The sequence below is a fragment of the Epilithonimonas sp. genome (assembly GCF_036780765.1).
In the GTDB taxonomy this organism is placed as follows: Bacteria; Bacteroidota; Bacteroidia; order Flavobacteriales; family Weeksellaceae; genus Epilithonimonas.
In genome coordinates this window covers 57,672-115,342 of record NZ_DAIQCG010000005.1, presented here as the reverse complement: position 1 = coordinate 115,342, position 57,671 = coordinate 57,672, and the positions used below count along the sequence as shown (strand labels likewise).

Below are 57,671 nucleotides of genomic sequence, written 5' to 3'. Positions count from 1 at the left end.
AATTATAAAGCGTGCCTGCATTTAGAATTGGTTGAGCTGCTTTTTCGCCACACAAAACCACCATCAGATTGCTAACCATTGCCGCTTTTCTTTCATCGTCCAATTCAACAATATTTTCTGCAGACAGTTTTTTCAACGCCATATCAACCATTCCAACAGCACCTTCCACAATTTTTGCTCTTGCCGCAACGATAGCTGTTGCCTGTTGTCTTTGTAACATCGCTCCAGCAATTTCTGATGCATAAGCCAAATGGCTGATTCTCGCTTCCTGAACAACAATTCCGGCTGTAGAAAGTCTGTCTGTCAATTCTTTTTCAAGAATATGATTGACATTATCACCTCCATCACGAAGCGTTATTTCTGCATTTTCGTCTTCCAGATTATCATAAGGAAAACTCACTGCCAAATGTCGAACAGCCGCTTCACTTTGGATTCTCACGTATTCCATATAACGTTCCACATCAAAAGCAGCTTTATATGTATCGCCAACTTTCCAAACAATAACAGCTCCAATTTCTATTGGATTTCCCATTTTGTCATTCACTTTCAAAGTTTGTCCCTGAAGGTTTTCCGAGCGAAGACTCATTCTTTGGGTTGAATACAATGGATTGATGAAAAATAAGCCGTTAGCTTTTACTGTTCCAACATATTTGCCAAAAAAGCTAAGCACTCTGGAATGGTTTGGTTGAATAATCATCAAACCTTTTAGAAAGAAGATAAATGCAACAAAAGAAAACATTCCAAAAATCACCGAAAGAGGATTATTATCACTAGCTCCACTGATAACCAGAAAAACACTTAATCCAAAAAGAATAAGGCTAATTACTAATGCTAAGAAGCCAGACAAAGGTTTTACAATTTTTTCCATAGTATTTAATTTGATATTAATTTGATATCATAAATATACTATTTATTTTAATACAAAAAATAAAAAAACCGAACTTATTAAAAGTCCGGTTAATTAATTTTATCTAACCAAGTTTAAGGCTCTACCTGTGTTCTTTTCTCTTGCTTTTCATTCAGTTTTTTATACTTGAACCAAGCTGCAACAGACAATGCCAACATATAACCAATACTGATGTAAACCCAAAGTGGCAATGGAATCGGGTCTCCTTTTGCGTAAGAATGCAATCCTGACAAATAGTAATTAACCCCGAAATATGTCATTACCATTGAACAAAATGCGAACATCGTAACAACGTGGAAAGTATATCTACCTCTTAATCCAGGAACCAACCTCATATGGATTACAAAAGCATAAATCATAATCGAGATGAAAGCCCAAGTTTCTTTCGGGTCCCAGCTCCAATAACGTCCCCAAGATTCATTCGCCCAGATTCCTCCTAAGAAGTTTCCGATGGTTAAGGCTAATAATCCGATATTAAGTGACATTTCGCTTACGATAGCTAGTTCTTTCAAGGTTGTGTCATTGTGTCTTTTGAAGGTCTCTTTATTAGAAATCACATAGAAAATCAATGAAATCATTGCAATCAACATCGATAATGAGAAGAATCCATAACTTGAAGTGATAATTGCAACGTGAACGACCAGCCAGTAAGATTTAAGAACTGGAACCAATGGCGTGATTTGTGGGTCAAGCGCGGAACCACCGTGAGCAAATCCCATCATAATTACCGCAACTAAGAATCCGGCTGCTGGAATCAAAGCGTTAGAATTATTTTTACTAACCAATTTCATTGCAGCTGAAGCTGCTCTTTGTTCCAAAGAAGGTTTTCCGATTCCAAAATAAAACATCAATCCAGCAGAAATACCAACCCAAGAAATAAAGATAATCGCTTCGTATCCATTACTCCACGGTGCGTGTCCAGAAATATACCATCTTGCTATTAATCCTAAGAAATGGAAAATGTAACCAATCGCACCGATGTAAATCAATGCTTTTATAACGATGTTAAGAATCTTATTAGGTTTGAACAATTCTGCAAAACCTAAAACCAAAAGCAATCCTCCAATGATTGTATAGAAAATCAACAATTTGAAATTGATATCTAACGTATTCATTAAAACTTCAAGCTTAACTTTGGTTTCGGAAGGCACTACATTTTTACCCCATTTTTGCTGATATTCTTCTACTTTTTTCAGTTCTGCATCAGCTTTTGCCCAGCTTCCACCTTGTGTTGCCATAAGAACACTTGACAAATATGGTCCTAGAACCGCCTGTGCATTTTCATCCGCTTCAAAAGTTGGAGTCATTACAGAATTCCAAGTGTGATTCGAATCGTTTTTCACAGGAACAGTTCGGAAATATTGGTAAGACATAATCCCATTCAATACTTGAACTTTGTCATTAAGTTTAATAACCGCTTCGTCGTATCTTGTTCTCTCAGAAGCTTTTTTACGGAAAGCATCATTATAATCATCTTCCAAAACAAAACGAAGATTTCCGTTTTTATCGGCAGGGAATAACTTAATTAAACTTGTAAAACCTTCGTCCGTAGCTTTTGTTTTAGCTCTAAGGTCTTTTCCAACTTTACCAGCAGTTTCGATTTTGATGATATTTACCTGAGCCCAAAACATCGGGTCAATCGTTGCAGCCAAAAACCATTGGTTAGCATCCAAATCTTGGAATTTGGAACGTGAAGTTAATTTATGTAAAATATCAAGCGCTTGTGTGTTGGCAGGAACAATACGACCTTCGTAATTTTGAACCAATAGAGAACCGAATTTGTCTGCGTGTTCTTTATTGATTGTAATATTTTTCACCATTTCGTCCGCATCCAAAACCATTGGATTTTTATTCGGAGCAGCTGGTTTTGCTTCGGTAGAATGAGAATGTCCTTCGTGACTTCCGTCTGTTCCGTGCATATCAATTTCCTGAGCATTAAGCCCGAAACTTAATAAAATCAAAAGAACAGCCGCTGCTTTTTTCTTACTAATGGTTTTCAACATTTGGTTCAAACTCCAGAATCTGGAACCTTTCCAGAACATCGTCACAAACATTCCTAAAAACAAGAATGCATAACCGATATAACTAATCAAAGTTCCCCAGAAATCGTGGTTTACAGAAAGAACTGTACCTTTTCTGTCTGGATCAAAACTCGCTTGGAAGAATCTGTATCCTTTATAATTAAGAACGTGGTTCATATAGATATTGTAAGGTGTTTCTTTTCCTTCGTCCACAATTCTAACGTGAGATTCATAAGCCGATGGCGAAGAACTTCCTGGATAAGTTTCCATCACAAACTTTTCTAATTTAAGTGCAAAAGGCTGTGTGAAATAAACCTTTGGTCCGAAACCTAACATTATATCAAGACCATCAACTTTGATTTGTTTGTAATTATTCGGATTACCTTTTTCTACCACAAGGTCAACGATTTGTTTTGTTTTTGGTCCGGCAACTTCTACTTTCAGCATATCCGGAACATCTTTATCTTTTTGTTTATCACCTTCGTAAGCCACCAATTTTCCACGTTTTGTTCCTTCCGGAATTACCAATTTCAATTGGTCAATCGTATAAAGACTTCTCAAAACCAGTGGTTGGAATTCATCTTTTTTAGTCGTTCCGGTTGCCTGAGTTGCCATTGTCATATAAGCAGCGTCAGTTGGTGTTTTGATATAAAGTTGACCATCTTTTTTTTGGAATTCAACAGCACCTTCGATTGCCGTTCTGTTGTAACTTACCAAAGTTCCATTGATATTCTGAACCTCACCTTCTGCCAAATAGATATTCTGACGACCGCCCATATCGCTGGTTGAAACAAGATGCAAGAATTCTTTTCCATTATTATCAACAGTCAAACTATCTTTTTTTCTTTGAATATATTCTAAAGCTTTCACCACAATTTTTTCTTTTCCAAGGAAATCATAAGTCGCTTGTAAATCGTGATGAAGTGGTGACATCAAATAAGGAACATCGTGGTAATTCTGCTGTTCTCCTTTTTCTTCGATTTTGATTTTGAAGAAATGTTTGTCGGTTACAATCTCGTTATTAGTCTCACCTTCACGGATATGCATTGTTCCCTCGAAACTGATGTAACGTGTGATTGCTCCACCAATGAAAATCAGGACAAATGCTAAGTGAAAAACCAATATCGGCCACTTTTCTTTTTTATAAAGTCTGTATCGTCCGATGTTTCCAATGAAGTTAAGAATCAGCAAAAACATTACAACTTCAAACCATTTGGCTTCGTAAATTAAAGCTTTTGCTGTAGGCGTTCCGTAATCGTTTTCGATAAAAGTGGCAACGGCCATAGAAATTGCGAAAACAAGCAATAAAGTCGCCATCGTTCGCGTAGAAATAAGAATATCCTGAATCTTTTTCATTCCAAAAATTATAATTCACAAAAATAAGGATGATAAACCACAACGGCATCAAAAAAAACTGTTATTTGTCATTTTAGAAAGCAGAATCGTTATTTTGAAACATTCTTAATAAGGCTTTTCAAACTGATAATTAGAATGCTAAAAACTCATATAATTTTAAGAAAAAATAAAAATAACACTCAACAATTTATGTGAGAAATAAAAAACATTAAATTTGCATCTATTGACGATTTTTGAAAATGAACAACGATAAAAATACGACCTCAAACTCAAGCAAAATCATCTCAAAACCAAGAATAATTTCGGGCGTTACGCTCATCTTATTATCAATCGTTTTGACACTTTCCTTCATATCTTATCTGATGAACTGGAAGTCCGACCAAAGCCAAGCCGGAACAATGTCTGACAAAATGGTACAATCTTCCAATCTTTTTGGGAAAATTGGAGATTGGTTGGGTAATCTTTTCATTTTTGAAAGTATTGGTGTAGCCGCTTTTGTTGTCGCATTTTTGTGTTTTGTTTTTGGAACATTGGTTTTCAAGAAGAATTATTTCAAACCTTGGAAAACTATCTCTCACAGTTTATTTTTCATTTGCTGGACTCCAATTTTTTTTGGTGCAGTAACCAATGGCGAAGGCGTTCTTGGCGGTGTTTACGGTTATCAAATTATGGATTACCTAAAATCCTATATTGGTTCCGTTGGACTTTGGATGGTTCTTTTAGTAAGTTTTGCTCTTTATTTTGTACTAGAATTCAACCTGAGACCAAGTTCTATCAAAAATAAACTCAATGATATTAATGATAATACTTTTGGTAAACTGAAAAGTCTGATGCCAGATTCTGACGAAGAATTTGAGGCTGATGCAGAACTTGACAAAGAACTTGCAACTGAAAACATTTCGGTTAACTCAAATCCTGTTAAAACTGACAATGATTTTAGTAATATCAAAGTCACTCAGGATTTTGAACCAATTAAAACGCCAAATCAGACGTCTTTCAGAGAAGAAATCAAAGAACCGATTAAAGAATCTGTTCCTGAACCAATTATACTATCCTCTACTCCAACTCAGCCTCAAAAGCCAATTGTGGAAACTCCGGTTGTAAAAGCTGAGGATGATTTCGCCTTCAATGTAGAAATTAAAAAAGATGAAGATTTTCCAGTAACTGCAGAACAACAGAAATCAGATGATTTGGTTAGCAAACACGGATTATACGACCATAAATTAGATTTAGCCAAATTCCAAATGCCTTCTGTAGAATTACTGAAAGATTACGGAAACGAGGAAATCACAATTAATAAAGACGAACTCGAAGAAAATAAAAACCGAATTGTTGGTTTATTGAAAACTTTCAATGTTGGGATTTCTGAAATCAAAGCAACGATTGGTCCAACTGTAACACTTTACGAAATCGTACCAGAAGCCGGAATCCGTGTTGCAGCGATTAAAAAATTACAAGATGATATCGCTTTGAATCTTTCTGCACTTGGAATCAGAATTATTGCACCAATGCCAGGAAAAGGCACCATCGGAATCGAGGTTCCAAGAAAAAATCCAACAATGGTTTCGATGCGTTCTGTTGTAGCTTCTCCGAAATTCCAATCCGCAGATATGGATTTGCCAATCGTTTTTGGTAGAACAATTTCTAATGAAGTTTTCGTAGCTGACCTTGCAAAAATGCCTCACCTTCTAATGGCTGGAGCAACCGGACAAGGTAAATCGGTTGGTATTAATGCGATTTTGACTTCATTGATTTACAAAAAACATCCAAGCGAACTGAAATTCGTTATGGTTGACCCGAAGAAAGTAGAATTATCACTTTATTCAAAAATAGAAAGACATTATTTGGCAAAATTGCCTGATACAGAAGATGCGATTATCACAGACAATGCAAAAGTAATCAACACTTTGAACTCACTTTGTATCGAGATGGATGACCGTTATGAATTGTTGAAAAATGCGTTCTGTAAAAACATCAAAGAATACAACGCAAAGTTCGCTCAAAGAAAACTTAATCCTGAAAATGGACACAGATATCTGCCTTATATTGTTTTGGTTGTTGACGAATTTGCAGACCTTATTATGACTGCTGGAAAAGAAGTTGAACATCCGATTGCAAGATTGGCACAGTTAGCCAGAGCAATTGGAATTCACTTAATTGTTGCAACGCAAAGACCTTCTGTCAACGTAATTACAGGTATGATTAAAGCGAATTTCCCTGCAAGGGTTGCTTTCCGTGTAATTTCCGGAGTGGATTCTAAAACGATTTTGGATTCGCCTGGAGCGGAACAATTGGTTGGGAAAGGCGATATGCTTTATTTCAACGGAAATGATTTGACGCGTTTGCAATGTGCATTTGTGGATACACCAGAAGTTGAGAGAATTGCAGAATTTATTGGTGAACAAAAAGGTTATTCTGATGCTTATCTCCTTCCAGAATATTCTGGTGAAGAAAGCAGTTCAACAGTTGGCGCTTTTGACCCGAATGAGAAAGATGCTTTGTTTGAAGAAGGTGCAAGAATCGTAGTTTCTACTCAGCAAGGTTCAACATCTATGCTGCAAAGACAATTAAAATTAGGATATAACAGAGCCGGAAGAATTATGGACCAGTTAGAAGCTGCCGGCGTTGTTGGCGGTTTCAATGGTGCAAAAGCAAGAGAGGTTTTGATTTCTGACCTTAATTCTTTGGAAAGATTGTTAGATGAATTGAAAGGAAGATAATTCTAAAAATATATTTTAATAAAACCTTAACTAAATATGTTAAGGTTTTTTTTTAATTTCAATTCAAAATTTAACCAATGAAAAAAGTAATTTTAATATTGTTTTCTGTTTGTTCAGTATTTACATTTGCTCAGCAAAAAACTAAGGAAAAGAAAACTCCAAAAGATACTTTAGACAAGCAACTTTGGAGACAAGAATTAGAAAAAAGCAAAAATGATAATGCAATAGGCGGAAATCCATTTTACAAAAATGTAGATTCTACAAAAGCATCTAAATACAAGATGCTCAATAAAAAACCAGCAAACCAGTATTCCGAATTACAGCAAACCAAAAGAGACACACAACTCTACAAAATAGAAAAGCCGAAAGATTCTATACAATTAAAGAAAAAGAAAAAATAATGTCGTCGCACGAACTCCTCAACAAAGCCATAAAAATCGCTACCAAAGCACACAAAAAACAAACTGACAAATACGATGCGCCTTATCTGGGACACGTTTTCCGTGTGATGAATGCCGGTAAAACCATCGACGAAAAAATCGTTGGTGTTCTTCACGATGTCGTAGAAGATAATCCGGAATTTTCTTTAGAATACTTAAAAGAAAAAGGCTTTCCAGAATATATCTTAGAAGCTGTAGAATGTCTAACCAAACGTGAAGAAGAACATTTGGATTATGACGCTTTCATTGCGAGAATTGAGAAAAGTCCTTTGGCAATTGCAGTCAAAATCAACGACCTTCGGGACAATATGGATCTCACTAGATGCACTACCCTATTGGAAGAAAGAGATTTGAAACGCTTTAACAAATATCTGAAAGCTTATCTCTATCTCACAGAAAAATATTAGAACTTTATTCTCGCAGATTTCTCTGATTTAGCAAATCCAAAAATCTGCTCTATCTGCCAAATTTGCGAGAAATTGAACTTAATCTACCATCGGAATAGAAAAATCCTTCTCATCATCAGACGAATCTATCGTAAAATTGAGTGCAAAATAGAGAAAATGGTAGTTCTCATTTTTCTTCGTAAAAAATTCCCTTTGGAACATATAGCCACTAGTTGCAGATAAAGAATTATTGAACTGATAACCAAAACCTGCAAAACTTCTATTCCTTTTGAAGTTAGGTTCTCCAGCACCAAAAAACAATTCCTCAAAAGCATTCACAAAGAACGTTCCTTCCTGCACTTTAGAATTATTGATAGGCAAAGTTCCGCTCAGTCTGTATCTGTAACGCATCGCCTCCGTATTCGTGCCGGTTTGACTGGCGTAGAAAAATCGTTTTTCCGCTCTTCCTCTATGATCTAGCTTCAGGTTTCCTATTTTGTGAGAAAACGTGTACTGAAGCCAGATTCGGAATTCTTCCTGCGAAATCTTCCTGTCCTCATAAGTTCCATATCGTCCTGCACCAACAAAAATCTGGTGATCTTTGATGTAACTATAGCCGATTCCACCTTTCGTCTCGTAGTAATCAATCAAGGTATAATCCTTTCTGGCACGTATTTGCCCTTCTCCGTAAAGCATCAGTTTTGGAGAAATTTTATACGTCAAAGACATCATATTGAAACCCGAAAGATGGTCTTGCGCCCAGACAAAACTACCTATAAAAACAAATAAAAATCCTAGCTTTTTCACGGGACAAATATAATCAAATCCCCAGCCGATAAAAATAATTATTTGGGCGTGTCCCTTTATTTTTGCCCACAAGATTTAGCATTTCAAATAACAATTCCAGTCCGGCAAAAACAAGCGGGCCGGGCTGTCCGTTACTATCTTTTTGTCTTTAGAAGATTTTCCCTTTAGATAGAACTTTTCCGTCCAAGACAAAAAGGATATCCACTACCATCCCTCACGCAGATCCAACTTCAAAATAACTTTAGACATCAAAACAATTCGTTTAAACTAAATATCAATTGTATTTTTCTCTAAACAGTTTGTTTAAACCAAATACAAGTTGTGATTTAATCTAATCAAAATGTTCTAAGTATCACAAAAAAACCTTCCAACAAGTTGAAAGGTTTTTGATTATAATATTTCGAATATTTTTTATCCTAAAAGCAAAGTCAATGGACTTTCTAGGTAAGTTCTCAAAGTCTGTAAGAACTGAGCACCAGTTGCACCATCGATTACTCTGTGGTCGCAAGCTAGAGACAATTTCATTGTATTTCCAACAACGATTTGTCCGTTCTTCACAATTGGTTTCTCAATAATCGCTCCTACAGATAAGATTGCAGAATTCGGTTGATTGATGATTGATGTAAACGTCTCGATTCCGAACATTCCAAGATTAGAAACAGAGAAAGTAGAACCTTCCATTTCGTTAGCTTTAAGCGCTTTAGTTTTAGCTCTTCCCGCCATATCTTTTACTGCTGCAGAAATCTCGTTATAGTTCATATAATCTGTGTTTTTCAATACAGGAACTACCAATCCGTCTGGAACCGCTACTGCTACACCAACATTGATGTTTCCGTGGTGAACGATTTTATCGCCAGCCCAAGAAGAATTAACTTGTGGATGTTTTCTCAATGCTACTGCAACCGCTTTTATAACCATATCGTTGAAAGACACTTTAGTATCTGGAACGCTGTTAATCTCTTTTCTAGCTTCGATGGCTTTATCCATATTGATTTCAACCGTCAAGTAGTAATGTGGCGCAGTGAATTTGCTTTCTGCCAATCTCTTCGCGATGATGTTTCTCATCTGAGAGTTTGGAGTCTCGCTATCTTCACCCGGTGTAAATGCTACACTTGGTTGAGCTGGTGCTGCTTTTGGAGCAGATACCGTAGCAGCTGGTTGTGCAGAAGGTTGATAATTTTCAACATCTTTCTTCACGATTCTACCATTTTCACCAGAACCTTTGATAGAAGCGAAATCGATTCCTTTATCCTGAGCTATTTTCTTAGCTAAAGGAGAAATTGCAACTCTATCACCAGTGGAAGAAGCTGGAACTGGTGCAGACTCTTGTTTCTCTTCTGTTGTAGTTTCAGCTTTAGCTTCTGTTTTTGGAGCAGTAGCTTTTTTGCCACCTCCAGAAACAACACCAGAAACATCAGTTCCTGCTGGGCCAATAATTGCTAAAATTTTATCTACTTCAGCAGCATCACCTTCCGCAACTCCTTGATACAAAAGAGTACCGTTGAACTCTGATTCGAAATCCTGAACTGCTTTATCTGTCTCGATTTCCGCAAGAATGTCGCCTTCTTTTACAGTATCCCCAACGTTCTTTTGCCATTTAGCAACTTTTCCTTCTGTCATCGTATCAGAAAGACGAGGCATTGTGATAACTTCTACGCCTTCCGGAATATCAGCAGCAGCCGCAGATTCCTCAGTATTTTCAACATCTGTAGATTGGTTTTCAGTTTTGTGTTCTTCTTCAACTTTTTTCTCTTCAGATTTTGCTCCGCCACCAATTAAGGCGGAAATATCTTCTCCTTCTTTCCCGATAATTGCCAAAACTGAATCTACAGGAGCTTGTGCACCTTCTTCTACACCGACATATAAAAGAGTTCCGTTAATTTCGGATTCGAAATCCTGAACTGCTTTATCAGTTTCGATTTCTGCAAGGATATCGCCTTCTTTTACAGCGTCGCCCACTTTTTTGTGCCATTTTGAAACTTTGCCTTCCGTCATCGTATCAGACAAACGGGGCATCGTAATTACTTCTGCCATAATTTTTATTTGTTAATTTGATAATGAGATGATGCGGTGAGAATTAGTTAAAACAAATCAACCTATCTTCACATCATCAAATCTTTATTAATTATTTTCTAACTTGTTGATGAACGGATAATCTGGAGTAGAATATACATAATCATATAATTTAGAAGCATCTGGATAAGGAGAATTTTCCATAAACTCGATGCATTCTTCTACAAACTCTCTTGATTTCTCATCGATAGCTTCCAACTCTTGTTCAGTAGCCCAAGAATTTTCTAAAATTCTATGTTTTACGATTTCGATGGGGTCTTCCAACTTATACTGAGCCACTTCTTCTTTCGTTCTGTAAGGTTCAGCATCTGACATAGAGTGACCTCTATAACGGTAAGTTCTAGCCTCTATGAAAGTGGGTCCGTCTCCTCTTCTTGCTCTTTCGATAGCTTCGTAAGCAACTTCTGCTACTTTCTCTGGGTCCATCGCATCTACAGGAAGACAAGGCATCTCATATCCTAATCCTAATTTGTAAATATCTTCGTGATTAGCTGTTCTCTTAACAGAAGTTCCCATTGCATAACCGTTGTTCTCACAAACGAAAACTACAGGAAGCTTCCAGTTCATTGCCATATTGAAAGTCTCGTGAAGCGCCCCTTGACGTACTGCACCATCTCCCATAAAACAAATGTTTACTGCTTTTCTGTCAAAATATTTGTCTGCGAAAGCAATACCAGCTCCCAAAGGAATCTGACCTCCTACAATACCGTGACCTCCATAGAAACGGTGCTCTTTGCTGAAAATGTGCATAGAACCTCCCATACCTTGAGATGTCCCGGTAGCTTTTCCGCAAAGCTCTGCCATAATTCTTTTTGGGTCAACGCCCATTGCCATTGGATGAATGTGGCATCTGTATGCCGTAATCATACTATCTTTCGACATATCCATTGCATGGGTAAAACCAGCAGGAATCGCTTCCTGACCGTTATATAAATGTAAAAAACCTCTGATTTTTTGTTTTAAATAAAGAGAACGGCATTTGTCTTCAAACCTTCTCCACATTGTCATTTCTTCGTACCATTTAAGGTAAACTTCTTTAGAAAATTCTTTCATTGTAATTTCGAAATATGTAGCAAAAATAAGAAAAAAAATCTTTCTCTATTGTATGCATATTATCATATTTTTTTAAAGAATAGAAATCATTAAATGTAATTAATATAGAAAATTACGTAACCGTTTACGCAAGCATTGACGTTAATTCAATTCTATGCGTTTTCACAAATTAATAATTTTTGTATATTGAAATCGAAATTTTTATGAATGGAAATCAAAAACCCTGTTATTATCTCTATCTCGAAAGTCATTTCGAATTTCTTCAACCCTTTGGTTTCATTGGTTATTTACTTTTTTTATTACAGTTATAAAAATTACACTTGGGAAGAAGCCACAAAGAAATTTCTACCAATTTTACTGTTGCTGATTATTCCGATTGCTATCTGGATTTATAAAAATGTAAAAAACGGAAATTATACCAATATGGACGTTTCTAACAGGAAACAACGTCATTCACTTTACATTTTTATCATTATCGCAACTGTTATTTTCTTAGGCGTTGATTTTTATCTGCACAAGGAAATGGACTGGACGATTTTTATGCTCTGCATCTTACTAATATTAATGCAAGTCAGTAATTTTTTCATCAAAAGTTCCATGCATACGAGTCTTAATATTTATGTTGCTGCTTTGTTTTTTGCGATAGAACCTGCAATTGGAATTTTTTGGTTTTTATTATCAATACTAATCGGAGTTACCCGAGTTATTTTGAAAAGACATACGCCGAAAGAAGTTTTTTCTGGTGCATCCATCGCAATATTTGTATCTTTTATTTACCTTATTATGGTAAAAGCTATTATCTTTTAATATAAAACTTTATGATATTACAATCTTTAACACCTTCTGAGGAGGAAATTATGCAATTGATTTGGAACAAAGGGCAAATCTATTTCCGTGAACTGATGAATATTTTCCCAGAACCAAAACCTCATCAAAATACAGTTTCCACATTCCTAAAAATCCTTGTAGAAAAACATTATCTGACAACAGAAAAACAAGGCAGAATCAACCTTTACAGACCTGCTGTAGAATTTGTAGAATATAGAAAATTTATGTTGAAAAGGTTTTTAGAAAATTATTTTAACAATTCTGGAACGGAACTTTTCACTCTTTTGTTGGATGAGGAATTAATAACTTCAGAAGACTTTGAGACCTTGATCAAATCAAGAAAGGTTTTTGCTACCAAAAAGCCAGAACAGGAAAATCACATTCAGGATTTTATCAAAGAAATAATCAGCGATAAAAAATCCAAAAAGAAGGAGAAAGACAAAAAGAAGAAAAAAGACAAGAAGAAATAAGGTTTCTTTTAATTAAAAAACTCAAACAAATGATTCAGAAATTAAACGAAATATTCGGGAAAGCTTTGTATGCAATTCGGCAATATCCTTTGGTTTTGCTAATGGCATTATCGGCATCAATTTGTCTGATGTTTATTGCGGAAGAAAACTTCCGAACCAGCGAAAAGGTTTTCACTTTAACTAAACTCACCTTAATTTCCTGCTTTGGGATTTCGTTGATGTTTGGTTTGAAAATTCTTTCACAAAGAATTGGGAAACAGTTTCTATTAGAACTTGGCGGCATTCTTTTTCTTGTTCTACTCTATTTTCTATTACCAAAATTAGAGAAAGACTTTACCGAAGTTTACACATTTTTGCTTGTTCCAACTTATATTTTATCCCATCTTTTTGTTTCATTTGCTGCATTTTTCAGAAAGAAAACAGAAATAGATTTTTGGCAGTACAACAAGAATCTCTTCATCAACATTTTCCTAACAGCGGTTTTCACTGGTGTTTTGACTGGTGGTGTAGAATTGGCGATAGTTGCAGTAGACCAGCTTTTTGATTTTAATTTCGATGATAAAATTTACCTCAGAGTATTTTATCTATTAGCCATTTTCGGAAGCAGTCTCATCTTTTTATTATTTAATGAAAAAGGATTGGAATATCTTGAAAAAGAAGGAACTTATCCCGTTGTTCTGAAGTTTTTTTCACAATATATTCTTATTCCGCTCCTTATAATATATGTTGTCATCTTATATTTTTATTCAGGGAAAATTTTATTGAACTGGGAATTGCCTCGCGGTTGGGTTTCTTATTTGATTCTTGCCTATTCTATCGTTGGGATTTTAGCAATTTTATTGGTTCACCCATTGAAAGAAAATTCTGCGAAATCCTGGGTTAAGATGTTCTCCAAAATTTTCTATTTCACATTGATTCCTTTATTGATTTTGCTATTCACAGCGATTTTTACGAGGATTTTAGAATATGGATATACAGAACCAAGATATTACGTATTACTTCTGGCGATTTGGCTTGTAACCGTGATATTATATTTTATCCTTAACAAAAATCAAAATATCAAATTCATCCCCATCAGTCTTTTTGCTTTTGGATTATTTTCTTTAATTTTCCCTTATTTCAATACATTTTCTGTTGCCAAAAGAAGTCAGGAAAATCAATTGATGAAGATTTTGAAGGACAACAAATTATTAACCTCAAACCAAAAAATCGATTTCAAAAAACCTGTTGCAGATAGTGTTGTGACAAAAATAGGAAACGAGTTTGTGTTTCTTATCAAGAGAAATCATAAAGATTTCTTGTTAAATTTAATTGACACAAAAAAAAGTAAAGACCTTGCGAAAAATATTAACGAAAATAATTTTTGGAGCGCCAATTCTGATATCTACTATAGTTTTTCAGACATCAAAAAAACAACAAAATACGCTTCTAATTATGACAGGCTGGAAGTCATTTCTGATCAAAATATTATTGATGTAAAAGATTATCAATACGTTTTTTATTTCAACAGATACAATCACGGCAACAAAAAAATCGGGAGTGATAATTTTGAAATCTATGATAGAGTTACAGACGAAAAACCGCAGTTCAAAGTCATTTTAAATTCTGATGAAGAAGCTGATTTTTCTTCATTAATAAAAGACTTGGTTAAGAAATATAAAGGAAAAGCCGGAAAAGTCAATGTTCCAGAGATTTCTATGGAAGCCGACATTGGCGATTATCATCTGAAAATGATTTTGGGAAATTTTTCTATAAACCAGTACAGAAACAATACTTATCCAAATGTCACCTATGACGATGCTTACTTGCTAATCCGAAAGAAATAATAAAAAAAAGCGATCAAAATTTGATCGCTTCTATTTTTTCCAGTTGTAAGATTACCAACGGTTTCCACCTCCACGGTTTCCGCCTCTATCTCCACCTCCGTAACCACCGCCACGGTTGTTATCAAAAGATCTTCTTGGCTTCTCTTCTCTTGGTCTAGCTTCTGTTACGTTAAGAATTTTACCGTTAAATTCTTTTTGGTTTAATGCGTCAACAGCTTGTTTACCTTCAGCATCTCCCATCTCTACGAAACCAAATCCCTTTGATCTCCCAGTTTCTCTGTCAGTAATGATTTTTGCAGAAGAAACTTCTCCAAATTCTTCGAATAATTCTTGCAACTGATAATCCTTAGTTGCGTAATTGATGTTTGAAACAAAAATGTTCATTTTAAAAAAAATTAAGTTATAAAAAATGTTGTTTTAAAATTATAGATAAGGAAAAACAACAAAATGAAGATTATTGATTTCAAATATAATTTGTTGCAAGGTACGATTATTTTTGAAAAACCAATAACTTCTTTGTTAAATTTAAAAATTAATAATACACAAGCTCAATCTACCTCTACTCCACGGTTTGCTTCCCATATTCTAAACCAGTCTATTGCTTCCAAATCAATCAATAATGATTTTTTCAATTCACGAATGGTTTCTGTTTTAGAAGTTCCAATGACAGGTATTATTCTTGATGGATGTTTTAGAAGGAAGGTTAATAAAATCTGATTTTCTTCTGCATTATATTTCTGACAAAGATTTTTGATTATGGATTTGATTCTGATATTCTGTTCAGATTTCTCAGAGAAATAAGTTCCCATTACAGACCAAGCTGTCGGTCTCAATCCTTTCATCATCAATTGATCTAAAGTTCCATCATTAAAAGCGGAAATTTGATTCACAGAAACTTCAATCTGATTAGTTACTAAAGGGAAATATTGATTGATTAATTCAAATTGAGAGACAGAAAAATTACTTACTCCAAAATGTTTTACCTTTCCTTGATCTTTTAGAATTTGAAATGTATTGGCAATTTCTTCAGGATTCATCAAAGGTGATGGACGATGCAATAACAAAACGTCCAAATAATCAGTCTTTAGATTAGAAAGACTTTCATCAACACAATTTTGAATATAATTAGAGTCGTAATTGTAATATTTGAGAGCAGAGGGTTTCCTTTCAGAATTCATTACAATTCCACACTTAGAAATAAACTGAACTTTTTCTCTATCAAGATTCATTTCTTTCCAGGCATTTCCAAAAAGTTCTTCTGTGGTATGACCGCCATAAATATCAGCGTGATCGAAGGTCGTGATATTCTCATCCAAACAAACTTCTATTAATTTCTGAACATCTTTTTCGGAGTGATTGGCTCCCCAAATTCCCCAACGCATTGTACCAGCGATGATTTCTGAAAACATACTAATAAATTTTCACAAATATATTATGTTAAAAATAAAATACATTATATAAATTTGATTCTTAAAAAATTTGAAGTCTTATGAAGAAATTTACATTTTTATTTGTGATGTGTTGTGGTTTTATCAATGCACAATTCACAAGTCCAAACAATGGAACCAACTACACACTTACTAGTTTATCAGCTGCTGCACCAACAGTTCTTGTTAAAAATGGTACAGACTACACTTTGACGGCTGACCTTACACTTTCCGCAACAGACAAACTTCTTATTGATGAAAATACGACGCTTAAAGTAAATTCTGGAGTTGCAATTTTCGTTTATGGAGAATACAAAACTACAGCAACTAATTTTACAATCACAGCAAGCGATATCACCGCGCCTTACAGAGGAATCCGTTTTGAAGAAGGATCTGTAGCAGAAATGAAAAACACTCGAGTTGAATATGGTGGAGGCGTTCGTGTCTTGACAACAGGATTCTTGATGGACAATTGTATTCTTTATAAAAACAATAATTCTCTTAGTGGTTCAACCGGTAGCCTTGCAAGTAGCGCAGCTTTAGCCTTATTTCAAGGATCGGGACACGTTGTAAAAAATTCTCAGTTTTTGGAAAACTCTAGAGCAGGTATTAATTCAGGAGCATCAGGAGCTTTGGCGGTTGACATTATCAATAATTATTTTTATGGTAATAACACAGACAACGGCAATTATCCACAGATTAATATGGGTCCTACAGGAAGTGCTGATTCTACAAGAGTCGTTAATAATATTGTTACCGGAAACAGAGCGATATTAAGAGCTGGTGGTATTTCTGTTTCAGGATTACTAGGAGGAACTACAAGATTTAGGGTCGAAGGAAATACAGTTAGAGATAACCGTTTCGGAATTACACATCAGGGTGCAGGAACTTCCGGAATTGTTAGAAATAACATAATAGAGAATAACAACACAGAGAATAATCCTAATTTAGGTGGAAGCGGAATTTCATTAACAGGAACTCAAAACGTGATTGTAAGAAATAATCAAATCCGAGGAAACCTATGGGGAATTACCGTTTTAAGTAATGCAATAATAGACCTTGGTACAGAAGAAAAACACGGTAATAATATTTTCAAAAACAATGGTAATAATGGAACTACGACCGCTTTCTTCAACAACACTCCTAATACTGTAAACGCTATCGGTAACTGCTGGAGAGAAGATGAACTTTCTAATGACACAATGGTACAAGCTGTTATCGGAAGCTTAAATCCAAATACAGTTAATTTCAAACCCTATAATTGTGCAGAAATAATGGCTGTTTCTGATGTTTCAAAATCAAAACTGAGCGTTTACCCTAATCCAAGTAAAAACCATTTCTTTTTGGAAACAGAAAATACTGGAAACATCGTGATTCAAGATATTAGCGGAAAAGTTGTTTTCTCTTCTATTGTTAATAAAGGCAAAAACGAAATCAATACTAATTTACAATCAGGAGTTTATATCATCACACAACAATCGGAAGGCAAAAAATCAAATACTAAATTGATTATTAAATAATTAATCAAAAATAATTCTTAGAAAGCATCACAAATCGTGGTGCTTTTTTTTGATTAAAATTTCCACTAAATTCGTGAGATGAAAATCTCGATAAAAAATATGGTTTGTAACCGTTGCATTGCTGCGGTAGAATCGATATTTGAAGAATTGAACATTGACATCAATCAAATTTCATTAGGCGAAGTTGAAACCAAAAATGAGATTTCTGAAAAAGAACTTCAAGCTTTGGGTCTGAAACTCAAATCAACTGGATTTGAAATTCTAGAAGACTCTACTAAAAAGCAAATCGAGAAAATCAAAACCTTGATTATTCAGAAAATTTCGGATGAAGATTTGAGTGAAGATTTTATTTTATCAGAATTTTTGAGTTCCGAATTACACAAAGATTACAGTTCTATTTCCAAGCTTTTTTCTCAGAACGAAAATGTAACATTAGAGCAATATTTCATACTTCAAAAGATTGAAAAAGTAAAGGAATTGTTGCTTTACAAAGAATTTAATTTGACTGAGATTTCTCAAAAATTAGGTTACAAAAGTGTTCAGCATCTTTCTAATCAGTTCAAGAAAATCACAGGCTTCTCTCCTACTCAGTTTCTGAATTCTAAAGAGAAGAAAAGGATTGCGCTGGATAAGGTTTGATAAGAATCAAATTTCACACAAATGAAAAAAATATTTACAATACTATTTCTTATTATCAATTTTTTGATTTTCGCACAACTGCCAATTTTGAAGTTATCAAATTCTATTGATACAAATCAAAAACTACCAAAAACTTTAGATAAAAATGAAATTTGCATCATTTATGAAATTAACGGTGGCTGGTCTGCATATGATTTTATTCGCTTTTATTTCATAAACAATGATGGAAAAATTATTGCTTATCAACAAGAAAGACCAAAGTCATATTTGAAAGATAAAGTTTCCGAAAAAGCAATTGAAGAAATTATTATTGATGATAAATTGAAAGAGAAAATAATTAACGTAACCAACTCTACTCAATTAAAAGAACTATTAAAATATCAGCAAAAAGACTTTAAATTAAAATCTTTACAAGACCCAAATACAATCCCGTCGCCTTGTATGATTTCTGATGCCAGCGGTTATAGATTGACTTTCATTCAAAATAATAAACAAAGTTCATATTCTTATTATGCTCCTAAATATCATTATGAAGAATGCTCGCACAAACTCATCAATAAGCCTGTTCTGAAAAAATTCATTGATGTTCTGGAATTATTGTCAGGAAAAATATACAGATGATTTTAATCTATTAAATAATGCAATCCAAAGTCAAACTTCTCCGCGAACAAAAATTGCTTTTTTGAGACAATTCCATCAAAAGTTATCTACTTTTGCAATTGATTCCAAACGAAACAACGACTTGAACAATCCAAGACATTATCTCGCTGCTATTTTAGCATTTTCCATTTGGGGAACTTTCAGTTTGGTACTGAAACCTCTTCATTCTTACGCTTCTTCGGACATTCTTTTTTACAGAGTTTTCAGCTGTGCATTGATAATGTCATTGGTTTCTCTTCTTTTCAAAAGAGAGAAACTGAAACAGAATCTGAATTATTTCAAATCGATTTCTAAAAAGGAAAAGAGAAAAACGATTATTGTCAATATCGGAAGTAGCATTTTGTTGACGGGAAATTGGTTTTCTTTTATTTATGTGATGAATCACGTGAGCGTTCGCGCAACGTCGGTCGCCTATTTGGTTTGTCCAATTATTACAACGATTCTGGCTTATTTTATATTGAAAGATAAATTGAGCAAACTCCAATGGTTATCGGTTTTTCTGAGTTTGGTTGGTTGTATTCTGTTATCTTACACCAATATTTTGGATATGTTTTACAGCAGTTTGATTGGTTTTACCTACGCTGCATATCTGGTTTGTCAAAGTCAAAATAAACAATTCGATAAGTTTCTGATTCTGAATTTCCACATCGTCATCTCAGCTTTAATTTTGTTACCGTTTTTTCCGGCTTATTCTGGACCAGTTCCAACGGAATTCAAATTCTATTTCTTTGTAGAGATTATTGCAATAATGTACACAATTGTCCCATTATTACTGAATCTATTCGCTTTAACTGGAATCGCTTCTTCCAAAGTCGGAATGATTCTAAACATTAATCCTATTATTGCTTTCATCTTAGCCAGCACCGTTTATGGTGAACCCTTGAATCCAATTCAAATCTGTGCTTATGGATTAATATTTTTAGCAGTAATAATTTTCAATGCGAAGGAGATTTTCAGATTGAAGACAGAAAAATTATAAGTTTTATTTAACAAAGTTTGTGAAGTTTTATGAATGAAAGTCGTAGCGAAACAAGCTATATTTGTCATTATTAAACTTTATAACAATGAAAAACAATTACTTATTAATCGTAGTTATTCTTTCCAATTTTATTTTCGGACAAAACAAACAATTCCTCTACGAATACAGGTTTATCTCAGATTCAACCAACAAAACAGATATCAAAACCGAAATAATGATATTGAATATCCAAAAAGACAGGTCCGAATATTATAGTTCCATAAGATACTCGATAGATTCGACGATGTCGGTCGCCATCAAAAAAGGAATATTCGCTCCCGCTTCAGACAAAAAAACAGTTAATGATAGAGTTATAAAATATCCTAACTCTAATCAGATTGTTTATACCACATTTATAATGTTTGATATATATAAGGTAAAACAAGATGTAGAATTAAATTGGAAATTGACCAATGAGTTCTCGAAAATTCTGAATTATGATGTTCAAAAAGCAACCACCGAATTTGGAGGCAGAAAATGGACAGCTTGGTTTACAAAAGATATCCCAATCCAAGATGGACCGTACAAATTCAAAGGTCTACCAGGATTGATTTTGAAGATTGAAGATTCGACTAAAAGCCATATTTGGGAATTAAAAGGCATCAGATCCAACCAGAAAGAATTTGTCTATCCTGACCTGAAAAATTATCGTATTATTGAATTAAATCACAATCAATTCATCAAGAAATTTAAAAATTACCGTCAAAATCCCACAGCAGATTTAGTTGGACAAATTCCTGATCAACACGATTCTACTGGAAAATTCAGAACATCCGCTGAAATCATTAAAGAATTGAATCAAATGGCACTAGAAAAATTGGCAAAAGACAATAATTTGATTGAGATTGATCTTCTGAAATAAATCGATATAACAACTTTCCATTTATTTATAACAGATTGGCATCTATTTTTCAGAAATTTGTATTATAAAATTATCTGAAATGGATCATCATAATCATCATAATCACGACAAACCTCATCCCAATCAAAGAATCTCGCCAAGTTCCGTCTATTATTGTCCAATGGAATGCGAAGGTGAAAAACTCTATTTCAAACAAGGCAGATGTCCGGTTTGTAATATGTTCCTCGTTCCGATAGAAGAACGGGAAGATCATAAAAATAAACCTCAAACTTATTCTAAAACCAATCTTCCCGAGAGTTTCAAAGAGAAAATCGGAGACTATTTTTGCCCGATGTTTTGCGAAGGCGACAAAACTTACGAATCAGATTCCGGTTGTCCGGTTTGTCATATGCATTTGGAAGAAATCACGCAGGAATTGGTGGACAACAGTGTTGCCCTGAGCAGAGTCGAAGGGTCTCATCAACATCATTCTCACAGTCATCATAAACCAACAATCAATCAATCAAAAAACGCTGGAAAATACTATTGCCCAATGTTTTGCGAAGGCGATAAGGTTTATGATTCTAATGTTGGATGTCCGGTTTGCGGGATGGATTTAGTCAAAATCCCAGAAAAAAAAGCGATTGAATACACTTGTCCAATGCATCCTGAGATTGTGCAAAACGAACCCGGAGATTGTCCAATTTGCGGAATGGACCTCGTACCAAAACCATCAAAAGATAATGACCACGAAGATGAAACTTACAAATTATTAAAAAGAAAATTCTGGACAGCTTTAGGATTTTCCGTTCCTGTTTTTATTTTATCAATGGGCGGAATGTTTATTGATTGGCCATTTTCTCATCAAATCCAGGGGATTTTAGAATTAATTTTGACATTGCCAGTTTTGCTTTATGCAGGTTGGTTCCTGATGAAACGCGGATGGGTTTCCTTCAAAACCTGGAATCTTAATATGTTTTCATTGATTGCATTAGGTGTTGTTGCAGCGATGATTTTTAGCTTAATTGCTTTATTTGTTTCCGATATTTTACCTCACGAATTAGCTCACGGCGGAAGTATTCCACTCTATTTCGAATCGGTTTGTGTGATTTTGACTTTGGTGATAATGGGCCAAATGATGGAAGCCAGAGCGCATATGAAAACCGGAAAAGCCATCGAAGCTTTGATGAATCTTTCGCCTGACACGGCCAATCTGATTGTAGATGGAAAGGAGAAAAAAGTATCACTGGCAGAAGTTAAAATCAATGATATACTAAGAGTAAAACCAGGCGAAAAAATTCCTGTCGATGGGAAAATTACCGAAGGAAATTCCAATGTGGATGAAGCTATGATTACGGGGGAAGCAATTCCTGTGGAGAAAAAATCGGGCGACAAAGTTACGTCTGGAACCATCAATGGAAATGGAAGTTTCTTAATGACAACTGAAAAAATCGGTGATGAAACCTTGCTTTCTCAAATTATTAAAATGGTTAACGAAGCAAGCAGAAGCAAAGCGCCTATTCAGAAATTGGCTGATAAAATCTCAAAGATATTTGTTCCGACTGTGATTGCGATTTCGGTTCTGACATTTGTTTTATGGTATATTTTCGGTGGTGAAAATAAGTTGATTTATGCTTTTGTAAATGCTGTGGCTGTTTTAATTGTCGCTTGTCCTTGTGCTCTTGGTTTGGCAACTCCGATGAGTCTAATGGTAGGAATTGGAAAAGGTGCTCAAAACGGAATCTTAATCAAGAATGCTGAAGCGCTGGAAGAGATGCACAAAATCAATGTTTTGATTACTGATAAAACGGGAACATTGACCGAAGGAAAACCAAGTCTAGACCATATTGAAACATTAGAAAACATCGATAAAAATGAATCAAGCGAAGCGTATCTTGACCAACGGGAAAAAATCTTAAAACTCGCAGGTTCCTTAAATCAAAACTCTGAACATCCTTTATCGAATGCCGTTTTAGATAAATTTAAAGCAGAAAATTTACAATTTGAAAATGTCCAAAACTTTGAAAATATTTCCGGAAAAGGCGTGAAAGGAATAATTAATAATGAAGATGTTCTACTCGGAAATGAAGCTTTATTAAAACATTTCAATATCGAAATTCCAGAAGATTTAAAACAAAAAGTAATTCAGAAACAGGATGAAGCTAAAACGATTTCTTACCTCGCAAAATCTGGAAAAGTAATTGGATTCCTGAGCTTTTCAGACAAAATAAAATCAACTTCAAAACAAGCCATTAATTATCTACATTCTCAAAACATCCAAGTGATAATGATGACCGGCGACAACGAACATACCGCAAAAGCAGTTGCAACAGAACTCGGAATAAAAAATTATAAAGCCAATTGTCTTCCTGAAGATAAAATGAACGAAATCAAAAAACTTCAAGCCGAAGGAAAAATCGTAGCGATGACCGGAGACGGAATCAATGATGCGCCGGCTTTGGCTCAATCCAATATCGGAATTGCAATGGGAACAGGAACTGACGTTGCTATTGAAAGTGCAGAAATCACATTGTTAAAAGGCGATATCCTTGGCGTTGCAAAATCAAAAATCCTAAGTGAAAAGCTTTTGAAAAACATTAAAGAAAACTTGTTCTTCGCTTTTATTTATAATGTTTTGGGAATTCCGTTAGCTGCTGGTTTGCTCTACCCTTTGTTCGGTATTTTGTTAAGTCCGATGATTGCGGCTGCTGCGATGAGTTTCAGTTCTGTTTCTGTGATTTTAAATTCTTTGAGATTGAATAACGTGAAATTAGAGATTTGAGTTAAACACAAAGGCACAAGGAATTATTTTTTTTAATAATGTTTTAAGGCACAAGGAAAAACTTTGTGCCTTAAATTTTATCCCTATTAATTAATTTATTTTGTGTCTTTGTGTGAATTTTTATGATATAAAAACAAAACGGCATCGAGGAAATCCCCCGATGCCATTTCAAAACAAAATAAAACCTTAAGATTTTTTTTAGAAAGAAACCGTTAGTTTACTGAACACGTATCTTCCATTCTGTCCAAACTGCGCTGTCGATCTAGAATAGATGAACTGATCATTATTCGTAGAAGATGTCACATTTTTAGTTGGGTAAATATCAAACAAATTGTTTGTTCCAAGAGTCAAATTAAAATTCTTGCTGATATCATAACCAATGGATAAATCTGTAACAATTTTGTCCGAAATCAATTGATGGTCATACGCATTTCCATTGAGACCATCTGCTCCATAAACTTTTCCGTAATAGGTGTTTCTCAAATAGATATTGAAATCATTCCATTTAATATTATTAGACAAACTCGCTTTTATTTTTGGAACAGAATCTTCTAGATAAACTCTAGATTTTTCTCCAAAATATGTATTCTCTAATCCAGCATTTTTTAACAAATCAGAAGCGTGGATATCGCCTACTTTTTTGGTTCTGTTGAAATTGATTGCAAAATCATTTGTAAACTTGAAGCTTTCTTTTGTCAACGTATGGCTTATTACAACATCCAAACCTTTGGTTTCTGTATCAATAGCATTAGAGAAAAACTGTGCAGCATTTACATTGGCATTTACAAACTCATTTGCCAATGCAGTCTGTGCGGGTGTTGTTGGATTGGTTGGTCTTGAGAATTGATCTGTCAAAACAATTCTGTCATCAATTCTGATAAAATAAGCATCTGCTGTAATATTCAAATTAATTGCCGGAATTTTATATGTGAATCCCGTACTTACAGATTTTGACGTTTCTTGTTTCAACTTCGGAATTCCAAAAGCTTGTGCCAATTGAGAATCATTACTAAATGTTCCAACTTCTACCAAGCTTGGCCCCGAAGCTCCCGGAAGTGTTGTGAACAATGTAGAAGTTGTATTATAATAAATCTGATGAATCGAAGGTGCTCTAAAACCTGTTGAACCTGCAAAACGGAAATTAAGATCGTTTGATAATTTGATTCTTGATGCTAATTTATAATTGAAAGTAGAACCAAAATCCGAATAATTCTCATATCTAATCGCCGCATCTACCAATAACCAATTCGTAAAGTTAAATTCTACATCTGCATAGGCTGCATAAGCATTTCTATTCTTATTGGTCTTATTTTCTGGTCTGAAACCTGAGAAAACCTGAGAACTTCCGGCCAATGCAGCTCCAAAGAAATCAGTAGGGTTAACTGATGTTGGAGTTTGTGGATTCCCATTCACATCATAAGCCGTGTAAGAAGCTTCTTCACCTGGATTTTCTTTAAAATTCTCGTGGCGTTGTTCTGCTCCGAAAGCAACATTTACGCCCTCCAACCAATTAAATGATTTGCTGAAATCTAAATTAATGGTGTTCTGTAAAAACTGCAACCCACCAGCCTTAAAAGAACTCGGAGAATTGAATCTCAAACTTGTATTTCCTGTATTTTCAATGGTATAATCAAAACTGTTTTGCCCGAATGTATTACTGAAGTCTACATTCCATCCGTCCCATTTTCCTTTGATTCCGACAGATAAAGATACATCCTGAATCTTTGTATGGATCTCTGGTAAATAACCGTCAATATATAAACCTGTAAATGTTCTTGCTTGGTTTGGTCTTCTATAGAAACCACCGGAAGCACCGTCACGGATTGAGTAACCACCGAAAGTGTAAACCTTCCAATCGTCATTCAAAGGAACTTCTACATTCGCAAATAATTGATGGTTATTGAGTTTGGACTGCCCCACCTGCATATTGAAGTCTTTTCTGGTTTGTCCTCTATAAGCCAATTCCTGATCTGTATAATTTGCGCCTAACAATCCTTGCAAAGCGGTAATTGATGACGCATTCTGAATACTTGATTGGAAGCCGGAATCAAAATAATTCACGCCTTGCGCATATTGATGAATTAGATTCACAAAGTCCTGTTCACCAGCCGTTCCTTTCAGATTATTGATATTATTAAAGTAAGAAGATAAATTAACTCCGCCTTCTGCAGCTCTTTTCTCGATAGCATTGTAAGCATTGTAAATATTTCCGCTTTCAGTTCCAGCTCTTCTTGTTGGATCACGGAATTGCGAAGACCAAGTTGCATTATAGAAGCCACCACGAGTGCCAATCTTATTCCCGTAATTCAAATCTACCTGAAATTGTTGTCCATCATAATTTCCAATATGGTCATTGGCAGCTTTGGTAAGGTAACCGCCATAGTTCAATTGACCTGTCAGTTTTCCAGTATCTCTTTTCAGTTGAAGGTTCATTACGCCGGCAATCGCATCAGAACCATATTGCGCAGAAGCACCATCTCTCAAAACCTCAATTCTTGAAAGCGCAAAAGCTGGAATTGCGTTTAAATCTGTACCAACAGTTCCTCTTCCCGGCGCACCGTTGACATTAACCAAAGCAGAATTATGTCGTCTTTTACCATTAACCAAAACCAAAGTCTGATCTGGCCCCAATCCTCTCAACTGCGCAGGATCTGAGTGATCAGAACCATCCGCATTGGTCTGAATAGTTGATGTAAAAGAAGGCGCAATCGTATTAAGGATTTGATTGATGTTGGTTTGTGGTAAACTTTGTTGGATATCTTTCAAATTGAAAACATCCACGGGAACCGGACTGTCTGCTTTGGAACGTCCTCCACTTCTGGAACCTACCAAAACCACTTCTTCAATCTGTTTATCAGAGGTAGAATCTTTAACAGGCTTCGTTTCCTGCGCTTGAGTTAAATAAATTCCGGAAAAGAAAACTACGGCTGTCGATATAACAGCTCTTTTGCTAGAATTAAACATAGTTTTTTGAATCATATTTTTAAATTTTAAGTCTTATACAAAAAAGAAAACTTCTCCCAGACAAGTCTGAAAGAAGTTATATTGGAACGGCATCACAACCGCAATTAAACATTTTCAACTTATCTTTCCTTTTTTCAAAGGCTGAATGTAACACCTTACCCAATCGGCAGGTTGTTAAGACTTCAACAGGTCAGTTCCCTCGGTCTTTCTTAATAAGTATGACAGCAATTCATTATCACAGTGCAAAATTATGATAAGAATTTCTTTTCAGCAAATTTAATTCATACTATTTTGATATGATAAACATCATTTACTTGTAAAATTCTAATAATCAATAACTTAAATTTTTAAAATTTTAGACACATCTCAAACAATTCTAAGGTCAATTTAAAATTATAATTATATCACATTATATCCAGATAAATTACGATTTCTACAAATCCAAAAAAATAAAATTTCAAGTAAAAATTTTCAAATTTTCAAGATAATCCTTTGGGGTTTCTTCGGGTCTCGTTCGAGTCTCGTTCGGATCGACTTCGATTTTTTTCTTTAAAAATGGGACTTTTGCGAATATGATCCGAAGAAAACCAAAATCAAAAGAATAAAAAGCTCTCAGAATCTAAAAAAAATACTATTTTAAAATCCACATTAAAACTTAACATTTTATTTTAAATTCATATTTTAATTTCAGTTTTTCGTTTTTAAATTATTAAATTTGAGAAAAGTAGAAAACAATGAAAAAAAGACTGGTTGTGCTTTCCGGTGCAGGAATTTCGGCAGAAAGTGGAATTAAAACGTTCCGAGATTACAATGGGCTTTGGGAAAATCATCGCATTGAAGATGTAGCTTCGCCTGAAGGTTTTGCGAGAAATCCGCAGTTGGTTTTAGACTTTTATAATGCCAGAAGACAACAATTAAAAGAAGTAGAACCCAACACGGCTCACAAATTGCTTGCAGAATTGGAGGATTTTTTTGATGTTGATATCATTACTCAAAATGTTGATGACCTTCACGAAAGAGGTGGTTCTACCAAAATCATTCATCTTCACGGCGAACTGACAAAGGCAAAATCTGTAAAAGAAAACAGTGAAATCGTTGATTATATTGATGACATTAAGATTGGCGATTTACACACTGATGGCTCCCAACTTCGTCCGCACATTGTTTGGTTTGGCGAAATGGTTCCGGAGATGGATAATGCGATTGAAGTTGCTTCTCAGGCAGATTTATTTTTGGTCATCGGAACATCTATGCAGGTTTATCCCGCGGCGTCGGTTATTCGATATGTTCCTGAGCATTGTGAAATTTTCATCATCGACCCGAATATGGAAAATCCAAATGCTTTCACAAAAAACGAAAACCATTTCAAAACTTCTGCAACAGAAGGAATGAGACAACTGAAAGAAATTTTAATCAAAAAATATAAGTAATGCAGGTAGAAATCAGAAAACTAAACATCGATGATTATGATGAATTGGCAGAAGCGATGAAAAAAGCCTATCCCGATATAGATGACAATGTATGGAGCAAACGAAATATCCAAAAGCTGACATCCATCTTTTCAGAAGGGCAAATCTGTATTATTGTTGATGGAAAATTAGCTGCTGCTGCATTATCGATTATTGTTCAATACGAATTATACGGCGACCAGCATACTTACCAGGAAATTACTGGAAATGAATCGTTTAATACCCATAGTAATGTCGGGAATGTTCTTTATGGCATCGAGGTTTTCGTTGATCCTGAATTTAGAGCACTAAGATTAGGACGAAGATTATATGACGCGAGAAAAGAACTTTGTGAAATATTGAATCTAAAATCAATCATAATCGGGGGAAGAATTCCTAATTATCATCTTTATAGTAAAGAATTATCGCCAAGAGAATATATTACTAAAGTAAGAAATAAAGAAATCTATGACCCAGTTTTAAGTTTCCAGATTGGGAATAATTTTTCTCCAGTAAAAATCCTGAAAGGTTATCTAAAAGGCGACACCGAGTCCAAAGAATATGCAGTTCTCTTGCAATGGAATAATATCTATTACACAGCCAAGAAAAACACGATGCAGGACAGCGTGATTCGATTGGGATTGGTACAATGGCAAATGAGACCTTTGAAGGATTTAGAAGATTTTTATAAACAGGTTGAATTTTTTGTAGATGCAGTTGCAGGTTATCAATCAGATTTTTGTCTGTTCCCAGAGTTATTCAACACACCTCTACTGGCTCCTTTTAATCATATGAATGAAAGAGAATCAATGGAAAAACTATCTGAATTAACCGAAGAAATCAAAGAAAAAATCTCCGAATTTGCGGTTAGTTACAATGTCAATATTATTTCTGGAAGTATGCCAATTTTGGAAGATGGAAAATTGTACAACGTAAGTTATTTGCTTCACAGAGACGGAAAAATAGACGAATATAGAAAAGTCCACATCACGCCAAACGAAAAGAAATATTACGGAATGACAGGCGGAAACGAAATCAAAGTCTTCGATACAGATTGTGGAAAAATAGGAGTCATTATTTGTTATGATGTTGAGTTTCCGGAACTTCCAAGATTGTTAGCCGACCAGGGAATGAAAATATTATTTGTTCCTTATCTTACCGATACTCAGAATGCTTACACACGAGTGCGACACTGCGCTGCCGCAAGGGCTATTGAAAACGAATGCTATGTTGCCATTGCCGGATGTGTCGGGAATCTTCCAGGCGTGAATAATATGGATATCCAATACGGTCAGGCAACGGTTTTCACACCTTCGGATTTTGCTTTTCCTTCCAATGCCATAAAGGGAGAAGCTACACCGAATACCGAAATGACGATTATTGTGGATGTTGACCTTAATCTTTTAAAAGAGCTCCATTATAACGGCGCAGTGAAAACAATGACGGACAGAAGACAGGATTTATATGATGTGATTTTACGAAATCAGATTTAATTTTTTGAGGTATTTAACTTCAATCAGATTTAATCATCTAATTTTGTAAAAAATATATTTAATGAAAAAGAGCTATTTAGTTGCTGCAGGATTACTATTTTCAATTTCTACACAAGCACAGTTCGGTGACCTTATAAAAGTAGTTAAAGACAAAACAGGTGTTGACCTTTCTCAACCGAAAGCACAGACTCCAAATACTTCTACTAATACTGGTACAACTACAAGTTCCACAACCAATTCCAATGTTAACCTTGGAAGTTTAACCTCTTCTCAAATCTCATCTGGTTTGAAAGAAGCTTTGAATATCGGAGTCAAAGAAAGTGTACAAAAATTGGGAGTGACGGATGGTTTTCTTAAAAATGAAGCGGTAAAAATCCTGATGCCTGAAAAACTAAGAAAAATTGATACAACTCTCAGAAGTTTGGGAATGGGAAGTCTGGCGGACCAAGGTGTTAAATTATTGAACAGAGCTGCTGAAGATGCCGTAACAGAAGCCACTCCGATTTTCGCCAATGCAATTACATCAATAACCATTACGGATGCGAAAAATATTCTTTTAGGAAGTAATAACGCTGCAACCAATTATTTACAAACTAAAACCCAAAGCCAGCTTTTCACAGCGTTTCAGCCAAAAGTTCAGGCTTCTTTAGGAAAAGTTGGAGCAGATACAGTTTGGAAAAATATCATTTCAAAATACAACACGTTAACTGGACAAGCTGTAACTACAGACTTGAATGAATATGTAACAACCGAAACCATCAACGGTGTTTTCAAAATGGTCGCAGAAAAAGAAACAGGAATCAGAAATAATTCTGCGTTGAGGACGACTTCGCTTTTGGAGAAAGTGTTTGGAGCTGTTAAAAAATAATTCTAGAAGCTAGAAATTAGACATAAAAAAAATCCGCAAATGATATTGCGGATTTTTTTTCTTTATTAATAATGCATTATTAATTAGTTAAAACTTCATCTCAGGAATTTCTTCTTCAATAATCAATTCAGCTTCTGTTGCTTTTACAATATCTTCAACCGAAATTCCAGGTGCTCTTTCAAGAAGTTTGAAACCTTTATCCGTGATTTCCATAACAGCCAATTCTGTCACCACTTTTTTCACGCAATTAACTCCCGTTAAAGGAAGTGTACATTTTTTCAGAATTTTGGATTCGCCAGCTTTGTTGACGTGCATCATTGCAACGATGATATTTTCAGCCGATGCTACCAAATCCATTGCGCCGCCCATTCCTTTTACCATTTTTCCAGGGATTTTCCAGTTGGCAATATCGCCGTTCTCGGAAACTTCCATTGCACCAAGAATTGTCAAATCCACTTTTTGGCTTCTAATCATCCCAAAACTGAAAGCCGAATCAAAAAAAGAACCGCCTGGAAGAATCGTAATAGTCTGCTTCCCCGCATTAATCAAGTCTGCATCTTCTTCGCCTTCGAAAGGAAATGGTCCCATTCCCAAAACGCCATTTTCACTTTGGAATTCTACAGAAATATCCTCTGGAACATAGTTAGCAACCAAAGTCGGAATCCCGATTCCAAGGTTGACATACATCCCATCTTTCACTTCTCTTGATATGCGTTGTGCGATTTGTTCTTTTGTAAGCATAGTAAAATGTTATACCGCAATATATCATTATTTCACGTGATAGAAAAATGCTTTTTCGCTTACAGTAATTATTAATAAAACAATCAAATTTATATCAGTAAATTTGCATTTCTAATTATGAAGACATTATTACATTACCTCAAACCACACAAATGGCTGATTATCGCCTCGTTGGTTTTGGCCGCTGTCAATCAGGTATTTTCATTATTTGCGCCAGCAATCACAGGGAATATTCTAGACCAACTCGTAACACATCCACACTTTTTCGACAAAGAAAAATTGATTCCCAGAAATCTGAATGAATTCCTTTATGGAACCGATATATATCACGGCGCATTTTACTTTTTAGGATTACTAATCGGGACGGCTATGGTCAGCAGAATTGCGAAAGCGTTTCAAGATTACGCTGTGAATGTCATTACTCAAAAATTCGGAGCTAATATTTTCACGGATGGATTGCAGCATTCTATGGCGTTGCCTTATCAGGAATTCGAAGACCAAAGAAGTGGTGAAACTTTATCGATTTTGACCAAAGTAAGAGAAGATTCGGTAAAGTTTATTACTAATTTCATTAATGTCTTTTTTGGAATTTTGGTAAGTATCATTTTCGTTTCAGTTTATGCGATTCGATTGCATTGGTCAATAATGCCGGTTTATATTGTCGGGATTTTTCTAATTGCATTTGTAACGAATCTTTTAAGTAAGAGAATCAAGAATATTCAGAAAACAATTGTTATCGAAACCACAAGTTTGGCTGGAAGTACAACGGAAAGTTTGCGAAATATCGAAATTGTAAAAAGTTTAGGTTTGACCAAACAGGAAATTAACCGTCTGAATAATAACACTTATAAAATTCTTGGTTTGGAATTGAAGAAGGTAAAAAGTATTCGTTCGTTGAGTTTCATTCAGGGAACGATGGTTAATTTTCTTCAACAATTGATTACGTTGACGCTTTTATATTTGATTTTCAGAGATATTGTAACGCCTGGACAATATTTATCATTGATGTTTTATGGATTTTTCATTTTTGGTCCAATGCAGGAAATCGGGAATATCATTATTTCTTACCGAGAAGCCGAAGCATCGTTGCGCAATTTCGATAATCTGATGAAAAAACCAGTTGAACAAAAACCACAAACGCCAAAACAAATTGGGGCTATTGAAGAATTAGAATTCAGACACGTTTCTTTCAAACATCAATCTGCTCAATATAAAGCGCTGAATAATATTTCATTCGATGTAAAAAATGGAGAAACCATAGCATTTGTTGGCCCGAGTGGTTCCGGAAAAAGTACGTTGGTAAAATTACTGGTTGGATTGTATCGCGCTCAGGAAGGCAATATTTTCTATAATAAAATCAACGGAAAAGAATTTGACTTTGATGAATTGAGAAACCAAATTGGATTTGTAACTCAGGACACACAGCTTTTTGCAGGAACAATCAAAGAAAATCTTCTTTTCGTGAATCCAAACGCCAGCGAAGAAGACATCGAATTGGCTTTGAAAAAATCAAGCACAAAAACTTTATTGGAACGTGCTGAAAAAGGAATCGAAACGGTCATTGGCGAAGGAGGATTAAAATTAAGTGGAGGCGAAAAACAGAGAATTGCAATTGCAAGAGCATTATTGAGAAAACCAAACTTATTGATTTTTGACGAAGCCACTTCTGCTTTGGACAGTATAACCGAAGAGGAAATTACTTCAACAATCAAGGAAATTTCTGAACAAAAAGAACAGATCACAGTTTTAATTGCCCACAGATTAAGCACGATTATGCACGCAGACCGAATTTATGTTTTGGAACGTGGACAAGTCATTGAAACTGGTTCACACGAAAACCTGATTGCAGAAAAAGGTTTGTATTATGCGATGTGGAGACAGCAGATTGGGGAGAGGAAGTCAGTTGAAAATAATATTTGATTTTGATTGTAATTGATTAAATTTGTGTTGAAGTCTGTTTATTTAGCCCTAAAAGAATCAACTAAAAAATGGACGATGCCTATTCATAATTGGAACATTGTCTTCAACCAATTTATGCTTATTTTTGAAAAAAGGCTCAGATTATAAAATCCAAGCCCTAACTTTTTAACTTACACACTTTATGGGATAGTGTCGGTTTTTCCTTCGTCAAAATGGATAAACCTATCTTCAGACTGACATTATTATTACTCCTCTTCTTTTTTAATTTTCTCGATCAAACTTTCGAGTTCTTTGATTTTATCTTTCAGGTTTTTGATATCGTTTTTATTGTTCGTGACTTTGCTTTTCAGCATCACTGTTCTGGCGCGTTCACTATGATTTTCGTCATCTTCGTCCTCATTAATTTCTTCCACATCTTCTTGGATTTCATCAATATCCTCTTGGATTTCTTCTACATCTTCCTGAATCTCCTCAATATCTTCCTGGATTTCGTCTATATCTTCTTGGATTTCATTAACATCTTCTTTCAAATCCTCGATATATTCAGAACTTTTATTAACTGACATTTGAATAAAAATTGCCAAATAAATCGCCTCCAAAGAGACTACCGTTGTGAGAACCAACAACATATGCTCAAATTCAACAATATTGAAAACAGGTAACGCAAAACTGACGATGAAAAAAATCGTATGAAAAACCAATGACTGAATAGACCCTACCCACCAAATAATTCCGTCCGCAATTTTTTCTAAAACAGATAGTTTATCTTTATTTTCTTCAGTCAATCTCATTGGGAAATTTTGATAAAAGTAAGGATTAAAAAGGCAATTTGCAAAAATCTTTAGTTAATAACATCCGCCAAAGCTTTATCCAAATTATCATAATTAAATTTAAACCCTGAATTCTCAATTTTTTGGGACGAAACACGACTTCCTTCTAAAGCCAAAACTGACATTTCGCCTAAAATAGTCTTAATAATAAACTTGGGAATATTGGGAAGAAATATTTTTTTATTGAGATGAGAAGCTATTTTTTTGGTCAGAATTTCGTTAGTTACAAAATCAGGAGCCGAAGCATTATAAGCACCATTCATAGAAACATCTTCAACAGCTTTGAAATAGATATTCACCAAATCATCAATATGAATCCAAGGAAAATATTGTTGTCCATTTCCTAGAACAGCACCAAAATTCAGTTCAATTGGTTTCTTAAGTGTTTCCAAAGCGCCTCCTTTTTCTGATAAAACGGTTGATGTTCTAATTCTTACTATTCTACTACCGAGCTTTTCAAATTCTAAAACTTTAGCTTCCCAATCTCTACAAATGCTTCCTAAAAAATCTTTTGCTGGTGGGTCATCTTCTGAAAAAATATGTTCCGATGTAACTTGTCCGTAAAAACCTATTGCTGAAGCAGAAATAACAGCCTCAGGATGGATATTTTCCTCCAACATCTTTTCATAAATGAACTGCGCCGAATCTATTCTGCTTTTATAGATTTCTTTTTTATAATTTTTTGTCCAACGTTTACTGATTGAAGCTCCTGCTAAATGAATAAAAATATAAGTATTATCTAAAGCACCTTCTTCTAAAAATCTATTTTCATAATCCCAAACGTAGGATTTGAAATCTGTTTTTTCAGATTTGGAACGAACAAGAATCTCAACCTTGTAGCCACGTTCATACAGCTTTCGGGAGAGTTTTTTGCCAACAAGTCCAGTTGCGCCGCTTATGAGAATTTTTTTCATCAGTTTTCATTTTGTCTTTTTTAACAAAAACGATTCCAATGAAAAATTATTAGGATTAATTTTCGAAAAGTTGATAATTTACAGTTTTAAAGTAGCCTGATTTTATCTTCCAAAATTTCGATGACTTTATCTTTATAAAGACTTCCAATTGCTTTTTTGAAGTTTTTCTTACTCATTTGCAATTCATCCTTGATTTCTTCAGGAGAAGATTTGTCAGACAAATAAAGTAATCCGTAGTTATCATTCAGCTTATCAATGATTTTTTGTTTGAACTCGTCTACATTTTCAAAACCTTGAGGCTGCAAAGTCACATCTATTTTACCATCTTCACGAATGGTTTTGATATAACCATATTCTTCTGAAAGCGGATACAGTTTTTTGAAAACGTCTGAAGCGTAAATTAATCCGATATATTGTTTATTGATAACGACATTCCAACCTAACTCGGACTCATTCATCACAATCAAATCTACTTTATCACCATTATTGAATGGTAGATTTTCGTATTGAGGATTACGTTTGAACTTCGTCGTTCCAGTAATCAATCCAGTAGCTTCATCGATATAAACATATACCAAATAACGCTTTCCTTCTATGATTTTAGATTTTTGCTGCTTATATGGAATAAAAAGATCTTTGATAATTCCCCAATCCATAAAAGCGCCACTTGGCAAGCTTTGTACGCTTGTCATTACAGCAAACTCTTCTATTTCGGCGTTTGCTTTTTCGGTTGTTGCTTTTAAATTGCCTTCTTCCTGATACACAAAAACTTCTACTTCTCCTCCAATTTCCCAAGAATCATCTGCAAAAACTTTTTGGATAAAAGCTTTTTCTCCGTTTTCATCTCGCAAGATAAATCCTGATGAAATTTGTTCAGAAATAGTAAGAGTTTGAGTTTGTCCAGGCTTCATAAAAATTGAATTTGCTGCAAAAGTAACTAAACTTTTTCTATTCTGGTCTCTTACTGAAAATTCTGTCGCCAAAACAAATTCTTAAAACTACCAAACTGAAGTTAATGAATTTTACTACGATAATGTTATTTAATTTAGACATGACTTTATCATATTTTTTTTTAAAAGAATAGAATTGTATTTCATTTTTATGCCTTACTAACAATCATTTCAAAAGTCTATTTTCAAATCTGCCTCAATCTAATTGAATAAATTGAGGCAGTTTATAGTGCTTGAATGAATGTTTTAAAATCTCGTATAAATTACCAGTTTGTATTATCCTTTACAGGAGGATCTGGATCTAATTGTGCTTGTCTTTTTGCAACGCTAGTTACCGTATCTGTCTTTGCTGTTACCTCAGTTTTTTTGAAGCTAACATTTTCTTGAGAGCCCGCTCCCATCTCAGAAGTTACATCATCTTGTCTACAAGATACAAAATTTAGAGATACAGCTGCTATAGCTAAAATTGTAATGAACTTTTTCATATAATTATGTAAATATTTTTTAATTTTTATTGAGATGCAAAACAAAGATTTTCATCTCATTTTCTGTGACAAAATTATATCCTAGTTTTGATGCGTAAAAGAAATTGTGGTCAAGATTGGGAAATTACGACGTCCTAATTCACAAATCACGACATTGATAAACCATTAATTTTCAAACAAATAACTAACTATTCAGCACATCAACACTCATAGCTATTTTCGATTAAATAATTTTCAATAATATTTCATAAATGCGTATTTTTGTGCACACAAATGATGAAGTTTAAAGATTTCAAATGAAAAACTTTTTCTTTATCATATTTATTCTTTCATCATCTTTTGTATTTTCTAAAGACAAGGCTCCTTCAAGCTACGATGATTTTAGAAAAGCATATGAAAGCTATTTGGAAAATGATTCTCGTGCTTTTCAGTTTTTAGAACCTTATATTAAAAAAGCGAAAAAAGAACAAAAAAACGCAGAATTGTTTCAAGCATACAGAGATGCAGTCTTTTATTCAAAATCTTGGAGTAGAAAATTGTTGTATGCTGATAGTTGTTTAGATGCAGCTTATAAAACATCAAGCGACGATAAAATTTCTACAGCATATATTCTTAAAGGTAGTATTTATTACTCAAAAATGAAAAAATATAAGCCTGCTTTGGATGAGTATCTAATGGCTTACAAATATTCTAAAAATACAGGTGATCTTTATCTTAAAAATAAAGTTTCTTATCACTTGGGTGTTGTAAAAAATTATTTAGGGTATAATGAAGAAGCACTACAGTTATTCAATGATTGTGTTTCCTATTTTGAATCAGAAGCAAACAACTCAAAATCACACAAATATAAAATTTTCAATAACCAAAAAGGTTATTTGAATAGTATCCATCAGATGATAATCTGCTACAGAAACTTAAAAGATTCTGTAAAAGCAGATTCTCTTATTAATATTGGATTACAAAAAACTTTCAATCAGCCCTATTTTTCTCAAGAAAGAAGCTATTTTCTTAAGGGTAAGGGTTTATCAGAATATTCCAATGGCAAATATCAATCGGCTATTGATTATCTTACAGAATCTCTCAGTTTATTGAATGATGATTTTGCTTGGGAATCCGTAGATTATTTTTACCTTGGAAAAAGTTATTTGGCTCTGAAAAAAGAAGATTTGGCAATTTCTAATTTAAAAAAAATTGATTCTATTTTCAATAAACAAGAGTTTTTATTGCCTGAATTGAGAGAAAATTATGAACTTCTTATTAATTATTACAAAGAAAAAAATGATGCTCAACAGCAACTGTATTATACAACACAATTACTAAAAGCTGATAGTATCATCTCAAGGGATTTTGCCTATCTATCTCCTAAAGTTCATCGAGAATATGATACCAATGCCCTTCTTGAGGAAAAAGGTAAATTGGAAAAAGCTAATATTTGGGGCGGAATATTCATCGTTTTGTTAGCAGGATTAGCTACTTTCCTTATCATTACTTTGTTCAAAAAATACAAAAAAGAAAAAGACATTCTTCAGAAATATTTTGTTTTGCAGGAGAAGTTACAAACTCACAATTATACGCGTCCTGAGAGTTCTGTTCCTGTTGTAACTAATAACGTACAAAATAATGACGATAAGAGATCTCATATCGCGGAAACAATAAAAGAAGAACTCTTAAATAAACTCAAAGTATTTGAAGAGAAGAAACAATTCACCCAAAAAGGACTGACTATCCAGAAGTTAGCGATTCAGATAGATACCAATTCCAATTACCTTTCGCACGTTATTAATGATAGCAAAGGCATGAACTTCAACAAATATTTGGGCGATTTGAGAATCAGACACATTACTCAATTGTTATTTGAAAAGAACATCTACCTCAATTACACAATTGATACTTTGGCAAAAGAATGCGGAATTGCCTCACGACAAAACTTCTCAGATCTTTTCTTTGAAATCAATGGCATCAGACCTACAGATTTTATCCGAAACAGGAAAAAAGAAATTGCAGGAGCTAATCCGCCTTCTGTTGAGAATATCAAAGGTTTAGTTTCTGAAAACTAATTCAGAAACTCACCTATTTTTAGTGTTTTTTGCTCTCCGGAATTAAGATTTTTTACGGTAACATTTGCATCTTTAATTTCCTGTTCACCAAGAAAAACCAAATTTTCGATTCCTTTTTTCTCTGCGTAAGTAAATTGCTTTTTCAGTTTTGAAGCTTCTGGATAAAGTTCTGCAGAAATATTTTTTTCTCTCAGCTCAGCAATTAATTTTAAAGCCTCAATTGACTCAGCTACTCCGTAATTAGCAAAAAGGTATTTTACATTATTTGCAGAATCTTCAGGGAAAATCCCTAATTCTTCCATTACCAAATAAATCCTGTCCAAACCGAAAGAAATTCCAATTCCAGGGATATCCTTCACGCCGAAAACTTCTGTCAAATTATCATAACGCCCACCGCCGCCGATAGAACCCATTGCAACTTCATCGGCTTTAACCTCAAAAATAGCGCCTGTATAATAATCTAAACCTCTGGCTAAAGTAATATCAAAAACTAAATTTTGAGAATCGATGCCAAGATTCAAAGCATTAGTAATGACAAACTCTAATTCTTCAACACCTCTCAATCCTATTTCGTTTCCTGCAAATTTTTCTTTCAGATTAAGTAGATTTTCCAAAGCATCATTGGTTTGACTGAAGAGGAAATCCAGTTTAGAAATCGCTTCCTCAGAAATTCCTTTTTCAAGCATTTCTTTAGTCACGCCATCTTTTCCAATTTTATCTAGTTTATCTAGCGCAACGGTAAAATCAATCAATTTGTCTGCAATTCCTGCATAATCTGCTAATCCAGAAAGGATTTTTCTGTTATTAATATGAATCGAAACAGATAATTTCAAATCTTTGAAAGACTTAAAATACAATTGCAACAATTCAACCTCTTGCCAAAGACTTGTACTTCCAACAACATCTGCATCACATTGATAAAACTCTCTGAATCTACCTTTCTGTGGACGATCTGCTCGCCAAACTGGCTGAATCTGGTAACGTTTAAAAGGAAAAGCCAATTGTCCGTGGTTCATTGCCACAAAACGTGCAAATGGAACTGTCAAGTCATAACGAAGTGCTTTTTCAGAAATCTGAGAGATCAGTTTTTGAGAATTTTTATTCGACCAGTCTTCTTCGTTTGTTTTTGATGCATAATCTCCGGAATTCAAGATTTTAAAAATCAATCGATCGCCTTCTTCTCCATATTTTCCTGTCAATGTAGAAAGGTTTTCAAAACTTGGCGTTTCTAAAGGCTGGAATCCAAATAATTCGAAATTCTTTTGTAATATATTGATGATGTATTTTCTTCTAGAAACTTCTTTCGCCGTAAAATCTCTTGTTCCTTTTGCTAAACTTGGCTTCATTTTTATAATTGATAAATGATGATTGATAAGTGATAATCAAATGCAAAAATAAGAATTTAGAATAAGCATCTAAAATTAAAGGCATTTTTATATTTTTAGATATTAATTTTTAACCTCAAAAAACACAATCTATTAATTGATGCATACACTATTACCTTTTTTTCTTGCAATGGTTGCAGCCATCGTGTTGCTGAACATTTGGGCAAACAAACTGAAGATCGCCTATCCTATTTTATTGGTTTTAGCTGGATTATTGGTTAGTTTTGTTCCAGGATTACCTATTGTGAAAATTGATCCGGACCTTATCTTTTTTATATTTCTTCCACCTTTGTTATTTGAAGCGGCGTGGAGTATTTCTTTTAAAGAAATGAAAAAATGGTGGCGAATCATCGGGTGTTTCGCTTTTCTAGTAGTATTTTTCACAGCATTGTCGGTAGCCGTTTTTGCAAATTACTTAATTCCTGGATTTACAATAGCTTTAGGATTTTTGTTGGGAGGAATTGTTTCTCCGCCCGATGCTGTAAGTACCGGAGCCATTACCAAATTTGTAAAAATACCAAAATCCACTTCTGCTATTCTGGAAGGAGAAAGTTTATTAAACGACGCCTCTTCATTAATTATTTTTCGATTTGCACTGATTGCTGTAGGAACTGGGCAATTTATCTGGCAAGAAGCGGCGACCAGTTTTTTATGGATGATTGTTGGCGGTGCAGGAATTGGATTAGCATTGGCTTGGATATTCGTTCAGATTCATAAACGATTACCAACTGAGGCTTCATCAGATATCGCATTAACATTGATAGAACCATACTTTATGTATTTGATTGCTGAATTATTACATAGTTCGGGTGTTCTTGCTGTTGTAAGTGGTGGATTATATATGTCCTCTAAAAGACTTATCTTTCTCAATAGTGCAAGTAGAATCCAAGGTTATAGCGTTTGGGAAAATTTTGTTTTTATACTAAATGGATTTGTATTTCTAATTATTGGTCTGGAACTTCCGGAGATCATAGATGGACTTCGTACTGCAGGAATTCCGCTACAAACCGCTATCGAATATAGTCTCATGGTAACTGGCGTCTTGATTTTAGCCAGAATGATTAGCTCATATTTGGCATTGCTAGCAACTATAACCTATGATTCATTCAGAAACCTCGGTGATGAGATTAGTTAGGTCATTGATTCACTTAGTTGAAGCGTTGATTCATTTAGTTGAGGCATCTTCAAGTTTTCATCGGCTTTTTCAACGATTGATTTTTTATAATTTTAAATTTTAATGATATAATAATTTTAACGAAACTAAATAATGAACCTTTTTGACGACCAATTCGAAATCATTGAAAATATTTTACCTTATGATGGTACAACTTCTTACTATGGGAAAATATTTTCTGAGGAAGAAGCTAATAATTATTTCCATAAATTAATGACCGAGGTTGAATGGAAAAGTGATGAAGCTGTCATCTTCGGAAAACTTATCGAAACCAAAAGAAAAGTCGCTTGGTATGGCAATGAAGAGTTCGGTTATACCTATTCTGGAAGAACCAAAACAGCATTACCTTGGAACAAAACCCTTCTTGAAATCAAAGAAAAAATCGAATCTGTGAGCAGCGAAACATTTAATTCCTGTTTATTGAATCTTTATCACGACGGATCTGAAGGAATGGCTTATCACAGCGATGGAGAAAAGGATTTGAAGGATAATGGTGCCATCAGTTCTGTAAGTTTTGGAGCAGAAAGGAAATTCAATTTCAAACATAAAACTACGAAAGAATTGGTTTCTCTCGTTCTGGAACACGGGAGTTTGTTGATGATGAAAGACACCACTCAGAAATTCTGGCTTCATAGATTACCAACAACTACTAGAATCATAAAACCAAGAATCAGTCTGACTTTCAGAACGATTGATAAAAAAAAATAATTTTAAATAACTGGCTTGTATTTTTTGATAAAAGCAAGACTAAGCAAGAATCCTAACAACGCCAAACCTGCACCAACTAAAGAAGGATAATTATAAGACAAACCGAATTCTAATGGCAATCCGCCCAAAAGCGCACCTATGGAATTCCCGATATTGAAAGCCGCTTGCATAAAAGCAGCTGCCATCATTTCAGAATTTTTTGCAGAACGCAACATCATAATATTAACAGGCGTTCCTACTGCCATTGATAATGCACCACAAATAAATGTCAGAATCAAGGAAATAGTTTGATTTTCTGAGAAAAAGAAGACACCAATCAAAGCTAAAATCATGGCGCTTAAAAGTATAGCTCCAGCCAAAGCAGGACGCATTTTGTCAGCTAAAATGCCGCCAAGAAAATTACCTACAACCATCCCTGCTCCTGCCAAAATCATAATATAAGCGATAAAACCAGTCTCGAATTTAGAAACATTGGTCATCAAAGGTGTGATGTAACTGAACCAAGCAAACAATCCACCAAATCCAACTGCTGTAATAGCGATGATGTGCCAAGCTTTAGCCGTTTTGAAGAACTCCAATTCTTTTTTCAATGTGGTGGTTCGTAAGCTGTCCATTGCCGGAAGCAGAAATCTAAGCCCAACAATAGTAATCAATCCAATTACAGCAACGACTCCAAAAGCATATCTCCAATTGAACTGATGTCCGAGCCAAGTCACAAAAGGAACCATTGCGAGATTCGCCAAAGTCAGTCCAGTGAACATCATTGCGATACTTTGCGCCTGTTTTCCTGGTTTTGCCAATCGTGTTGCAACGACAGTTCCAACGCCGAAAAATGCTCCGTGAGGAAGCCCTGCCAAAAATCTAATCGCCATCATCGAGTAATAATCATTCGAAAATGCAGATAGCGCATTGAACAATGTGAAGGCAATCATCAAGAAAATAAGGATTTTCTTCGGCGGATATTTTGCAGCGTATCCAATCAAAATCGGCGCACCTACAACCACTCCAAATGCATAAGAGGAAATCAAATGTCCAGCTTGCGGAATCGAGATTTTCAATGATTCTGCAACGTCTGGCAAAAGTCCCATAATTACAAATTCTGTCGTGCCTAATCCCAATCCACCTAAAGCCAGGGGAAAAATCCTTTTATCCATTTTGCAAAAGTCCTCAAATTATCGAGAAAAATCAAGTTGTAGAGATTTAAAATATCGAATAATATTATTAAATTAAACTATTGTTTAAATTTAGTTAACATTAAATTAGAAATTGTTTACTTAATGCTGAAATCTGATTTCCCTTTGAACCTTGCAGCCCGACTTATCTCAATTATTTTTATTTTTTTATTTGAATCGATGAACCACTTCGTTAGATTTGAACGGAAATCCTTTTTGCCTCGTCTGTAAGGACGAGATAAAAAGATTGGGAGTAGAAGGCGGATTAAACTGCCCAAAGTATTATAATTCGTTAAATTCTAACAGTGTTTTGATTTTTCTGCTATTTTTGCATAGCTCAAAATTATGCTGAACAAGATTCTGACTTTTCCGTTGGTGGTTTTGATAAAGTTTTATCAACTCGCTATCTCACCTTGGCTGGGGAAAAACTGCCGATACGACCCGACTTGTTCGCATTATACTTTGGAAGCTTTGAAGGTACACGGACTGATCAAAGGGAGCTGGCTGGCGATGAAAAGAATCGGAAGCTGCCATCCTTGGGGCGGCGAAGGCTACGACCCTGTTCCGCCAAAACAACATTAAAATCAATTATCAATGAACAATATTTTTCTAAGATTTTATCTCATCCTTTTTGCTGGAATTTTCCAGATGGTTTCTGCGCAAAGCGCCACATCAGAACTTTCTGATGGAACTTTGAAAATCAATAACAAGGAAACTGTTGCTGTGAAAATTTTCGCAACGCAAAACAACACTAAGTTTTATGATGAAGCATCCAATAACATTCCTAATGAATTGGTTATTCTGAATGAAGATAATATCAAGGCGGAATCCGCAGAACATCTCGGAAGCATACAGAATATTCTTTTAAAATATAAAACGTTTAACTTTCAATTTTTGGATAAAGACTTCAAGCCGGTTGGTGCTACGCTTGAGCAGAAAAATATTGAGAATTTCAAATATCTTCTGAAATCTAAAACCGTTATTAGACCAACTGACCAAGTAGAATTGGAAACCAGTTTCAAAGTTTGGGACCCGATAAAAGGAATTAAATTAGGACCTGTGATGCTGCATTTTTACAGTTTGATGTTCATCTTCGCTTTTGGATTTGGTTATATTATTATGACTAAAATTTACAGAATAGATGGTGTAGATGAGAAATATGTAGAGCCATTTTTCACTTGGACTTTGGTAGGAACTATTTTTGGAGCGAGATTAGGTCACGTTATTTTTTATCAGCCAGAGTTATTTAAAGAAGATTTCCTGAGTGTTTTCTTGCCAATCAGTACAAAAGGCGGATTACATTTTACAGGATTTTCCGGTTTGGCAAGTCACGGAGCAGCGATTGCGGTAATTGCGACTACATTATATTATAGTTTGAAAATCATCAAGAAAAATCCACTTTGGGTTTATGACAGAATTGGAATTGTGGTTGCTTTGGGCGGTGCATTTGTGAGAATGGGAAATTTCTTCAATTCAGAGATTTTAGGCAAGCCTGTTGATCTTTCTTCTCCATTTGCTATTCTTTTTCCTCAGCAAAGTTCTGAATATGGCGTGACAATTCCACGTTATCCGAGCCAGTTATTTGAAGCATTTGGTTACGTTTGTCTTTTCGTTTTGCTTTGGTTTTTATATAAGAAAACAGACAAAAAATACCAACAAGGTTGGTTATTTGGTTTATTCTTTATCATACTTTGGGCGATCCGTTTCTTTGTCGAGTTCCTGAAAGAACCACAAGGTGACGAGATTATTCATTTTGCTGGACTTAATACAGGTCAGGTTTTGAGTATTCCGTTTATGGTTGCTGGATTGGTGATTATGATTTATTCTAAGAAATTCAAACTTCCGAAAGAAGAAGCAACAGTATAAAATTTAAACTCCCAGATTTTGGGAGTTTTTTTTATGTCTTAATTTAATTATTAATTGAGTTACAGACTTTCAATTTCATTAATAAACTCATCCACAACCTCATCAGAAGTTGCCCAAGATGTAATCAATCGGATGGCAGAATTTTCTTCATCCATCTTTTTCCAAACATAGAAATCAAAGTTTTTTGTTAGTTTTTCGATTTGAGAATTTCTGAGAATTGGAAAAATCTGATTGGTAAATGTATCAGACAAAAATTTAAACCCTTTCTTTTGAAAAGCGAATTTGATTTTCATAGCCTGAACGTTGGAATGTTTTGCCAAATCGAAGTACAAATCATCTTTCATCAATTCCAAAAACTGAATTCCTAAAAGTCTGCCTTTTGCCAACATCGCACCCTTTTGCTTGATGTGAAAACCGAATTCTTCCTTCAGTTTATCATTTGTAATCACAATTGCTTCGCCTAAAAGCGCTCCATTTTTAGTTCCACCGAGATAAAAAACATCCGTTAAGTTGGCAATATCTTCTAATGTCAAATCATTAATTTCGGAGGTTAGAGCTTGACCTAATCTTGCACCATCCATAAAAAGATACAAACCATTGGCTTTGCAAAATGCAGATAATTCTTGTAATTCTTGCTTTGTATAAATCGTTCCAACTTCTGTAGAATTGGAAATATAAACCAACTTTTGTTTAACCTGATGAGGCTTATTCGTATGCGTATCCAAAACCGATTGAATGTTTTCTGACTTCAGTTTTCCATCTTCCGTAACCAATCCGTGAACTTTGTGTCCAGTTGCTTCTATTGCGCCGGTTTCGTTGGTGAAAATATGTCCCGTTTCAGCGGAAACAACACTTTCGTGCGGACGAAGAATTGAAGAAATGACTAATAAATTAGCTTGAGTTCCACCACTTACGAAATGAATATCGGCGTTTGGATGATTCATTTTTTGTTTGATTAATTCTCTGGCTTCTTCGGAATAATCATCGTAACGATAACCGTTTTGCTGAACGAGATTGGTTTTGATTAATGCTTCTAAAATATTGGGATGACAACCTTCTGAATAATCGTTTTTGAAAGAATATTTCTTCATTTTTCTACTTCTTTTTAGAGGTTGTAAAGTTACGTTTTTTGCGTGAGGGCGAAGGGCATTGTTGGAGCTCTTCCCGAAAAACCTTGCAAGGTTTTTCGGGAAAGCGACTGCCCGTAGACCGGCCCGCTTGCTGTTTGCCTGCCTTGGAATTAGCTCGGTGGGCAAATAGCAAAGGGACACGCCCAAATAATTGTTAGTTTAAAATTGACTTCCATCTAACTTTTACTTATCTTTGGAATATGAATTCTTTAACTGAGGAAAATTATCTGAAAGCGCTTTATCATCTTGTGAATGAGAATGATGAAGTTTCTGTAAATGATTTGAGCCGACAGCTTAATATCAAAATGCCGTCTGTGAATAGTATGATAAAGAAGTTTGCGGACAAAAATTGGGTGAAATATGAGTCTTATAAACCTATAAAATTAACTGAATCTGGAAAGAAAGAAGCATCGCTCATCGTAAGAAAACATAGATTGACAGAGATGTTTTTGGTCGAAAAAATGGGTTTTGGATGGGAAAATGTCCACGAAATTGCGGAACAATTGGAACACATCCATTCTGATATCTTCTTCGATAAAATGGACGAAATCCTGAATTACCCGAAAGTTGACCCACACGGCGAACCGATTCCTGATAAGGATGGCAATGTTATTCAGCCAGATTTGAAGAAATTGAGTAAATGTCGGGAAAATGAAACAGTAGAATTGGCTTCTGTAACAACTTCTTCTGAAGAATTCCTGAATTTTCTTAATAAAAGAAATCTCAGTCTTGGAACTGAAATCAAGGTTTTACAAAAGGAGGATTTTGACCAATCTATAAAGGTTTCTTATAATGGTCAGGAAGAGAATTTTAGTAAAACGGTTTGTGATAGATTACTAGTGAAGTAGATTACGATTAAACCCTTTCAGGGTTTTTTCTTTAATACATTTTTATCCATAGGTTTCACCTACGGCTACTATTATTAAACCCTTTCAGGGTTTTGTGTGAAATTAATATTTATTCAAATAAAAAAGAGACTTAAAATTAAGTCTCTTTTCGTTTGTTCTTAGTTGAACATATCTTTTACTTTCTCGAAGAATGTTTTCTCTTTTCCTGTTGGCTCGGCATTCATATCGCCGTTGTCCAATTGTTTCTGGAAGAATTCTTTTTGTTCTTTGGTCAATTTTTGTGGTGTCCAAACATTGATATGAACAAACATATCACCTTTCCCACCGTAACCTTCGATGTTTGGAAGACCTTTTCCAGCTAATCTCAGGATTTTTCCAGACTGCGTTCCTTCATCCACTTTGATTTTCACTTTTCCACCAACCACGTTGATTTCTTTTGAAGTTCCCAAAGCTGCTTCTGCAAAAGAAATGTAAAGTTCTTGGTGAAGATTGTCGCCTTCACGCTTAATCACTTTATCCACTTCCTCCTCTACTACAACCAAAAGATCTCCAGGAACGCCACCCAAAGGTGCATCGTTTCCTTTTCCTCTTACATTTAGTTGGATGCCATCTCTGGCTCCAGCCGGAATATTGATTGTGATTTCTTCCTCTTCTTTTATTAAACCTTGTGCATTAGCTCCAGCAGGAATTTTGTCTGCCACTTTTCCAACACCTTGGCAAGTTCCACAAGTGGTTTGAGTTTGCATCTGGCCGAACATTGTGTTCATCATTCTTACCTGAACACCACTACCGCCACAAGTAGGACAAGTTTTAGAAGTTACGCCCGCAGCCAACTTCATCTTCTTCACTTTAACGGTTTTCTGAGTTCCGTTAATCATCTCTTCCAGATTCAGTTTGATGCGGATTCTCAGGTTAGAACCACGAGACTGTTGCTGTCTTTGACCGCCTCCTCCGCCAAATCCACCTCCGAAGATGTCACCAAACTGACTGAAGATATCCTCCATATTCATTCCGCCGCCAAATCCGCCGAAACCACCACCTCCGGCTGCGCCACCCATTCCTGCGTGACCGTATTGGTCGTATCTTGCTTTTTTGTTGTCGTCGCTCAGAACTTCATAAGCTTCCGCTGCTTCTTTGAATTTCTCCTCAGCAACTTTGTCACCTGGATTTTTGTCCGGGTGATATTTGATAGCCATTTTTCGGTAGGCTTTTTTTATTTCTTCAGCACTTGCACTTTTGGAAACCTCCAAAACTTCATAATAATCTCGTTTGCTCATTTTTTGATAATTGATGATGGATAATTGATGGATGATGATTGAAAAGAGATTCTAAAAATCATTGACCAAATATCTTTTATCATTAATAAATAATTAGTTTCCTGTAACCACTTTTGCGAATCGAATCACTTTGTCGTGTAGTTTGTAGCCTGTTTCTATCACATCGATGATTTTCCCTTTCAAATCCTCAGAAGGCGAAGGAATAGATGTAATAGCCTCGTGCAAATCTACATTGAAAGCATCACCTTGCTCCACGTGGATTACCTCCAAGCCTTTCTCTACTAATTTGCTTTTAAGTTTTTGATAAATCAATTCGACACCTTTTAACTCTGCTTCGTTTCCGTTTTTGGAGATTTCTTTGATAGCTCTTTCAAAATCATCCAAAACTCCAAGCATAGAGGTCATCAAATCTTTTGAAGCATAAAGGTAGAACTCGTTCTTTTCCTTCTGCGTTCTTTTTTTATAATTTTCAAATTCTGCATAGAGACGGATGTATCTGTCCTTTTCTTCTGCCAAAAGTTCCTCAGCAGTTGGTTGTTGTGACACATTTTCCTGATTTACGTTTTCCGTAGCTTCAGTGTTTGTAGTCTCTGTATTCAGGTTTTCTTCGTGTATATCTTTGTTTTCTTCCATTATGGTAATTTTATAGAGTTGTTTTTTCAATTCCTTTGCCAATTGTGTTTTTTTGACAATTAGGCAGAGTTTGGGATTAAGTTGGAGCGAAATTGAGTTTGAGAGTTGGGGAGTTTGAGAAGTTGGAGAAGTTGGAAAATATTTTAGATGATTTTCTATAGATACTTTAGCCGTTCGGACAAAGATGCTTTACTCGCTCGGACAAAGATGCTTTGTTCGGACGAGTAAAGGCAAATATTTTTGTAGACTATTTTGTAGTCCCTGTAATTGAACTGCGAAACGTAATATCATCCATCACCCACTTCATTGTATTATCCTCTCTATCAGATAATTTTCCAAATTCGGGATCGATTTCGACATTAGGGATAACACCTCTGTGCTGGTTATCAAACTCGATATTAGGACGGATTAATAAAAGGCCTATTGGTAGCGCTAATTTAGAATGTGGCAAAATTACGGTATTGCTTAGGCCAGCAACGGTTCCGTCATTGGCTCCACCCGTTTCTTCACCTACAATGGTCGCTCTTTTTTCGTATTTCAATTTTGCCGAAATCACTGATGATGCTGAAAAACTGGCGCCATTCACCAAAACATAAATTTCACCTTTGAAAGCATTATCTTTTGGTTTTTTAGGTTTGGATGCAAATTCTCGGAAGTAATACTTTTCATCTTTTTTAGAAGACATAAAATAATTACCAGCCAAAAAAAAAGGATAAGCAACCGCAGCATAAACTTTTGAAAAAGTCGTCTTACCTCTGAAGTAATTTTGATGCATACTGGATATTTTACTAGTCATTTCTGGAGCTTTAATCAATACAAATTCTTTATCCGTAAGGTAAGAATAGAGCGTATTGATCTCCGAAAGTGATCCTCCAAGATTATCTCTTATATCCAGAATAAGGTAATCTGCTTTGCTATGTTTTAGCTTTTCGAACGTTTCTTTATAAAACTTGTTAGCAAGAGTTGAAGAAAAAGATTTCACCTTGATGTAAGCAACGCTGCTATCAGCCTTTACGAACTTAAAACTTCTGTTATACGTTTTGGAATTAATGTCATAATCCTGAACTTTTTGTTGGGCAGTTACTTTTGGCTGTACTTTGTCTGTAACAAGTTCTTTATCCGTTTTACGTTGTCTTTTGATAGAAACATCTGCAATCTTATTATTCCATTTGGTCTGCAAAGTGACACTATCAAGATAACCTTTTTCCAAAGTATAATAGTTTAGGAATGCCAGATTGAGAAAGTATTTTTGATAAGTTTGATTCTTACCGTCTGAACTGATAAGATTTCTATACTTTTTTACCAATGTTGAAACATCTTCGCCATTAATTTTTAAAATTTCTGTTCCAACTTGTAGATCTTTTATATTCTCTTTATTTTCTTTAATGAAAATCTTGTTATCTACCACTTGATACTCCATCAAAGAAAAAAGAGGACGTTTATTTTTAAAAGCTTTTTGTTCAGCCTTTGTATATCTTCTGGAAAGTGCTCTCAGTCGCAAGTGACCTTCATTAATGCTTGCTATAACAGGTGAAAGCTGGAAGTACAATTCGTTTGGCGTCAGTGGTTCTTTAAGACTTGTTTTAAGACTATCGAATTTATAATCCAAATCTTCTTTAGAAATATACCAATACAGTTCCGGATGGAATTTTTTCAGTTTATTATAAGTGAAATCAATATCTTTTTTAAGTTCAGAAACCGGTATTTTTTTCTCTAGTAACAAGTGGTTTTTCTTGACAGACTGACAAGATATTAGAAAAATGAAAACCAATAAGAATAAAGCTTTTCTCATAAGCAATAAAAATAAGATTATTAAACCACAATAAGGCTATTATAAAAGGAACTTTAACATATTCTAACATAAAGTGGTTTTAAATTTGTTGCTGTCAATCAAATTTGAATTAATAATGAAAAATATAATTGTTGCAGCATCTGTATTTCTGGTTTCTCAGTTTTCATTGGCGCAAACAAAAGATGTAGCGGCGTTTACCTCCCTTAAAGTCTTTGATAAAATACCTGTAGAATTGGTTTCATCAAGTTCATACAAAGCAGAATTAAGCGGAACAAAAGCCAATGAAGTTGAGTTGGTTAGCTCAGGAAATGAACTAAAGGTGAAAATGAAAGCAGCCAAATTATTGCAAGGCGATGATGTGAAAGTGGTTATTTATTATAAAGACATCAATCAAATCCAAGCCAGTCAGGGTGCGAGAATCATGTCCAATGACACTGTAAAATTTAACAAATTAGAAGTAAAGTCTAATGAAGGTTCTCAGATTGATCTTAATATTAATGCCGATGTTCTTGAAGGAAAAGTCAATACTGGCGGAATTTTAAAATTATCCGGCGACGCAGAATCCCAAACCGTAGTAATCAGCACCGGTGGGCAATATGACGGACAGAATCTGAAAACAGAAATTACAAAAATAACAACCAATGCTGGTGGAAAAGCTTCTGTTTATGCTTCTAAATCTGTAGATGCTACAACCAGAGCCGGTGGCGTCATAGATGTTTACGGAAACCCACAGATGAAAAATGAGAAAAAAGTAGTAGGCGGTAAAATCAATTACCATTAGCAGTTTGATATTATAATAAAAAGCAGAAAAAACTCCCGAGATTTGGGAGTTTTTTTTATTTTTTTCTGTTGGATGATTGTCTGATATGAAGTGTTGGCGTTAAAACCAATTTCTTCTCGATACTGATTCCGGAAGAGTTGTCTTTGATACTTTCCAGAAATACATTTCCAGAGATTTTTCCCATCAAAACAGGTGTTTGATCTACGGAACTTATTGACAGTTCCATAAATTGAGTAAATGGCTCATTACTGAAACCAATTACGCCAATATCTTGAGGAATTTTAAGTTTAAGATTTTTGATTTCTTTGCAAGCACCTAATGCTGTAAAATCACTAGCAGAGAAAATAGCATCTGGTTTCACTTTACGTTTCCAAAGACTTTTCATAGCACTAATTCCTTCCTCGATAGAACTTCCTGTATTGATAATATTTTCCTTCAACACCGGTAAATTATAATCTTTCAAAGCATCAATATAGCCATTCAAACGATTCTGATAAATTTCCAGATTCTGATCGCCAGAGAAATGGCATATGTTTTTATAACCTTGGTTAATCAAATGTTCTGTTGCCTGATAAGCACCTTTGTGATCATCAATTGTAATTGTACTCACACCTGGGATATCTTTCTTTCTATCAAAAAGAATAATTGGCGTGTTGGTTGTGCTCAGGATTTTTCTCACATAATCCATATCAGTCGTATTTCTTGATATCGAAATGAAAATACAATCTACTTGAGTGCGCAACAAGGTATTGAGTTGCTTTTTTTCTATTGCAGCATCATCGTGGCTTTGACAAATAATCACACGATAACCGTGAGGAGACAGTTCTTCCTCAATTCCTCTAATGACGGATGAGAAAAAATTGGTATTGATATAAGGCACAATCACACCAACAGTTTTGGTCTCTCCACTTTGCAGGGCTTTTGCCAAATTGTTCTGCTTATAATTCATTTCCTTAGCCGTAGCAGCAACCAATTCTTTGGTTTCCTGACTAATTCTGGGATGATCGTTTAGCGCTCTGGAAACAGTGGCTACACTTACATTCAGTTTTTTGGAAATGTCATATATCGTCGTGTTTTTCTTGGTCATATATTCTTTTTGATGAATATTCGGTTGGTTGTAAATATATAAATAATACCTGTCACAACTGCTTTCAGAATCAAAATCTTTTGATTTCTTTTATCAGTTTTACAATTAGTAATTTTTTATCTAATAAAAAGCCGTCCCACCGAAATGAAGACAGCTCTCATTATGAAAATTAAATTGTTTACTTTTTAATCAGCTTTCCTGTTGATTCTCCAGAATTCGTTTTCAAATTATAAAAGTAAAGTCCGGTTCTCAAATCTTTTGTATCGATCGTCAAATTATTCAATCCTTTCTTTTCATTACTTTTAATTGTTTTCACAATTCTTCCATTAACGTCATAAATTTTAACATTAACTTCAGAATTAGATTTCAAATCAAATGAAATGGTAACCTGATCTGCAAAAGGATTTGGATAAACTAAAAGTTTGTTGTTTTTGATATCATTAACTACTAAAGTTTCAATATCGATATTGACAGAAGCTTCCGGCATCCAATCGAAAACAAATGAAGGATCTGTATCTTTTTTGAAAACGTTAGAAACAGTATAAACCTGAGATTCAGTTTCTGTTAAAATTACTCCAACCGTTAGCTCTTTGCGCTAATCTGTCAGGCGTTGCTCCAGCTCCTGTATTTCCATATTCTACAAATGTTACGGAAAGTGCACCGTTAATTGGTGTAGTCCAACCTGTTGCATTGAGCAGAGAAGGTGTTTCACATCTGATAAACGATGATTTTGGTGTATTCTGCCAAGCTCTTCCGAAATGGAAATTATTGATTACTGTTCCATTAAAGTCTGTAGTTCCGGCTGCTGGCACAGTCAAATTACAATCTAAGAAAACAAATCCATATTTCGTAGTTGCCTCTGTAGAAGGTGCTGTTACAACACTATTATTACGATTGATATAAGTTGTACAATGATCAAAAACGACAGTTTGGCGTCCGAATATGAAATCTACATTGCCTTCGATATAACAATTCTTAAAGTAAGCCCTTCCAATACTGTTTCCTAAATAAGTATCCTGATAACCCAAAATCTTACAATCATAAAAAGCCTGACGATCGCCTTGCGTTTTAAGTGCTACAGCCTGAGTAGATGAATTAATTTGAGTATTAGCAGTTGAATTAACAAATGTATTGGCTACAGTAATTTTGGATGCTGTAAAATCACTTCCGAAAATCGCCATCGTTTGTGAAAGAGAAGTTCCGTAAGCCAAACCTGTATCAGGATTGATGTCTCCAGCAGAAATATTATTGGTAATAACAGTTGTATCCGCATTATCTCCAACCAGAAAAACATTAATCTTATTAGCTAAAAGAGTTGGTCTTTCCGTGTAAGTTCCAGGTTTGATATGAAGAATCCATCTTCCAGTGTAATTATCTGGCACTGCATCAAAAGCAGCCTGAACAGTTGTATAATCTCCAGAACCATCTTTAGCAATTATTTTAATTACATCTGGTTCAGTAGCTTGTGTATTAACTGTAGCTTGTGAGCCATAAGAAGTTCCAGCCGAATTGGTTGCAAATGTTCTAACATAATATACTGTAGAAGGCGTCACACCATAAGCATAAGATGAAAAAGCACCAAGACCATTTCCAGTAGAGACTTTTGTAGCATTATCAATTGTTGGATTTGCAGATGTTGAATATACGATTCCTCTATCTGTTACATTAGTACCACCCCAATCTGTTACATTTTCTGAAACTACAAAAGATTTATTTGTTACTTGAGATTGAGACGTTGTTGTTACAGTTGGCGCAACAATATTGGATAATGTTACAAAACTAACCTGAGTTCCATAAGATGTTCCTGCAGAATTGGTTGCATAAGCTTTTACATAATAAGTTGTTCCGGGTAACAATCCCGACAAATTACTTACATACGAACCTGATGTCGCATTTTCAGTCGTTTTAGAATCTGCGATTGTTGGATTTTCATTGGTACTATAAACAACGCCACTTGCAGTGATTGCGCCACCGCCGTTGCTGGAAATTGTTCCTCCTGTAACTGCTGTTGTTGTTGAAATAGATGAGATCGCTGTTGTAGAAACTGTCGCAGGATTAGCAACAGAACCTTCCATAGTTCCGGATATTTTTACATTTCTAAGTGCAAATTGTTTCCCTGTTGTAGCTGCTGCAATATAAGGATAAAATCTAAGATAGAATTTTTGACTTCCTGAAATCACAACCGATGTCGCCAAGGTTACATCCAGAGTCAACGCTTTTCCACTAGGTGTTAATTGAGTTGCACTTTTTATCTGAACCCTGTCGGAGAAATCAGCATTTAAACTATAAAATGCCTGATAATACATATTGCTAGTTCCACCAGCGCCAACCTGAGCTTCTACTCTATTAATGGTGAAAGTTCCGCTGTTGGTTGCGTTGACATCAAATTGAACATATTTGGTTTCGTCGATAATTGTAGTACTTCCTGTTCCTGTCCAACTATTGGTGTTAGTTCCTGTATATTGATAGAAATCGATATTGCTATCTACAGTTCCATCGCCTGTGAAATCAACTTTTGAATTGACTTCTGTTTTTAATATTGTCGTTGGATAACTTACCGTTGATTCTAGATTACCTTCCAAAGATTTGGTTGTAACATCTGCAATCAAAGGCCAGTTGACAGAAGCGGTTGTTGCTTCAAATAACTTTGAATATTTTTTTGAAGATTCTGTTTTATTCTTGACTTCTCTTATTGATGAAAAAATCGGCTTTGAATCCCCTTTTACAGAATCTGAAAAAAAAGAAATGCTCTTTCCGATTCCGAAAATCGTAGCTGTACTGAATAGCACAATTGGTAAGATTAGATTTTTTTTCATTAGTAGTTAGATTAATTGTTTATGATTTCGATTTGCTTATAAATTTATTTTACAATAACTTTTTGAGTGTAAGAACCTTTATCTGTTTTCACTTCGAAAAGCTTCACGCCTTTGCTCAATTTTTTAATTGAAATTGAATTGATTGTATTAATTCCTTTATTAATATTTCCTTGATAAACCGTTCCTTCTGATTTTCCTGAAATATCTGTTACATTGATTTTTACCCCCTGATTGTTTTCAGAAAAAGCTTTTAAAGAAATTTGTTCTGAAGCAGGATTAGGGAAAAATTGAAATTCAGATTTAGACTTGGAATCGATTTCGTTGGTTGATAATAATATACAATCCGTTGGTTGTAGCAAAACTGCACCTGCTCCAGTCATAACAGTTTGTTTTACATCTTGAGATGCAATTTTATTAATCGAGTAAGGTGGCGTAAAAGCGGTTCCTGAACCAACTGCTGTTCCCGATGTTCCAATAAATGTATTATCAACAGATTGAGCTGCCGTAAAATTTCCTGTTTCTAAACGGATTGGATTTTTGACGCCCTCAAAATAATTACTTTCGATTAGCAGATCTGCTTTATAACCTGCATAGATGCAGTAGTTACTTACAGAACTATTGAAATAATTATTCAAAAGATGCACTTTACCGTAACGCACTCTCGGCATTCTTTCTCTTACACCATTGCCCCACCAGCAATATTGCATAGTGATTCTCAGTTTCCCCTCGTCCTGAGTCGCGTCATCTCCGGAACCAAAAAGATTAGAAAAACGATGGTCATTACTTCCCCCAGAACCTCCAGGAATTGGAGCTTTCAAGTATTCGAATTTTGTCCAGGTTACAGTAATCAGATCCGATGCATTTTTGATATCAAGATTACCATCCAAAGCATCCTGAAATGTACAATGATCTATCCAAACATTAGTACAATTATCAATTGTCATATTATCATTCCCATCTACATCATAAGCACCTGGTCCTTCAAATGTGATGTTCTTTATCAAAATATTGGAACTACTTTTCAATGTCAGAATTCCTGAACCGCCAGCAGTGAGATCTGTAGAAATCAATCTAGCTCCGGCTAAACCTAGAATAGATTTGTTGGTTTGATTATTAAGAGTAAGACGTCCAGCAGCAGGAAAAGTAATCTGCCCAGAAATGTGAATTACTTTTACAGATGTACTGTTTACTGCAGTTCTTAATTCAGCATAAGTCGTCACAACTGTAGGTGTAGTTGATCCGCCACCTGCAACACCATTGGTTGACGCCCATCCGGACACATTACATTGTGCAATTACATTAGTAACAATAGATGATGTAAGTAACGTAAGTATTAAAAATATTCTTTTCATTAGAAATAAAATGTATAAGAATTGATGAGAAGATTAAATTTGATTTAATTCACAATAAACTGATTAATAGCTCATTAAAAATTAAATTCATTTTAACTAAGACAAAAAAAGTTTGATGAAAATAGGTTTCATCAAACTTTAATTAATGAAAAATTTAATTCATTTAAATTTTTATTGATTCTATATGCTGTAGAAAATAATCTTATCTAATTAAAACTTTCACAGACTTTTCTCCCGCCTGAGATTTAAGATTTACGATATACAAACCTTTAGTATTCAACTCAAAGTTAGCATCATTAGAAGTCGTCATAGATTTTACCAAAGAACCGTTTGCATTGAAAACATTAACCTCCGTATTTTTAGACTCAAGATTAGAAACAACTATTTTATTTCCGCTGGTATAAACTGTAGCTTTCATATCTTTTTTCACATCATTCACACCCAATACAGTTGTTCCAATATTGGTTGCGGTGATTTTGTAAATATTAAGAGACTGATCTCCGTAGATATAAATATCTCTTGCTGGTCCAGCATAGTCGTAAGTGTAGATAATACCGTCTGAAGAATTAGAGTAAGTCTTAGAAGCTAAAATTTCTGTTCCCGTTCCAATATACAATGTACGGTCTCCACCGCCTCCGTTTTTGTACCAAATAGTAATAGATGAGTTACCATTGGTTTTAAAATAGATATAACGTTGTGTTGGTGTCGTATTAACTCCTGTTGAAGTATAACCTCCTCCGTTCAATTTGAAACGTTTTGATGCAGAATAACCATCTGAGAATGTAGCCGAGTTAGCTTCTACAGCTCCAAAATTAACTACAGTTTCTGGTCCAGGAACCAATGCCAAATTGTTTTTAACCTTAGCTGTCTCACCAGATATTACAGGCCACGCAGCAGATGAAAAGTCCCAAGTAGTTTGTGCTTTTACGTTTCCTACAGTAGCAACCACTGCAAATGCTAAAAGAAGTAATGATTTTTTCATGATAAAATGATTTATTAATTAGTTGTTTAAATTTTCAATGCAATCGATTACACAATTATTTGTAATTATTCGACGGTTCTAATATAAAATTATTATTCATTTCCAAGATATTTTTTTTTAATTTAACATTAAATTTATTTAACAAAAAGAAAAAACTCTTTATTAATAACGCTTTCAGAATATATAAAACTGTGAAATTTTCCACAACTGAATATTTAAAAACA

47 protein-coding genes, 1 pseudogene and 1 riboswitch (1 of these 49 only partly in view) are annotated in these 57,671 nt (G+C 34.7%); of the genes and pseudogenes, 24 read left to right on the top strand and 24 right to left on the bottom strand.

Features of this window, described 5'->3' with window-relative positions; translation table 11 throughout:
- Both V7P73_RS10175 and ccsA read right to left on the bottom strand, forming a co-directional pair.
- A protein-coding gene (locus V7P73_RS10175) for an SPFH domain-containing protein (protein ID WP_333853260.1) crosses the window boundary here: on the bottom strand, positions 1-868 show its 5' portion. Its footprint begins 2 nt before the window's first position; the window shows 868 of its 870 coding nt (coding positions 1-868); the start codon lies at positions 866-868; the stop codon is cut by the window's left edge — 1 of its three bases falls inside, at position 1.
- 113 nt (positions 869-981) lie between these two features.
- Positions 982-4,284, bottom strand: coding sequence for a cytochrome c biogenesis protein CcsA (gene ccsA / locus V7P73_RS10170; RefSeq protein ID WP_333853258.1), 3,303 nt, complete (start codon positions 4,282-4,284; stop codon positions 982-984).
- A gap of 239 nt (positions 4,285-4,523) precedes the next feature.
- Here ccsA and V7P73_RS10165 point away from each other — a divergent pair, with 239 nt between their 5' ends.
- The 3 genes from V7P73_RS10165 to V7P73_RS10155 all read left to right on the top strand — a co-directional run bounded on the left by V7P73_RS10165 (position 4,524) and on the right by V7P73_RS10155 (position 7,851).
- Positions 4,524-7,004, top strand: a complete 2,481-nt coding sequence (locus tag V7P73_RS10165) for an FtsK/SpoIIIE family DNA translocase (protein WP_333853256.1) — start codon at positions 4,524-4,526, stop codon at positions 7,002-7,004.
- 77 nt (positions 7,005-7,081) lie between these two features.
- Positions 7,082-7,405 (top strand): hypothetical protein, encoded by a 324-nt coding sequence (locus V7P73_RS10160; protein ID WP_333853254.1) that lies wholly within the window; start codon positions 7,082-7,084, stop codon positions 7,403-7,405.
- Positions 7,405-7,851, top strand: coding sequence for a phosphohydrolase (locus V7P73_RS10155; RefSeq protein WP_333853253.1), 447 nt, complete (start codon positions 7,405-7,407; stop codon positions 7,849-7,851). Before V7P73_RS10160 ends, V7P73_RS10155 begins: the two co-directional genes overlap by 1 nt.
- 78 nt (positions 7,852-7,929) lie before the next feature.
- On the opposite strand, the gene V7P73_RS10150 is transcribed toward V7P73_RS10155, so the two are convergent.
- The 3 genes from V7P73_RS10150 to pdhA form a co-directional block, all read right to left on the bottom strand.
- Complete coding sequence (locus V7P73_RS10150; protein ID WP_333853252.1) at positions 7,930-8,709, bottom strand: DUF2490 domain-containing protein; 780 nt, start codon at positions 8,707-8,709, stop codon at positions 7,930-7,932.
- Between the two features lie 339 nt (positions 8,710-9,048).
- A complete protein-coding gene (locus V7P73_RS10145; protein ID WP_333853251.1) occupies positions 9,049-10,671 on the bottom strand; it encodes a 2-oxo acid dehydrogenase subunit E2 in 1,623 nt (540 codons plus the stop codon).
- Positions 10,672-10,758: 87 nt separating this feature from the next.
- Positions 10,759-11,763, bottom strand: a complete 1,005-nt coding sequence (gene pdhA / locus V7P73_RS10140; RefSeq protein ID WP_333853249.1) for a pyruvate dehydrogenase (acetyl-transferring) E1 component subunit alpha — start codon at positions 11,761-11,763, stop codon at positions 10,759-10,761.
- Between the two features lie 207 nt (positions 11,764-11,970).
- Here pdhA and V7P73_RS10135 point away from each other — a divergent pair, with 207 nt between their 5' ends.
- The 3 genes from V7P73_RS10135 to V7P73_RS10125 are packed head-to-tail and all read left to right on the top strand — an operon-like array spanning position 11,971 to position 14,887.
- Positions 11,971-12,570: a phosphatase PAP2 family protein gene (locus V7P73_RS10135; protein WP_333853247.1), complete on the top strand. Its 600-nt coding sequence runs from the start codon at positions 11,971-11,973 to the stop codon at positions 12,568-12,570.
- Positions 12,571-12,581: 11 nt separating this feature from the next.
- Entirely contained in the window at positions 12,582-13,061 is a 480-nt protein-coding gene (locus tag V7P73_RS10130) for a BlaI/MecI/CopY family transcriptional regulator (RefSeq protein ID WP_333853245.1), read from the top strand.
- Positions 13,062-13,090: 29 nt separating this feature from the next.
- Positions 13,091-14,887: a DUF4153 domain-containing protein gene (locus tag V7P73_RS10125; RefSeq protein ID WP_333853242.1), complete on the top strand. Its 1,797-nt coding sequence runs from the start codon at positions 13,091-13,093 to the stop codon at positions 14,885-14,887.
- Positions 14,888-14,938: 51 nt separating this feature from the next.
- On the opposite strand, the gene V7P73_RS10120 is transcribed toward V7P73_RS10125, so the two are convergent.
- Positions 14,939-15,271, bottom strand: coding sequence for an RNA recognition motif domain-containing protein (locus V7P73_RS10120; protein WP_333853240.1), 333 nt, complete (start codon positions 15,269-15,271; stop codon positions 14,939-14,941).
- A gap of 164 nt (positions 15,272-15,435) precedes the next feature.
- Positions 15,436-16,296 carry an aldo/keto reductase gene (locus V7P73_RS10115; protein ID WP_333853238.1) on the bottom strand — a complete coding sequence of 287 codons (861 nt, stop codon included), beginning with the start codon at positions 16,294-16,296 and terminating at the stop codon, positions 15,436-15,438.
- Between the two features lie 80 nt (positions 16,297-16,376).
- Here V7P73_RS10115 and V7P73_RS10110 point away from each other — a divergent pair, with 80 nt between their 5' ends.
- The 6 genes from V7P73_RS10110 (at position 16,377) to V7P73_RS10085 (ending at position 23,774) form a co-directional block, all read left to right on the top strand.
- A complete protein-coding gene (locus V7P73_RS10110; RefSeq protein WP_333853236.1) occupies positions 16,377-17,834 on the top strand; it encodes a right-handed parallel beta-helix repeat-containing protein in 1,458 nt (485 codons plus the stop codon).
- 78 nt (positions 17,835-17,912) lie between these two features.
- Positions 17,913-18,473 (top strand): helix-turn-helix domain-containing protein, encoded by a 561-nt coding sequence (locus tag V7P73_RS10105; RefSeq protein WP_333853234.1) that lies wholly within the window; start codon positions 17,913-17,915, stop codon positions 18,471-18,473.
- Positions 18,474-18,494: 21 nt separating this feature from the next.
- Entirely contained in the window at positions 18,495-19,094 is a 600-nt protein-coding gene (locus V7P73_RS10100; protein ID WP_333853232.1) for a hypothetical protein, read from the top strand.
- Complete coding sequence (locus V7P73_RS10095; protein WP_333853230.1) at positions 19,057-20,112, top strand: EamA family transporter; 1,056 nt, start codon at positions 19,057-19,059, stop codon at positions 20,110-20,112. Before V7P73_RS10100 ends, V7P73_RS10095 begins: the two co-directional genes overlap by 38 nt.
- Positions 20,113-20,197: 85 nt before the next feature.
- Entirely contained in the window at positions 20,198-21,013 is an 816-nt protein-coding gene (locus tag V7P73_RS10090) for a GLPGLI family protein (protein ID WP_333853228.1), read from the top strand.
- Between the two features lie 79 nt (positions 21,014-21,092).
- Complete coding sequence (locus tag V7P73_RS10085; RefSeq protein ID WP_333853226.1) at positions 21,093-23,774, top strand: copper-transporting P-type ATPase; 2,682 nt, start codon at positions 21,093-21,095, stop codon at positions 23,772-23,774.
- 198 nt (positions 23,775-23,972) lie between these two features.
- Here V7P73_RS10085 and V7P73_RS10080 read toward each other — a convergent pair whose 3' ends face one another.
- Complete coding sequence (locus V7P73_RS10080; RefSeq protein ID WP_333853224.1) at positions 23,973-26,753, bottom strand: TonB-dependent receptor plug domain-containing protein; 2,781 nt, start codon at positions 26,751-26,753, stop codon at positions 23,973-23,975.
- Positions 26,754-26,854: 101 nt separating this feature from the next.
- Positions 26,855-26,957, bottom strand: a riboswitch (SAM riboswitch).
- 515 nt (positions 26,958-27,472) lie between these two features.
- Here V7P73_RS10080 and V7P73_RS10075 point away from each other — a divergent pair.
- From V7P73_RS10075 to V7P73_RS10065, 3 genes are all read left to right on the top strand, one after another.
- A complete protein-coding gene (locus V7P73_RS10075; protein WP_333853222.1) occupies positions 27,473-28,168 on the top strand; it encodes an SIR2 family NAD-dependent protein deacylase in 696 nt (231 codons plus the stop codon).
- Positions 28,168-29,679: a carbon-nitrogen hydrolase family protein gene (locus tag V7P73_RS10070; RefSeq protein ID WP_333853220.1), complete on the top strand. Its 1,512-nt coding sequence runs from the start codon at positions 28,168-28,170 to the stop codon at positions 29,677-29,679. The genes V7P73_RS10075 and V7P73_RS10070 overlap by 1 nt, the downstream gene beginning before the upstream one ends.
- A 61-nt stretch (positions 29,680-29,740) precedes the next feature.
- Positions 29,741-30,547: a DUF4197 domain-containing protein gene (locus V7P73_RS10065; protein WP_333853218.1), complete on the top strand. Its 807-nt coding sequence runs from the start codon at positions 29,741-29,743 to the stop codon at positions 30,545-30,547.
- 87 nt (positions 30,548-30,634) lie between these two features.
- Here the strand turns inward: V7P73_RS10065 and V7P73_RS10060 are convergent, their stop codons facing one another.
- On the bottom strand, positions 30,635-31,288 hold the full coding sequence (locus V7P73_RS10060; protein WP_333853216.1) for a CoA transferase subunit B: 654 nt from the start codon (positions 31,286-31,288) through the stop codon (positions 30,635-30,637).
- A 117-nt stretch (positions 31,289-31,405) separates the two neighbouring features.
- Here V7P73_RS10060 and V7P73_RS10055 point away from each other — a divergent pair, with 117 nt between their 5' ends.
- Both V7P73_RS10055 and V7P73_RS10050 read left to right on the top strand, forming a co-directional pair.
- Positions 31,406-33,208 carry an ABC transporter ATP-binding protein gene (locus V7P73_RS10055; RefSeq protein WP_333853214.1) on the top strand — a complete coding sequence of 601 codons (1,803 nt, stop codon included), beginning with the start codon at positions 31,406-31,408 and terminating at the stop codon, positions 33,206-33,208.
- Between the two features lie 24 nt (positions 33,209-33,232).
- Positions 33,233-33,355, top strand: a pseudogene (locus V7P73_RS10050) (IS256 family transposase); the annotation flags it as partial.
- A 98-nt stretch (positions 33,356-33,453) separates the two neighbouring features.
- Here the strand turns inward: V7P73_RS10050 and V7P73_RS10045 are convergent.
- The 4 genes from V7P73_RS10045 to V7P73_RS10030 form a co-directional block, all read right to left on the bottom strand.
- Positions 33,454-33,999: a coiled-coil domain-containing protein gene (locus tag V7P73_RS10045; protein WP_333853212.1), complete on the bottom strand. Its 546-nt coding sequence runs from the start codon at positions 33,997-33,999 to the stop codon at positions 33,454-33,456.
- Between the two features lie 50 nt (positions 34,000-34,049).
- Complete coding sequence (locus tag V7P73_RS10040) at positions 34,050-34,952, bottom strand: TIGR01777 family oxidoreductase (RefSeq protein ID WP_333853210.1); 903 nt, start codon at positions 34,950-34,952, stop codon at positions 34,050-34,052.
- A gap of 86 nt (positions 34,953-35,038) precedes the next feature.
- Positions 35,039-35,863, bottom strand: coding sequence for a CvfB family protein (locus V7P73_RS10035; protein WP_333853208.1), 825 nt, complete (start codon positions 35,861-35,863; stop codon positions 35,039-35,041).
- Positions 35,864-36,165: 302 nt separating this feature from the next.
- Entirely contained in the window at positions 36,166-36,387 is a 222-nt protein-coding gene (locus tag V7P73_RS10030; protein WP_333853206.1) for a hypothetical protein, read from the bottom strand.
- Positions 36,388-36,683: 296 nt separating this feature from the next.
- On the opposite strand from V7P73_RS10030, the gene V7P73_RS10025 reads away from it, so the two are divergent.
- The gene (locus V7P73_RS10025; RefSeq protein WP_333853204.1) at positions 36,684-38,444 is read left to right on the top strand and encodes an AraC family transcriptional regulator; all 1,761 of its coding nucleotides are present in this window, start codon (positions 36,684-36,686) and stop codon (positions 38,442-38,444) included.
- Here V7P73_RS10025 and hisS read toward each other — a convergent pair.
- Complete coding sequence (gene hisS, locus V7P73_RS10020; protein ID WP_333853203.1) at positions 38,441-39,790, bottom strand: histidine--tRNA ligase; 1,350 nt, start codon at positions 39,788-39,790, stop codon at positions 38,441-38,443. The genes V7P73_RS10025 and hisS overlap by 4 nt on opposite strands.
- Before the next feature lie 139 nt (positions 39,791-39,929).
- Between hisS and V7P73_RS10015 the strand changes: the two genes are divergently transcribed.
- Entirely contained in the window at positions 39,930-40,964 is a 1,035-nt protein-coding gene (locus V7P73_RS10015) for a cation:proton antiporter (protein ID WP_333853202.1), read from the top strand.
- Between the two features lie 132 nt (positions 40,965-41,096).
- Positions 41,097-41,711 (top strand): alpha-ketoglutarate-dependent dioxygenase AlkB family protein, encoded by a 615-nt coding sequence (locus V7P73_RS10010; protein WP_333853200.1) that lies wholly within the window; start codon positions 41,097-41,099, stop codon positions 41,709-41,711.
- Positions 41,712-41,713: 2 nt separating this feature from the next.
- Here V7P73_RS10010 and V7P73_RS10005 read toward each other — a convergent pair whose 3' ends face one another.
- Entirely contained in the window at positions 41,714-42,865 is a 1,152-nt protein-coding gene (locus V7P73_RS10005; protein WP_333853198.1) for an MFS transporter, read from the bottom strand.
- A 363-nt stretch (positions 42,866-43,228) separates the two neighbouring features.
- On the opposite strand from V7P73_RS10005, the gene yidD reads away from it, so the two are divergent.
- Together yidD and lgt are read left to right on the top strand one after the other, a co-directional pair.
- The gene (gene yidD, locus V7P73_RS10000; protein ID WP_074233486.1) at positions 43,229-43,465 is read left to right on the top strand and encodes a membrane protein insertion efficiency factor YidD; all 237 of its coding nucleotides are present in this window, start codon (positions 43,229-43,231) and stop codon (positions 43,463-43,465) included.
- Positions 43,466-43,888: 423 nt separating this feature from the next.
- Complete coding sequence (lgt, locus tag V7P73_RS09995; protein WP_333853347.1) at positions 43,889-44,749, top strand: prolipoprotein diacylglyceryl transferase; 861 nt, start codon at positions 43,889-43,891, stop codon at positions 44,747-44,749.
- A gap of 59 nt (positions 44,750-44,808) precedes the next feature.
- On the opposite strand, the gene V7P73_RS09990 is transcribed toward lgt, so the two are convergent.
- On the bottom strand, positions 44,809-45,840 hold the full coding sequence (locus V7P73_RS09990; RefSeq protein WP_333853196.1) for a threonine aldolase family protein: 1,032 nt from the start codon (positions 45,838-45,840) through the stop codon (positions 44,809-44,811).
- A 239-nt stretch (positions 45,841-46,079) separates the two neighbouring features.
- Between V7P73_RS09990 and V7P73_RS09985 the strand changes: the two genes are divergently transcribed.
- The gene (locus V7P73_RS09985; RefSeq protein ID WP_333853195.1) at positions 46,080-46,727 is read left to right on the top strand and encodes a metal-dependent transcriptional regulator; all 648 of its coding nucleotides are present in this window, start codon (positions 46,080-46,082) and stop codon (positions 46,725-46,727) included.
- A gap of 158 nt (positions 46,728-46,885) precedes the next feature.
- On the opposite strand, the gene dnaJ is transcribed toward V7P73_RS09985, so the two are convergent.
- From dnaJ to V7P73_RS09970, 3 genes are all read right to left on the bottom strand, one after another.
- Entirely contained in the window at positions 46,886-48,004 is a 1,119-nt protein-coding gene (gene dnaJ / locus V7P73_RS09980; RefSeq protein ID WP_333853194.1) for a molecular chaperone DnaJ, read from the bottom strand.
- Between the two features lie 93 nt (positions 48,005-48,097).
- A complete protein-coding gene (locus V7P73_RS09975; RefSeq protein WP_333853192.1) occupies positions 48,098-48,637 on the bottom strand; it encodes a nucleotide exchange factor GrpE in 540 nt (179 codons plus the stop codon).
- A 247-nt stretch (positions 48,638-48,884) separates the two neighbouring features.
- Complete coding sequence (locus V7P73_RS09970; protein WP_333853190.1) at positions 48,885-50,429, bottom strand: S41 family peptidase; 1,545 nt, start codon at positions 50,427-50,429, stop codon at positions 48,885-48,887.
- 115 nt (positions 50,430-50,544) lie between these two features.
- Here V7P73_RS09970 and V7P73_RS09965 point away from each other — a divergent pair, with 115 nt between their 5' ends.
- Entirely contained in the window at positions 50,545-51,210 is a 666-nt protein-coding gene (locus V7P73_RS09965) for a head GIN domain-containing protein (RefSeq protein WP_333853188.1), read from the top strand.
- Positions 51,211-51,265: 55 nt separating this feature from the next.
- Here V7P73_RS09965 and V7P73_RS09960 read toward each other — a convergent pair whose 3' ends face one another.
- The 5 genes from V7P73_RS09960 to V7P73_RS09940 all read right to left on the bottom strand — a co-directional run bounded on the left by V7P73_RS09960 (position 51,266) and on the right by V7P73_RS09940 (position 57,447).
- Positions 51,266-52,297 (bottom strand): LacI family DNA-binding transcriptional regulator, encoded by a 1,032-nt coding sequence (locus V7P73_RS09960; RefSeq protein ID WP_333853186.1) that lies wholly within the window; start codon positions 52,295-52,297, stop codon positions 51,266-51,268.
- Positions 52,298-52,475: 178 nt separating this feature from the next.
- The gene (locus V7P73_RS09955; RefSeq protein WP_333853184.1) at positions 52,476-52,784 is read right to left on the bottom strand and encodes a T9SS type A sorting domain-containing protein; all 309 of its coding nucleotides are present in this window, start codon (positions 52,782-52,784) and stop codon (positions 52,476-52,478) included.
- Between the two features lie 67 nt (positions 52,785-52,851).
- Positions 52,852-55,113 (bottom strand): pectinesterase family protein, encoded by a 2,262-nt coding sequence (locus V7P73_RS09950; RefSeq protein WP_333853182.1) that lies wholly within the window; start codon positions 55,111-55,113, stop codon positions 52,852-52,854.
- Between the two features lie 44 nt (positions 55,114-55,157).
- Positions 55,158-56,465, bottom strand: coding sequence for a pectate lyase family protein (locus V7P73_RS09945; RefSeq protein ID WP_333853180.1), 1,308 nt, complete (start codon positions 56,463-56,465; stop codon positions 55,158-55,160).
- Between the two features lie 202 nt (positions 56,466-56,667).
- The gene (locus tag V7P73_RS09940; protein WP_333853178.1) at positions 56,668-57,447 is read right to left on the bottom strand and encodes a T9SS type A sorting domain-containing protein; all 780 of its coding nucleotides are present in this window, start codon (positions 57,445-57,447) and stop codon (positions 56,668-56,670) included.
- Positions 57,448-57,671: the final 224 nt, after the last annotated feature.

Bases quoted from the DNA above. Each gene is read 5' to 3' on its own strand.
- ccsA (WP_333853258.1), bottom strand. From the start codon at position 4,284: ATGAAAAAGATTCAGGATATTCTTATTTCTACGCGAACGATGGCGACT.
- V7P73_RS10165 (WP_333853256.1), top strand. From the start codon at position 4,524: ATGAACAACGATAAAAATACGACCTCAAACTCAAGCAAAATCATCTCA.
- V7P73_RS10160 (WP_333853254.1), top strand. From the start codon at position 7,082: ATGAAAAAAGTAATTTTAATATTGTTTTCTGTTTGTTCAGTATTTACA.
- V7P73_RS10155 (WP_333853253.1), top strand. From the start codon at position 7,405: ATGTCGTCGCACGAACTCCTCAACAAAGCCATAAAAATCGCTACCAAA.
- V7P73_RS10145 (WP_333853251.1), bottom strand. From the start codon at position 10,671: ATGGCAGAAGTAATTACGATGCCCCGTTTGTCTGATACGATGACGGAA.
- pdhA (WP_333853249.1), bottom strand. From the start codon at position 11,763: ATGAAAGAATTTTCTAAAGAAGTTTACCTTAAATGGTACGAAGAAATG.
- V7P73_RS10135 (WP_333853247.1), top strand. From the start codon at position 11,971: ATGGAAATCAAAAACCCTGTTATTATCTCTATCTCGAAAGTCATTTCG.
- V7P73_RS10130 (WP_333853245.1), top strand. From the start codon at position 12,582: ATGATATTACAATCTTTAACACCTTCTGAGGAGGAAATTATGCAATTG.
- V7P73_RS10125 (WP_333853242.1), top strand. From the start codon at position 13,091: ATGATTCAGAAATTAAACGAAATATTCGGGAAAGCTTTGTATGCAATT.
- V7P73_RS10120 (WP_333853240.1), bottom strand. From the start codon at position 15,271: ATGAACATTTTTGTTTCAAACATCAATTACGCAACTAAGGATTATCAG.
- V7P73_RS10115 (WP_333853238.1), bottom strand. From the start codon at position 16,296: ATGTTTTCAGAAATCATCGCTGGTACAATGCGTTGGGGAATTTGGGGA.
- V7P73_RS10110 (WP_333853236.1), top strand. From the start codon at position 16,377: ATGAAGAAATTTACATTTTTATTTGTGATGTGTTGTGGTTTTATCAAT.
- V7P73_RS10105 (WP_333853234.1), top strand. From the start codon at position 17,913: ATGAAAATCTCGATAAAAAATATGGTTTGTAACCGTTGCATTGCTGCG.
- V7P73_RS10100 (WP_333853232.1), top strand. From the start codon at position 18,495: ATGAAAAAAATATTTACAATACTATTTCTTATTATCAATTTTTTGATT.
- V7P73_RS10095 (WP_333853230.1), top strand. From the start codon at position 19,057: ATGTTCTGGAATTATTGTCAGGAAAAATATACAGATGATTTTAATCTA.
- V7P73_RS10090 (WP_333853228.1), top strand. From the start codon at position 20,198: ATGAAAAACAATTACTTATTAATCGTAGTTATTCTTTCCAATTTTATT.
- V7P73_RS10085 (WP_333853226.1), top strand. From the start codon at position 21,093: ATGGATCATCATAATCATCATAATCACGACAAACCTCATCCCAATCAA.
- V7P73_RS10080 (WP_333853224.1), bottom strand. From the start codon at position 26,753: ATGATTCAAAAAACTATGTTTAATTCTAGCAAAAGAGCTGTTATATCG.
- V7P73_RS10075 (WP_333853222.1), top strand. From the start codon at position 27,473: ATGAAAAAAAGACTGGTTGTGCTTTCCGGTGCAGGAATTTCGGCAGAA.
- V7P73_RS10070 (WP_333853220.1), top strand. From the start codon at position 28,168: ATGCAGGTAGAAATCAGAAAACTAAACATCGATGATTATGATGAATTG.
- V7P73_RS10065 (WP_333853218.1), top strand. From the start codon at position 29,741: ATGAAAAAGAGCTATTTAGTTGCTGCAGGATTACTATTTTCAATTTCT.
- V7P73_RS10060 (WP_333853216.1), bottom strand. From the start codon at position 31,288: ATGCTTACAAAAGAACAAATCGCACAACGCATATCAAGAGAAGTGAAA.
- V7P73_RS10055 (WP_333853214.1), top strand. From the start codon at position 31,406: ATGAAGACATTATTACATTACCTCAAACCACACAAATGGCTGATTATC.
- V7P73_RS10045 (WP_333853212.1), bottom strand. From the start codon at position 33,999: ATGAGATTGACTGAAGAAAATAAAGATAAACTATCTGTTTTAGAAAAA.
- V7P73_RS10040 (WP_333853210.1), bottom strand. From the start codon at position 34,952: ATGAAAAAAATTCTCATAAGCGGCGCAACTGGACTTGTTGGCAAAAAA.
- V7P73_RS10035 (WP_333853208.1), bottom strand. From the start codon at position 35,863: ATGAAGCCTGGACAAACTCAAACTCTTACTATTTCTGAACAAATTTCA.
- V7P73_RS10030 (WP_333853206.1), bottom strand. From the start codon at position 36,387: ATGAAAAAGTTCATTACAATTTTAGCTATAGCAGCTGTATCTCTAAAT.
- V7P73_RS10025 (WP_333853204.1), top strand. From the start codon at position 36,684: ATGAAAAACTTTTTCTTTATCATATTTATTCTTTCATCATCTTTTGTA.
- hisS (WP_333853203.1), bottom strand. From the start codon at position 39,790: ATGAAGCCAAGTTTAGCAAAAGGAACAAGAGATTTTACGGCGAAAGAA.
- V7P73_RS10015 (WP_333853202.1), top strand. From the start codon at position 39,930: ATGCATACACTATTACCTTTTTTTCTTGCAATGGTTGCAGCCATCGTG.
- V7P73_RS10010 (WP_333853200.1), top strand. From the start codon at position 41,097: ATGAACCTTTTTGACGACCAATTCGAAATCATTGAAAATATTTTACCT.
- V7P73_RS10005 (WP_333853198.1), bottom strand. From the start codon at position 42,865: ATGGATAAAAGGATTTTTCCCCTGGCTTTAGGTGGATTGGGATTAGGC.
- yidD (WP_074233486.1), top strand. From the start codon at position 43,229: ATGCTGAACAAGATTCTGACTTTTCCGTTGGTGGTTTTGATAAAGTTT.
- V7P73_RS09990 (WP_333853196.1), bottom strand. From the start codon at position 45,840: ATGAAGAAATATTCTTTCAAAAACGATTATTCAGAAGGTTGTCATCCC.
- V7P73_RS09985 (WP_333853195.1), top strand. From the start codon at position 46,080: ATGAATTCTTTAACTGAGGAAAATTATCTGAAAGCGCTTTATCATCTT.
- dnaJ (WP_333853194.1), bottom strand. From the start codon at position 48,004: ATGAGCAAACGAGATTATTATGAAGTTTTGGAGGTTTCCAAAAGTGCA.
- V7P73_RS09975 (WP_333853192.1), bottom strand. From the start codon at position 48,637: ATGGAAGAAAACAAAGATATACACGAAGAAAACCTGAATACAGAGACT.
- V7P73_RS09970 (WP_333853190.1), bottom strand. From the start codon at position 50,429: ATGAGAAAAGCTTTATTCTTATTGGTTTTCATTTTTCTAATATCTTGT.
- V7P73_RS09965 (WP_333853188.1), top strand. From the start codon at position 50,545: ATGAAAAATATAATTGTTGCAGCATCTGTATTTCTGGTTTCTCAGTTT.
- V7P73_RS09960 (WP_333853186.1), bottom strand. From the start codon at position 52,297: ATGACCAAGAAAAACACGACGATATATGACATTTCCAAAAAACTGAAT.
- V7P73_RS09955 (WP_333853184.1), bottom strand. From the start codon at position 52,784: ATGCCGGAAGCTTCTGTCAATATCGATATTGAAACTTTAGTAGTTAAT.
- V7P73_RS09950 (WP_333853182.1), bottom strand. From the start codon at position 55,113: ATGAAAAAAAATCTAATCTTACCAATTGTGCTATTCAGTACAGCTACG.
- V7P73_RS09945 (WP_333853180.1), bottom strand. From the start codon at position 56,465: ATGAAAAGAATATTTTTAATACTTACGTTACTTACATCATCTATTGTT.
- V7P73_RS09940 (WP_333853178.1), bottom strand. From the start codon at position 57,447: ATGAAAAAATCATTACTTCTTTTAGCATTTGCAGTGGTTGCTACTGTA.